The sequence below is a fragment of the Streptomyces sp. NPDC042346 genome, from assembly GCF_055581845.1.
In genome coordinates this window covers 1-57,326 of sequence record NZ_JBVJEH010000014.1, presented here as the reverse complement: position 1 = coordinate 57,326, position 57,326 = coordinate 1, and the positions used below count along the sequence as shown (strand labels likewise).

46 protein-coding genes and 1 pseudogene (1 of these 47 running past the window's edge) are annotated in these 57,326 nt (G+C 72.7%); 23 read left to right on the top strand and 24 right to left on the bottom strand.

Annotated elements, in window-relative coordinates:
• The 9 genes from ACZ6K0_RS39040 to ACZ6K0_RS39000 all read right to left on the bottom strand — a co-directional run.
• Positions 1-1,142 carry the 5' portion of an ABC transporter substrate-binding protein gene (locus ACZ6K0_RS39040; protein WP_469234760.1) on the bottom strand. The gene continues 199 nt to the left of window position 1, outside the view, so 1,142 of the gene's 1,341 nt are visible here — the first part of the coding sequence; its start codon is at positions 1,140-1,142; the stop codon falls past the left edge of the window.
• Between the two features lie 81 nt (positions 1,143-1,223).
• On the bottom strand, positions 1,224-2,786 hold the full coding sequence (locus ACZ6K0_RS39035; protein WP_469234925.1) for a glycoside hydrolase family 43 protein: 1,563 nt from the start codon (positions 2,784-2,786) through the stop codon (positions 1,224-1,226).
• Positions 2,787-2,851: 65 nt separating this feature from the next.
• Positions 2,852-3,712 (bottom strand): DUF6807 domain-containing protein, encoded by an 861-nt coding sequence (locus tag ACZ6K0_RS39030; RefSeq protein WP_469234758.1) that lies wholly within the window; start codon positions 3,710-3,712, stop codon positions 2,852-2,854.
• A complete protein-coding gene (locus ACZ6K0_RS39025) occupies positions 3,709-4,878 on the bottom strand; it encodes a Gfo/Idh/MocA family protein (protein WP_469234756.1) in 1,170 nt (389 codons plus the stop codon). The genes ACZ6K0_RS39030 and ACZ6K0_RS39025 overlap by 4 nt, the downstream gene beginning before the upstream one ends.
• Positions 4,879-4,904: 26 nt before the next feature.
• Positions 4,905-5,804: a carbohydrate ABC transporter permease gene (locus tag ACZ6K0_RS39020; protein ID WP_376410221.1), complete on the bottom strand. Its 900-nt coding sequence runs from the start codon at positions 5,802-5,804 to the stop codon at positions 4,905-4,907.
• A 14-nt stretch (positions 5,805-5,818) separates the two neighbouring features.
• On the bottom strand, positions 5,819-6,757 hold the full coding sequence (locus ACZ6K0_RS39015; RefSeq protein ID WP_376410123.1) for a carbohydrate ABC transporter permease: 939 nt from the start codon (positions 6,755-6,757) through the stop codon (positions 5,819-5,821).
• Between the two features lie 147 nt (positions 6,758-6,904).
• Positions 6,905-8,626 (bottom strand): L-arabinonate dehydratase, encoded by a 1,722-nt coding sequence (gene araD, locus ACZ6K0_RS39010; protein ID WP_469234754.1) that lies wholly within the window; start codon positions 8,624-8,626, stop codon positions 6,905-6,907.
• Positions 8,623-9,525, bottom strand: coding sequence for a dihydrodipicolinate synthase family protein (locus ACZ6K0_RS39005; protein ID WP_376410218.1), 903 nt, complete (start codon positions 9,523-9,525; stop codon positions 8,623-8,625). The genes araD and ACZ6K0_RS39005 overlap by 4 nt, the downstream gene beginning before the upstream one ends.
• 13 nt (positions 9,526-9,538) lie before the next feature.
• The gene (locus ACZ6K0_RS39000; RefSeq protein WP_376410117.1) at positions 9,539-10,189 is read right to left on the bottom strand and encodes a GntR family transcriptional regulator; all 651 of its coding nucleotides are present in this window, start codon (positions 10,187-10,189) and stop codon (positions 9,539-9,541) included.
• 297 nt (positions 10,190-10,486) lie between these two features.
• Here ACZ6K0_RS39000 and yicI point away from each other — a divergent pair, with 297 nt between their 5' ends.
• Both yicI and ACZ6K0_RS38990 read left to right on the top strand, forming a co-directional pair.
• Positions 10,487-12,736: an alpha-xylosidase gene (gene yicI / locus ACZ6K0_RS38995; protein ID WP_469234752.1), complete on the top strand. Its 2,250-nt coding sequence runs from the start codon at positions 10,487-10,489 to the stop codon at positions 12,734-12,736.
• A 123-nt stretch (positions 12,737-12,859) separates the two neighbouring features.
• Positions 12,860-13,294 carry a YdeI/OmpD-associated family protein gene (locus ACZ6K0_RS38990; RefSeq protein ID WP_469234751.1) on the top strand — a complete coding sequence of 145 codons (435 nt, stop codon included), beginning with the start codon at positions 12,860-12,862 and terminating at the stop codon, positions 13,292-13,294.
• A gap of 24 nt (positions 13,295-13,318) precedes the next feature.
• On the opposite strand, the gene ACZ6K0_RS38985 is transcribed toward ACZ6K0_RS38990, so the two are convergent.
• Both ACZ6K0_RS38985 and ACZ6K0_RS38980 read right to left on the bottom strand, forming a co-directional pair.
• Positions 13,319-13,564, bottom strand: coding sequence for a DUF7848 domain-containing protein (locus ACZ6K0_RS38985; protein ID WP_376410108.1), 246 nt, complete (start codon positions 13,562-13,564; stop codon positions 13,319-13,321).
• Positions 13,561-14,016, bottom strand: coding sequence for a hypothetical protein (locus ACZ6K0_RS38980; protein ID WP_469234749.1), 456 nt, complete (start codon positions 14,014-14,016; stop codon positions 13,561-13,563). The genes ACZ6K0_RS38985 and ACZ6K0_RS38980 overlap by 4 nt, the downstream gene beginning before the upstream one ends.
• A gap of 101 nt (positions 14,017-14,117) precedes the next feature.
• Between ACZ6K0_RS38980 and ACZ6K0_RS38975 the strand changes: the two genes are divergently transcribed.
• Positions 14,118-14,957, top strand: a complete 840-nt coding sequence (locus ACZ6K0_RS38975) for a Scr1 family TA system antitoxin-like transcriptional regulator (RefSeq protein ID WP_469234748.1) — start codon at positions 14,118-14,120, stop codon at positions 14,955-14,957.
• Between the two features lie 10 nt (positions 14,958-14,967).
• Positions 14,968-15,147 (top strand): annotated as a pseudogene (locus ACZ6K0_RS38970) (DUF397 domain-containing protein); the annotation flags it as partial.
• Here ACZ6K0_RS38970 and ACZ6K0_RS38965 read toward each other — a convergent pair.
• Positions 15,138-15,596, bottom strand: coding sequence for a hypothetical protein (locus ACZ6K0_RS38965; RefSeq protein WP_469234746.1), 459 nt, complete (start codon positions 15,594-15,596; stop codon positions 15,138-15,140). The pseudogene ACZ6K0_RS38970 and the gene ACZ6K0_RS38965 overlap by 10 nt on opposite strands.
• A 118-nt stretch (positions 15,597-15,714) precedes the next feature.
• Complete coding sequence (locus ACZ6K0_RS38960; protein WP_469234744.1) at positions 15,715-18,606, bottom strand: glycoside hydrolase family 3 C-terminal domain-containing protein; 2,892 nt, start codon at positions 18,604-18,606, stop codon at positions 15,715-15,717.
• Between the two features lie 368 nt (positions 18,607-18,974).
• On the opposite strand from ACZ6K0_RS38960, the gene ACZ6K0_RS38955 reads away from it, so the two are divergent.
• The 5 genes from ACZ6K0_RS38955 (at position 18,975) to ACZ6K0_RS38935 (ending at position 27,061) form a co-directional block, all read left to right on the top strand.
• Positions 18,975-20,738 carry a type 2 periplasmic-binding domain-containing protein gene (locus ACZ6K0_RS38955; protein ID WP_469234743.1) on the top strand — a complete coding sequence of 588 codons (1,764 nt, stop codon included), beginning with the start codon at positions 18,975-18,977 and terminating at the stop codon, positions 20,736-20,738.
• Between the two features lie 2 nt (positions 20,739-20,740).
• On the top strand, positions 20,741-21,799 hold the full coding sequence (locus ACZ6K0_RS38950; RefSeq protein WP_469234741.1) for an ABC transporter permease: 1,059 nt from the start codon (positions 20,741-20,743) through the stop codon (positions 21,797-21,799).
• Positions 21,796-22,713, top strand: coding sequence for a carbohydrate ABC transporter permease (locus tag ACZ6K0_RS38945; RefSeq protein ID WP_469234739.1), 918 nt, complete (start codon positions 21,796-21,798; stop codon positions 22,711-22,713). The genes ACZ6K0_RS38950 and ACZ6K0_RS38945 overlap by 4 nt, the downstream gene beginning before the upstream one ends.
• 131 nt (positions 22,714-22,844) lie before the next feature.
• Positions 22,845-24,863, top strand: a complete 2,019-nt coding sequence (locus tag ACZ6K0_RS38940) for a beta-galactosidase (protein ID WP_469234737.1) — start codon at positions 22,845-22,847, stop codon at positions 24,861-24,863.
• Positions 24,860-27,061: a glycosyl hydrolase family 95 catalytic domain-containing protein gene (locus tag ACZ6K0_RS38935; RefSeq protein ID WP_469234735.1), complete on the top strand. Its 2,202-nt coding sequence runs from the start codon at positions 24,860-24,862 to the stop codon at positions 27,059-27,061. The genes ACZ6K0_RS38940 and ACZ6K0_RS38935 overlap by 4 nt, the downstream gene beginning before the upstream one ends.
• On the opposite strand, the gene ACZ6K0_RS38930 is transcribed toward ACZ6K0_RS38935, so the two are convergent.
• The 4 genes from ACZ6K0_RS38930 to ACZ6K0_RS38915 all read right to left on the bottom strand — a co-directional run bounded on the left by ACZ6K0_RS38930 (position 27,051) and on the right by ACZ6K0_RS38915 (position 31,703).
• A complete protein-coding gene (locus ACZ6K0_RS38930) occupies positions 27,051-28,148 on the bottom strand; it encodes a LacI family DNA-binding transcriptional regulator (RefSeq protein ID WP_469234733.1) in 1,098 nt (365 codons plus the stop codon). The two genes, ACZ6K0_RS38935 and ACZ6K0_RS38930, sit on opposite strands and share 11 nt — an antisense overlap.
• A gap of 118 nt (positions 28,149-28,266) precedes the next feature.
• Entirely contained in the window at positions 28,267-29,274 is a 1,008-nt protein-coding gene (locus ACZ6K0_RS38925; RefSeq protein WP_469234731.1) for a hypothetical protein, read from the bottom strand.
• A 153-nt stretch (positions 29,275-29,427) separates the two neighbouring features.
• A complete protein-coding gene (locus ACZ6K0_RS38920) occupies positions 29,428-30,387 on the bottom strand; it encodes a zinc-dependent alcohol dehydrogenase (RefSeq protein ID WP_469234730.1) in 960 nt (319 codons plus the stop codon).
• A gap of 161 nt (positions 30,388-30,548) precedes the next feature.
• On the bottom strand, positions 30,549-31,703 hold the full coding sequence (locus tag ACZ6K0_RS38915; protein ID WP_469234728.1) for a mandelate racemase/muconate lactonizing enzyme family protein: 1,155 nt from the start codon (positions 31,701-31,703) through the stop codon (positions 30,549-30,551).
• A gap of 161 nt (positions 31,704-31,864) precedes the next feature.
• Between ACZ6K0_RS38915 and ACZ6K0_RS38910 the strand changes: the two genes are divergently transcribed.
• Positions 31,865-32,647 (top strand): IclR family transcriptional regulator, encoded by a 783-nt coding sequence (locus ACZ6K0_RS38910; protein ID WP_376410072.1) that lies wholly within the window; start codon positions 31,865-31,867, stop codon positions 32,645-32,647.
• Between the two features lie 103 nt (positions 32,648-32,750).
• Here the strand turns inward: ACZ6K0_RS38910 and ACZ6K0_RS38905 are convergent, their stop codons facing one another.
• On the bottom strand, positions 32,751-34,142 hold the full coding sequence (locus ACZ6K0_RS38905; protein WP_469234726.1) for an ROK family protein: 1,392 nt from the start codon (positions 34,140-34,142) through the stop codon (positions 32,751-32,753).
• A gap of 154 nt (positions 34,143-34,296) precedes the next feature.
• On the opposite strand from ACZ6K0_RS38905, the gene ACZ6K0_RS38900 reads away from it, so the two are divergent.
• The 5 genes from ACZ6K0_RS38900 (at position 34,297) to dgoD (ending at position 38,940) form a co-directional block, all read left to right on the top strand.
• The gene (locus tag ACZ6K0_RS38900; protein WP_469234724.1) at positions 34,297-35,202 is read left to right on the top strand and encodes an SMP-30/gluconolactonase/LRE family protein; all 906 of its coding nucleotides are present in this window, start codon (positions 34,297-34,299) and stop codon (positions 35,200-35,202) included.
• Positions 35,203-35,332: 130 nt separating this feature from the next.
• Complete coding sequence (locus ACZ6K0_RS38895) at positions 35,333-36,034, top strand: bifunctional 4-hydroxy-2-oxoglutarate aldolase/2-dehydro-3-deoxy-phosphogluconate aldolase (RefSeq protein ID WP_469234722.1); 702 nt, start codon at positions 35,333-35,335, stop codon at positions 36,032-36,034.
• Positions 36,031-36,993: a sugar kinase gene (locus ACZ6K0_RS38890; protein WP_469234720.1), complete on the top strand. Its 963-nt coding sequence runs from the start codon at positions 36,031-36,033 to the stop codon at positions 36,991-36,993. The genes ACZ6K0_RS38895 and ACZ6K0_RS38890 overlap by 4 nt, the downstream gene beginning before the upstream one ends.
• A 52-nt stretch (positions 36,994-37,045) precedes the next feature.
• Entirely contained in the window at positions 37,046-37,798 is a 753-nt protein-coding gene (locus tag ACZ6K0_RS38885; RefSeq protein WP_376410057.1) for an SDR family NAD(P)-dependent oxidoreductase, read from the top strand.
• Complete coding sequence (dgoD, locus tag ACZ6K0_RS38880; RefSeq protein ID WP_376410054.1) at positions 37,795-38,940, top strand: galactonate dehydratase; 1,146 nt, start codon at positions 37,795-37,797, stop codon at positions 38,938-38,940. The genes ACZ6K0_RS38885 and dgoD overlap by 4 nt, the downstream gene beginning before the upstream one ends.
• Before the next feature lie 88 nt (positions 38,941-39,028).
• Here dgoD and ACZ6K0_RS38875 read toward each other — a convergent pair whose 3' ends face one another.
• A complete protein-coding gene (locus ACZ6K0_RS38875; RefSeq protein WP_469234716.1) occupies positions 39,029-40,606 on the bottom strand; it encodes a glycoside hydrolase family 53 protein in 1,578 nt (525 codons plus the stop codon).
• A gap of 202 nt (positions 40,607-40,808) precedes the next feature.
• On the bottom strand, positions 40,809-42,833 hold the full coding sequence (locus ACZ6K0_RS38870; protein WP_469234714.1) for a beta-galactosidase: 2,025 nt from the start codon (positions 42,831-42,833) through the stop codon (positions 40,809-40,811).
• 206 nt (positions 42,834-43,039) lie between these two features.
• On the opposite strand from ACZ6K0_RS38870, the gene ACZ6K0_RS38865 reads away from it, so the two are divergent.
• From ACZ6K0_RS38865 to ACZ6K0_RS38850, 4 genes are read left to right on the top strand one after another with little or no spacing between them, the layout of a single operon-like run.
• Entirely contained in the window at positions 43,040-44,365 is a 1,326-nt protein-coding gene (locus tag ACZ6K0_RS38865) for an ABC transporter substrate-binding protein (protein WP_376410048.1), read from the top strand.
• Complete coding sequence (locus ACZ6K0_RS38860) at positions 44,362-45,294, top strand: carbohydrate ABC transporter permease (RefSeq protein WP_469234711.1); 933 nt, start codon at positions 44,362-44,364, stop codon at positions 45,292-45,294. The genes ACZ6K0_RS38865 and ACZ6K0_RS38860 overlap by 4 nt, the downstream gene beginning before the upstream one ends.
• The gene (locus tag ACZ6K0_RS38855; protein ID WP_469234709.1) at positions 45,291-46,205 is read left to right on the top strand and encodes a carbohydrate ABC transporter permease; all 915 of its coding nucleotides are present in this window, start codon (positions 45,291-45,293) and stop codon (positions 46,203-46,205) included. The genes ACZ6K0_RS38860 and ACZ6K0_RS38855 overlap by 4 nt, the downstream gene beginning before the upstream one ends.
• Positions 46,206-46,235: 30 nt before the next feature.
• Positions 46,236-47,261 (top strand): LacI family DNA-binding transcriptional regulator, encoded by a 1,026-nt coding sequence (locus ACZ6K0_RS38850; RefSeq protein ID WP_361971654.1) that lies wholly within the window; start codon positions 46,236-46,238, stop codon positions 47,259-47,261.
• 157 nt (positions 47,262-47,418) lie between these two features.
• On the opposite strand, the gene ACZ6K0_RS38845 is transcribed toward ACZ6K0_RS38850, so the two are convergent.
• From ACZ6K0_RS38845 to rhaI, 3 genes are all read right to left on the bottom strand, one after another.
• Positions 47,419-48,849 (bottom strand): rhamnulokinase, encoded by a 1,431-nt coding sequence (locus ACZ6K0_RS38845; protein ID WP_469234923.1) that lies wholly within the window; start codon positions 48,847-48,849, stop codon positions 47,419-47,421.
• A 68-nt stretch (positions 48,850-48,917) separates the two neighbouring features.
• Positions 48,918-50,963, bottom strand: coding sequence for a bifunctional aldolase/short-chain dehydrogenase (locus ACZ6K0_RS38840; protein WP_469234707.1), 2,046 nt, complete (start codon positions 50,961-50,963; stop codon positions 48,918-48,920).
• Positions 50,964-51,006: 43 nt separating this feature from the next.
• Complete coding sequence (gene rhaI / locus ACZ6K0_RS38835) at positions 51,007-52,173, bottom strand: L-rhamnose isomerase (protein WP_376410031.1); 1,167 nt, start codon at positions 52,171-52,173, stop codon at positions 51,007-51,009.
• 161 nt (positions 52,174-52,334) lie between these two features.
• On the opposite strand from rhaI, the gene ACZ6K0_RS38830 reads away from it, so the two are divergent.
• Together ACZ6K0_RS38830 and ACZ6K0_RS38825 are read left to right on the top strand one after the other, a co-directional pair.
• The gene (locus ACZ6K0_RS38830; protein ID WP_469234705.1) at positions 52,335-52,664 is read left to right on the top strand and encodes an L-rhamnose mutarotase; all 330 of its coding nucleotides are present in this window, start codon (positions 52,335-52,337) and stop codon (positions 52,662-52,664) included.
• 271 nt (positions 52,665-52,935) lie between these two features.
• Positions 52,936-53,961 (top strand): LacI family DNA-binding transcriptional regulator, encoded by a 1,026-nt coding sequence (locus tag ACZ6K0_RS38825; protein WP_469234921.1) that lies wholly within the window; start codon positions 52,936-52,938, stop codon positions 53,959-53,961.
• A gap of 21 nt (positions 53,962-53,982) precedes the next feature.
• On the opposite strand, the gene xylA is transcribed toward ACZ6K0_RS38825, so the two are convergent.
• Positions 53,983-55,152, bottom strand: a complete 1,170-nt coding sequence (xylA, locus tag ACZ6K0_RS38820; RefSeq protein ID WP_376410025.1) for a xylose isomerase — start codon at positions 55,150-55,152, stop codon at positions 53,983-53,985.
• A gap of 152 nt (positions 55,153-55,304) precedes the next feature.
• Here xylA and ACZ6K0_RS38815 point away from each other — a divergent pair, with 152 nt between their 5' ends.
• Positions 55,305-56,921: an FGGY family carbohydrate kinase gene (locus ACZ6K0_RS38815; protein WP_469234703.1), complete on the top strand. Its 1,617-nt coding sequence runs from the start codon at positions 55,305-55,307 to the stop codon at positions 56,919-56,921.
• Positions 56,922-57,004: 83 nt separating this feature from the next.
• Positions 57,005-57,235: a hypothetical protein gene (locus tag ACZ6K0_RS38810; RefSeq protein WP_376410020.1), complete on the top strand. Its 231-nt coding sequence runs from the start codon at positions 57,005-57,007 to the stop codon at positions 57,233-57,235.
• Positions 57,236-57,326 lie beyond the last annotated feature (91 nt).

Here is a 57,326-nt window from a genome sequence, read left to right as displayed (position 1 = left end):
GCGGCGAGCTTGGTCGGTTCGGCCTCCTGGATCCACGGGTCCTTCGCGGCCTCCGTGTTGGCGGGGATGGCGCCGGCCGACTTGTTCCACTTGCTGTTGGACGCGTGGGAGGCCGCGAACTCGATGAACTTCCAGGCGGCGGCCTTGTTCTTGCTGGAGGAGAACAGTCCGAGGCCGTCGACCGGGTTGGAGACCTGCACCCGGGTGCCGTCGTCAAGGGTGGGGTTCGGGATGCCCCGGAACTTCTCCGTGCCGAGCGCCTTCACGTGGTCCTGGTACGAGCCCAGGTTGTGGTTCAGCATGCCGATCTCGCCGCTGTCCCACTGGGCGACCATCTTGGTGAAGTCGTTGTTGACGTCGGCGGCCGGGGTGTTCTTCTTGAACAGGCCGGCGTACTTCTCCAGGGCCGCGACGTTCTTCGGGTCGTTGACGGTGGTCTTGTCGCCGTTCCAGAAGTCGGTGATGCCGCTCTGGCCGTACATCGCGTCCAGGGCCTGGGCGATGGAGCCCGCGCCACCGCGGATCGTGTAGCCGAAACGGTTCTTGTCCTTCGCGGTGAGCTTCTCGGCCGCCGCGTAGAACGCCGACCAGGTGGTGGGCTCGGCGAGACCGGCCGCCTTGAACAGGTCGGTGCGGTAGTAGAGGACGCCGTTGCTGGCGGAGGTCGGGACCGTGAACAGCTTGTCCTGGCCGCCGGCGGCCTTGACGCTGTCGACCATGCCCGTGTTCAGCTTGCCCTTGAGCGCGCTGTCCTCGACCCGGGCGTCCAGCGGCTCCAGGGCGTTCTGCGCGGCGATCCCGGCGAGCATGGCCGCGCCGACGCCGCCGACGTCCGGCAGACCGCCGCCCTGGATGGCGGTGTCGTACTTGGACTGCACCTCCTTGGAGGCCACCCCGACGTACTCGACGTCGATGTCCGGGTTCGCCTTCTCGAAGTCCGCGATGATCTCCTTCCAGACATCGGTGCGGACTCCGCCGTTGTTGTCCCAGAAGGTGATCTTGCCCTTGCCCGATCCCTCCGTACCCTTGTCGCCGCCCGCGCCGCTGCCGTCGTCACCGCAGGCGGTGGCGGTCAGGGCGAGGACTCCGGTCAGGGCGAGGGCGAGGGCGGCTCTGCGCCGTCCGCCGGGGAAGATGGTCATCGTCGGCTCTCTTCTCTCGGGGTCTTGCGGGGATGGGGATGTGCTGGGGATGTGGGGGAGGTCAGGGGGAGCGAGGGGTACTCAGGCGGTGACGCGGAAAGCGGAGAACACGGCCGTCCCGGCGTGCCCCTTGCCCTCCGGCGCGCCCGCGAACAGGCCGAGCAGCGCGCCGACCCAGCGCCAGGGGGTGGCGGCGAACTCCGGGCCGAGCGGGACCGGGACTCCGGGGCCGTCGCCGTCGCCGCCTTCGGAGGCGTGCTCGGAGGCGTCTTCGGAGGTGTCTTCGGAGGCGTACGAGAAGCGGCAGCGCGCGTCCGCCGTGATCTCGATCCGCAGCAGGACCCGGTCTCCGGCCACCGGCCGGGAGTGCGCCGCGTCCCGTTCCCGGTCGGCCTGGGCGGGGGCGAAGCGGTGGGTCAGCAGGACCGTGCCGTCCGGGGCCCGTTCCAGGCCGATCCAGGCGTACGCGTCGCCGAGGACCACGACCCCCGCGCGGGCCCCCGCCGCCTCGCCGTCGAGACGCAGCCCGACCTCGACCGTGCACGCCCCGGCCGGCAGCCGCTGGGTGAGGACGTGCGGCACGCTCCGCAGATCGTCGAGCCGGTCCGTACGGACACAGCCGAGGCGCAGACCGTCGCCCGCGTGCTGGGTCGCCCAGCCCTCGTCCGGGTTGGCGGTCCACTGCCACTGGCGGCCGAACCGCCCGCCGGGGAAGGTGTCGTCGACCGCCGGCCGTGAGCGCGGCTGCTCCGGCAGGTCCGGCTTGCGGTGGACGCGGACGGGCGCGCCGCCGTCGCCCAGCACCGGCCAGCCGTCCGGGCCCCAGCGCATCGGCTGGAGGTGGACGAGCCGGCCGTGGGCGCCCGACTGCTGGAAGTGCAGGAACCAGTCCTCGCCGCGCTGGGTGCGCACCCAGCCGCCCTGGTGGGGGCCGTTGACGTCGGTGTCGCCCTGCGCGAGCACGGTCCGCTCCTCGTACGGGCCGTGGAACGACCGTGACCGGAAGGCGCCCTGCCAGCCGGTGGCCACGCCCCCGGCCGGGGCGAGGATCCAGAACCAGCCGTCGTGCCGGTACAGCTTCGGGCCCTCCAGGGTGAACCAGCCCGGGATCAGGTCGGCGTCCACGAGGACCCGGCCCTCGTCGAGGACCTTCGCGCCGTCGGGGCTCATCCGGTGCCCGGTGAGCCGGTTGTTGAACCCGGCGCGGGACCTGGCCCAGCCGTGCACGAGGTACGCCTCCCCGGACTCCTCGTCCCAGAGAGGGCAGGCGTCGATCAGGCCGAGCCCGGACTTCACCAGGTGCGGGACGGTCCACGGTCCGCGCACCGAAGGGGCGTTGACCTGGAAGATCCCGTGATCGGGGTCGCCCCAGAAGATCCAGAACCGTCCGTCGTGGTGGCGCAGCGACGGCGCCCAGACCCCGCGGTCGTGCCGGGGCGCGGTGAACGCGGCGGCCGGTTCGAGCCGCTCCAGGGCGTGGCCCACGATCGTCCAGTTGACGAGGTCCCGGGAGTGGAGCAGCGGAAGCCCGGGGGCGCGGCCGAAGCTGGACGCCGTCAGGTAGTAGTCCTCGCCGACCCGGACGACGTCCGGGTCCGACCAGTCGGCCGCGAGGACCGGATTGCGGTACGTACCGTCGCCCAGGTCGCCGGTGGCGGCCGGCGGGGCTGCCGACGTGGCCGCCGACGGGGCCGCCGTACGGGCTCCGCTCACGACGCCACCGCCTTGCGGACCAGGGCCGCGGCGCCGGCCCGGTCGAGCCGGCCGTCGGCGACGACGGTCACCACCCGCCGTACGCACGTCTCCCCGGCGGGCACCGGCAGCCGGCCGTCGTGGGCGAGGGACGACCCCACGCCCGGGTACTCGGCGGCCCGCACGAACCACGGGTCGCGGCGGGTCGTCTCCGTCGCCCCGGCGAAGACCAGGGTCCAGCCCTCGCCCGCGAGGGCCACCCAGTCCGAGCGGGCGCCGTGCACCGCCAACTCGCCGTCGGCGTCCGGGGCCGCCCCGAAGACCGCGGGCGCGGAGGTCTCCTCGGGCGCGCGGGGCGCGCGCCAGAAGAACCCGCCGTACGCCGCGCCCGGCCGGCCGTTCGTCGCGGGGCTGCCGATCGACAGGTCCCGCCCCGACACGTTGGCGAGGGAGAAGGTGAGGTCGAGGGCCCAGGCGGAGTCCGTGAGGGCGGTGGCCGCCACGGTCCGGTGCTCGCGCAGGAGCCGCTCGCCCCCCGCCCACCAGGACAGCTCCTCGACGAAGCCGTCCGGGTCGCACAGCTTGAACCCGTCGTGCCGCTGCACACCGTGGTTGTCGAGCTCGACCGAACCGCGGTCGCGGACGAAGGTGCGCCCGCCCCAGAAGTTGTGGCCCGCGACGTCGGCGACGGCGACCCCCGCGCCCAGGTGGTGCGGGTGGTCCTCGGGCACGGTCTCGGTCACCACCCGCCCGCCGAGGGTGGTCACGGGGTGCAGATACGGCCGGGGCGCGTGGTCGGCGGCCAGCGCGGGCCGGGTCGTGTAGCGGGCGACGGTGCGGCCCGCGCAGCGCAGGAGGGTGGGCGGCTCGGCGGTCATCGGGCCTCCGCCCGGGTCGACGGCGCCCAGACGGCGCCGAGTTCGGAGAAGAGCCGCAGCTCGTCGGCGCTCGCGTCGACCAGGGCGTCGATCCCGTCGACGACCCGGCGCGGCGCGCTCTCGCCGGGCTCGGTGCGCCAGTGCGCGGCGGGCACCTCCAGCGGATCCGGGGCCGTACGGACCGCCTCGACGACCCGCATGAAGGCGCCGGTCTCCGCCGGGGGCACCCACAGCGGCTCGCCGTCCGTCACATGGGCGACGAGGTTCTCCAGGAGGTCGGTCCGCCCGTACTCGGTCTCGACGGGGCCGTGCCCGGCCCGCTGTACGAGGACCCGGTCCTGCCGGTACCAGAAGGTGATGCGGCCCTGGCTGCCGTGGACGACGACGTACGGCTCCGAGGACTTCTCGGCGCAGAGCGTCGCCGCCACCGTCACCGGGGTGCCGGCCGCGGTCACGACCCGGACGCAGGACGTGTCGTCGGACTCGATGGCGTGGGCGTGGAGCAGTTCGGTCTCGATGTGCTCGACGTCCTCGGCGCGGGGGGAGCCGGAGAGGGCGAGCGCGGTGGCGACGGCGTGCGCGAGGGGGTTGGTGAGCGCCCCGTCGACGACGTCGACGCCGCCGAGCCGCCGGTGGCCGGCCCAGGGCGCGCGCCGGAAGTAGGCCTCGTCGCGGACCCAGGCTCCGGCGGCGCCGACCCCGAGGAGTTCGCCGATCGCGCCCTCCTCGACCATCCGGCGGATCGCGGGGACGGCGTGCGAGCCGAGCGACTGGAAGCCGATCTGACAGGCCACCCCGGCCTCGGCGACGCCGTCGGCCATCTTGCGGAACTCCGCGAACGACGGTGCGGGCGGCTTCTCCAGGAGGATGTGCGCCCCGTGCCGGGCGGCCGCGAGGGTCATGTCGGTGTGGGTCTGGATGGGGGTGCTGAGGACGGCGATCCGGGCGCCGGTGGCGGCGAGGAGCGCCTCGAAGTCGGCGGACTGCGCCGGGTCCCCGATGCCGTCGAGCTCGGCCGCGTCGAGCGGGCGCAGTTCGCAGACCCCGGCGAGCCGGACGAGTCCGCGCTCTTCGAGGCGGCGGATGTTGAGGAGGTGGCTGCGGCCGTGGCCGCGAGCGCCGGCGAGGACGACCGGCAGCGGGGTGCGGGTGGGTGCGGCGTTCATGTTTTCCCTCTGCGGGTGGTTGCTGTTCATCCCTTCACCGCCCCGGCGCTGAAGCCGGTGACCAGCCACTTCTGGATGAAGGCGAAGACGATGACGACGGGGACGGCGGCGATGACGCCGCCCGCCGCGAGCGCGCCGAGGTCGACGCTGTCGGCGCCCATGAGGGTGTTGAGGCCGACGGGGATCGTCTGCTTGTCCTGGCTGCTGAGGAACATCAGGGCGAACAGGAAGTGGTTCCAGGCGTGGACGAAGGCGAAGGAGCCGACGGCGACCAGGCCGGGCCGCAGCAGCGGCAGGACGACGATCCGGAAGGCGTGGAAGCGGTTGCAGCCGTCGACCCAGGCGGCCTCCTCCAGGGAGTACGGCACGTTCCTGATGAAGCCGCTGATGAGGATCATCGACAGCGGGAGCTGGAAGACGGTCTCGGCGATGACGACCGAGCCGAGGGAGTTGATCATCCGGAGCTCGGCGAAGATCTGGAAGAGCGGCACGAGCAGCAGGGCGCCGGGCACGAACTGCGAGCAGAGCAGGGCCAGCATGAAGCCCTTCTTGATCCGGAAGTCGAAGCGGGCGAGCGCGTAGCCGCCGGCCAGCGCGACGACGGTGGTCATGACGAGCACCGCGACGCCGATGAGCAGGCTGTTCTGGAAGAAGACGCCGAAGCTGCGGTCCGTCCACACCTTCTCGAAGTGGTCGGTGGTCATCGGCCACGGCAGGAGCGAGGTGGATCCGGCCGGCCGCACCGCGAACAGGAGGATCCAGTAGAACGGGACGAGGGTGAAGACGAGGTAGATCCCGAGGGGCAGATAGATCTGCCAGCGGGGGACCTCGTCCCAGGCCGGCCGGCGCTTGCGGCCGGCGGCCGGCGGGGTCCGGTCGGGGGGCGGTGGTGCCTGCGCGGCCCCCGGGGCGGGGACGGCGGTCAGGGTGGACTCGGCTGTCACTTGCCGTCGCCTCCGAACTTGCTCAGGCGCAGATAGACCATCGAGCAGAAGAGAAGGATCACGAACGCCACCGTGGTGAGGGCGGAGGCGTATCCGAAGTTGTGGGCGTCGACGCTGGTGTGGGCGATGTACAGCGGGAGGGTGGTCGTCTCGCCCGCGGGGCCGCCGCCGGTCAGGGTGTAGAGCAGGTCGACGTTGTTGAACTCCCACACCGCGCGCAGCAGCGTGGACAGCACGATCGCGTCCCGGATGTGGGGCAGCGTGATGTGCAGGAACTGGCGGATCCGGCCCGCCCCGTCGACCTCGGCCGCCTCGTACAGGTCCTTCGGTACGGACTGGAGGTCGGCCAGGATGAGGATGGCGAAGAAGGGCACCCCGCGCCAGAGGTCGGCGACGATCGCCGCGGGGAAGACGGTCGAGGTGTCGGAGAGCAGGGACGTGCCGTACTCGCCGATGCCCAGGTCCGCCAGGTAACGCGTGATGCCGGTCTGGGAGTTGTAGAGCAGCACCCAGATCGCGGAGGTGAGCACGCCCGAGACGGCCCACGGCGAGAAGACGAGGGCCCGGCCCAGGGCGCGGCCCACGAACGTCTGGTTGACGATCAGGGCGAGGGCGAGGCCGAAGAGCAGCTGGAGGGTGACCTCGACCACGACCCACTTCGCGCTGAAGGTCAGCGTCCCCCAGAAGTGCGGGTCGTCGGTGAGGATCCGGGTGAAGTTCTCCAGGCCCGCGAAGCCGTTCCGCCAGGGCTTGGTGGGGTTGTAGTGCTGGAGGCTGTAGTAGAAGACGCTGAGCACCGGGTAGGCGATGAAGCCCAGCATCAGCAGTCCGGCGGGGGCGATCAGGAGATACGGCAGTCGGCGGGGGGCCGATCCCGTGCGGCGGCGCCTCCGTGCCGTGTCGGCCTGGGGCGGTGAGGTCACAGCTGAGGCCATGACGGCGGCTCCGTTCTCGGTGAAGCGCTTCGCGAACGACGTTCGAGATTTCGGACAGGTGGGGCGGGGTCGGTTCTCGGACGGGCTCGGGGCGGGCGCGGGGTCGCGCTCAGGGGCGGGGCTCGGGTGGTGCCTCGGGTGGCGGGGTCAGCCCGCGTACGGATCGGGGGTGGTTCCCGGCCTGGCCAGGAACGCGAAGTCGCAGCCGGTGTCGGCCTGGGAGATCTGCTCCATGTAGAGCGCGCCGTAGCCGCGCTCGTACCGGGCCGGCGGTGGTGTCCACGCGGCCCTGCGGCGGTCCAGCTCCTCGTCCGTGACGTGCAGATGGAGGGAGCGCGCCGCGACGTCGAGGGTGATCGTATCGCCCGTACGGACGAGGGCAAGGGGTCCGCCGACATGGGACTCGGGCGCCACGTGCAGCACGCACGCCCCGTAACTCGTCCCGCTCATCCGGGCGTCGGAGATCCGGACCATGTCCTTCACCCCCTGCTCCAGGAGGTACGCGGGGATCGGCAGCATCCCGTACTCCGGCATGCCCGGCCCGCCCTTGGGGCCCGCTCCGCGCAGCACGAGGACGTGGTCGGCGGTGATGCCGAGCGCCGGGTCGTCGATCGTCCGCTGCATGGTCCGGTAGTCGTCGAAGACGACCGCGGGACCCGTGTGTTTGAGCAGCCGCGGCTCGGCCGCGATGTGCTTGATGACCGCTCCGTCCGGACAGAGGTTGCCGCGCAGCACGGCGACCCCGCCCTCGGCCGCCAGCGGTCTCGCCCGGTCGCGGATGACGTCCTCGTCGTGGACGAGGGCCCCGGCGAGCTGCTCGCGCAGCGTGGCGTGCGAGACCGTCGGCCGGTCCAGGTGCAGCACGTCCGTGAGCCGCGACAGGAACCCGGGCATCCCGCCGGCGAAGTGGAAGTCCTCCATGAGGTACCGGCCGCCGGGCCGCAGGTTCGCGAGGACCGGGACGGTCCGCGCGATACGGTCGAAGTCGTCGAGCGTCAGCTTCACCCCGGAGCGCCCGGCCATCGCGATCAGGTGGATCACCGCGTTGGTCGAGCCGCCGAGCGCCAGGACGGCGGCGACCGCGTCCTCGTACGCCTCCCGGGTCAGCAGCCGCGACAGCCGCAGGTCCTCCCGTACGAGCTCCACGATCCGCAGCCCCGAGGCCGCGGCCATCCGGTCGTGACCCGAGTCCACCGCCGGCACCGAGGAGGCGCCCGGCACGGTCACGCCCAGGGTCTCCGCGGCGGCGGTGAGCGTGGAGGCCGTCCCCATCGTCATGCAGTGCCCGGGGGAGCGGGCCAGACCGCTCTCCAGCTCGGCCATCTCGCAGTCGCCGATCCGCCCGGCGCGCTTCTCGTCCCAGTACTTCCACATGTCCGTGCCGGAGCCGAGGGTCTCCCCGCGCCAGTGGCCGGGCAGCATCGGACCGGCCGGGACGAAGACCGTCGGCAGGTCGACGGAGGCGGCGCCCATGAGCAGCGCCGGGGTCGTCTTGTCGCAGCCGCCCATCAGCACCGCCCCGTCCACCGGGTACGAGCGGAGCAACTCCTCCGTCTCCAGGGCGAGGAGGTTGCGGTAGAGCATCGGGGTCGGCTTCTGGAAGGTCTCCGAGAGGGTGGAGACCGGGAACTCCAGCGGGAAGCCGCCGGCCTGCCACACGCCCCGCTTCACGGCCTGCGCGCGGTCGCGGAGGTGGACGTGGCACGGGTTGATGTCGGACCAGGTGTTGAGGATCGCGATCACCGGCTTGCCGAGGTGCTCCTCCGGCAGGTAGCCGAGCTGGCGGGTCCTGGCCCGGTGGCTGAACGAACGCAGCCCGTCCGTGCCGTACCACTGGTGACTGCGCAGGTCCTCGGGTCTCCTCGTCACATCGGCCACCCGGCGGCTATCGCGGCGACCTCGGCCCGCTCGCTCTCGGGGAGTTCGCGGCTCGGCGGGCGGATGTCGCGGCGGCACAGGCCGAGGGAGGCGAGGGCCTCCTTGACCACGGTCACGTTGTCGGCGCTGCCGTTCGCCGCGCGCAGCTCCTCGAAACGGCGGATCCGCTCCCACACCTTCATCGCGGTCGGATAGTCGCCGGCCCGCAGCGCGTGCAGCATCTCCAGGGAGAGCGCGGGGGAGACGTTGACGAGGCCGGAGGTGAAGCCCGTCGCGCCGCTCGCGAAGTACGAGGGGGCGTACGGCTCGGCGAGCCCCGCCACCCACACGAACCGGTCGAGGCCCGCGTCCCGGGCGAAGCCCGCGAACCGGGACGCGTCCGGGACGGCGTACTTCACCCCGACGACGTTCGGGCAGGCGGCGCCGAGCTCGGCGAGCCGGGCGCCGCTCAGGAGCGGGTTGCGGAGGTACGGGACGACACCGAGCTCCGGCACGGCCTCGGCGATGGCCCGGTGGTAGTCGACCCAGCCGCTCTCGGAGACGTACGGGTGGACGGGCTGGTGGACCATCAGCATGTGGGCCCCGGCGGCGCGGGCGTGCCGGGCGGCCTCGACGGCCGTCGGCACGTCGTGGCCGACGCCGACCAGGATCACGGCGCGGTCCCCGGCCTCCTCGACGGTCGCCTCGGTGAGGGAGCGGCGCTCCTCGGGGGTGAGGGCGTAGAACTCGCCGGTGTTGCCGTTCGGCGTGAGGGTGCGGACGCCGCCGTCGAGGAGGCGGCGCAGCAGCGCGCGGTGCGCCGCGGTGTCGACCGAGCCGTCCTCGGCGAACGGGGTGACGGGGATGGCCACCACGTCGGCGAGGGCGGCCCTCAGGGTCTCGAACTCCATGCTCACGGGGTGCTCACTCGCTGTTCAGGGGGGAGTGGGGAAAGGCGCGCTCGACGAACGACGCGATGTGGTCGTGCACGGCCCGGCCGGCGCCTTCGGCATCGCCCGCGACGGCGAGCCGCAGGATCTCCTCGTGCTCCGCGGCCTCGCGCTCCCAGGAGGGGACGGCGGCCCAGGCGACCGTGGAGACCAGGGCGGCCTGGTCACGGACCTCGTCGAGCATCCGGCCGAGCAGCGGATTCCCGCAGGGCAGGTAGAGCGCGCGGTGGAAGTCCCGGTTGGCCAGGGACCGTTCGGCCGGGTCCTCGGCCCCGGCGGCCCGGCGCAGCGCCTCGTCCGCCGCGTCGAGCGGGGCGGCGGTGGCGACGGCGCGGCGGACCGCCTCGGGCTCCAGGAGCAGGCGCACGTCGTAGACCGCGCGGGCCATGTCCGCGTCGACCATCCGGACCGTGACGCCCTTGTACTGGCTCATCACCACGAGCCCGCTGCCCGCGAGGGTCTTGAGCGCCTCGCGCACCGGGGTCTTCGACACCCCGAAGCGCGCGGCGAGTTCGGTCTCCACGAGCGCCTGGCCGGGTCTGAGCCCTCCGGTGAGGATGTCGTGCTTGATCGCTTCCAGGACGTACTGGGTGCGGGACGGGATGGGGCTGGGGGCGAAGGCCATGGAGCACTCTCAGATCTCGTGTATCGCGTCTCATATATGACGTACGAAGTGCAACGGGCATGAAGTTAGGGGGGCGTTCGTGTTTCGTCAATGCTTCGCGCAAACGCTTTCTACGGGGCTGGTCCACCGTTTTGTTTTCTGGGATAACTATTGGGGGCTCGGTGCAGCCCCTCCTCGCTCGTTGCGGCCCCTCATCCCTCGGCGCATCCCCACCTGGCTCGGCGCATCCCTCCTCGCTCGTTGCGGCCCCTCCTCCCTCGGTGCGGCCTCCACCTCACCCCACCTCCAAGGACCCGCATGAAGTTCACCGACGGCTTCTGGCTGATGCGCGAGGGTGTCCACGCCTCGTACGCCACCGAAGTCCGCGACCTGCGCGTCGAAGCCGACCGCTTCACCGCCTACGCCTCCGTCAAGCGGGTCGCCACCCGCGGCGACACGCTGAACTCGGCCCTCCTCACCGTGGAGTGCCACGCTCCCGCCGAGGGCGTCATCGGGGTCCGCGTCACCCACCACGCCGGAAAGGCCCACCGGGGACCGGACTTCGCCCTCGCGGAGGGCGGGGCCGGAGCCGGGAAGGTCACGGTGGACGGTCCGGTCGTCGAGCTCGCCTCCGGCCCGCTGCGGCTGCGCCTCGACCGCTCGGCGCCCTGGACGCTGCACTTCCACGAGGACGACGGCCGCGCCCTCACCGCGTCCGGCCGCAAGGGCACCGCCTTCGTCACCACCGCCGACGGCTCCCACCACATGGCGGTCCAGCTCGCGCTCGGCGTCGGCGAACAGATCTACGGCCTCGGCGAGCGCTTCACGCCCTTCGTCCGGAACGGGCAGAGCGTCGACATCTGGCAGGCCGACGGCGGCACCAGCAGCGAACAGGCCTACAAGAACATCCCGTTCTACCTCTCCTCCCGCGGCTACGGTGTCTTCGTCGACCACCCCGGCCGGGTCTCCTTCGAGGTCGGATCCGAGGCCGTCGGCCAGGTCCAGTTCAGCGTCGAGGACCAAACCCTGGAGTACCTCGTCGTGGCGGGCCCGACGCCCAAGGACGTCCTCGCCCGCTACACCGCGCTCACCGGCCGCCCGGCGCTGCCCCCGCCGTGGTCCTTCGGCCTCTGGCTCACCACCTCCTTCACCACCCGCTACGACGAGGAGACCGTCACCTCCTTCGTCGACGGCATGGCGGAGCGCGGCATCCCGCTCTCCGTCTTCCACTTCGACTGCTTCTGGATGCGCGAGTACCAGTGGTCGGACTTCGCCTGGGACCCCGAGACCTTCCCCGACCCGGCGGGCATGCTGACCCGCCTGAAGGCGCGCGGCCTGCGCGTCGGCATGTGGATCAACCCGTACATCGCACAGAAGTCCCCCCTCTTCGAGGAAGGCAGAGAGCGGGGCTGTCTACTCAAGCGCCCGAACGGCGACATCTGGCAGTGGGACCTCTGGCAACCCGGCATGGCTCTGGTCGACTTCACCAACCCCGAGGCCAGGACCTGGTTCCAGGACAAGCTGCGCCCGCTGCTCGCGCAGGGCGTCGACTGCTTCAAGACCGACTTCGGCGAGCGCGTCCCCACCGACGTCGTCTGGCACGACGGCTCGGACCCCGAGCGGATGCACAACTACTACGCCCAGCTCTACAACCGGACCGTCTTCGAGCTCCTGGAGGAGGAGCGCGGCACCGGCGAGGCCGTCCTCTTCGCCCGCTCGGCGACCGCCGGCGGCCAGCAGTTCCCCGTCCACTGGGGCGGCGACTGCTGGGCCTCCTTCGAGGCCATGGCCGAGTCGCTGCGCGGCGGCCTCTCGCTCTCCCTCAGCGGCTTCGGCTTCTGGAGCCACGACATCGGCGGCTTCGAGGGGACGCCGGAACCCGAGGTCTTCACGCGCTGGCTCGCCTTCGGCCTGCTCTCCTCGCACAGCAGGCTGCACGGCAGCGACTCGTACCGGGTGCCGTGGGAGTTCGGCGAGGCGGCCGTCGAGGTCGCGCGCCGCTTCACCCGGCTCAAGCACCGGCTCATGCCGTACCTGTACGGGGTGGCCGCCGAGGCCCACGCCACGGGCGTCCCCGTCATGCGGCCCATGCTCCTGGAGTTCCCCGACGACCCGGCCTGCCGGACCCTGGACCGGCAGTACATGCTCGGCCCCGACCTGCTCGTGGCGCCGGTGATGAGCCCCGGCGGCGAGGTCGAGGTGTACGTCCCCGAGGGGGAGTGGACCCACCTCCTCACCGGCGAGACGGTCACCGGCCCCGGCTGGCGCCACGAGACCCACGGCCTCCACAGCCTCCCGCTGTACGTCCGCCCCGGCGCCGTCCTGCCCCTCGGCGCCGACGACTCCCGCCCGGACGGCGACTGGCTCGACGGCCTGACCCTCCTGGTGGCCCCGGGAGGTCCGGTCGGCAGCACGACCACCGTCACGATCCCGGACCACCGCGGCGCCCCCGCGGCGGTCTACCGGGTGACTGGCACTCCGGACGGCCCGCGCGTGGAGGCGACCGGTACCGACCTGCCGTACGAGGTGAGGACTCTCGGACCAGGAGGTGTCGAGAACGGGAACTGACCCGGTCCGGGTGGGGGATGTGTTCACAGGGGCTGTGCCCGGAGTCTCGGCTACAGTGCCCCGGGAACCGGCCGGAGCTACGCCGAGTAGCCGCGATGCGCCGGCGGACAACAGGAGCAAGCCATGAAGTTCCGGGCCCACGTCGAGCCGCCCGAGCCCATGCGGGGCCTGGAGGTTCCGCCCGAGGTGGTAACAGCGCTCGGCGGGGGCGCGCGACCGCCGGTGACGATCACGGTCAACGGGCATTCCTGGAAGAGCCGGGTCGCCATCCTGCGCGGCCGCCACCTGCTCGGCCTCAGCAACGCCAACCGGCAGGCCGCGGGTGTCGCGATCGGCGACGAGGTCGAGGTCGTACTGGAGCTCGACACCGAACCGCGCGTCGTCGTCGAGCCTGCGGACTTCGCCCGGGCTCTGGACGACGACCCGGTCGCCCGCGCCGCCTACGACAACCTCTCGTACAGCCACAAGCGCGAGCACGTGCGAGCCATCGAGAGCGCGAAGAAGCCCGAGACGCGCCTTCGGCGCATCGAGAAGGCCATCGCCACACTGAGGGGCTGACCCCCGAGGGCGGGACTCCGCCGGCTACGGGATCGCCGCCTCCGTCGTCACCAGGGCGACGTACTCCAGGCAGACGGCGAACGTGGTGTGTCCCGTGGCCGCGGTGTGCGCCGCACACCCGACCGCACCGGTCCCGGGCCCCGGTGTCGGCTCCGACTCCCATGCGCACCCGCCGTCCAGACACCTCGCGGTCATGGTGAGCTCGGACTCCGGTCCGGCGTGCTGGACCATGCGGTAGACCGGCGCGACGGTCACCGCCGGCGTGGTCACGGCCGCTCCCGGAACGTCGACTCCGGCGTCCCGTGCGGGTGGTTGCGGATCTCGACGCGGAAGTCCGCAGCCGCCGAATGGTCGTGCTTCCGGCGGCAGTACCGCTCCCGCTCGGACGCGGCCGCGCACGTGGCACAGCCCGGCACCGGAACGGCGGGCGGCACGGGGTCCACCGAGAGGACCACCGGAGGCTCCGGGCAGGTCTGCCTCACGCGCGTCGCCGCCGTGACTGGCGTGGTGAGCACGCGGATCAGTGCGCGCTCGTCCTCGGTCGGACGACGCAGCGTGGACGGTGCAGCCCTCCACGCGCTTCCCCCGCCGAGCCGTTGCAGGTGGACGAACTCGCCGTCCCAGGCGGTCACCTTCCCGAGGCGGGGCTTTCCCTCGGGTGTGTCTGCCGCCATGAACGTCCCGAGGTCGGGGACCGGGGCTGGGCGGTCGCTTTCGCGCATGAGTGCTCCTCTCCGTAGCGAATCCACTACCAGGGGCCACCAGCGTGACGTATATTCGGCAGGTCTTCAAATCTTCAACGTCCTCCTCCAAAAGGAGAGTTGTGGTCAATCGGAAGGAGCTGGACCCGGACGGCGGGCTCGCGGCGGCGTACGGCGCACGTTTGCGCAGGTTGCGAGAGGAGCGAGGCTGGAAGCAGGAGGATCTGGCGGCGCGGACCTCGTACTCGGGCAAGCATGTTTCTGCTGTCGAAACCGCCCGCAGGTCTCCAACTCTCAAATTGTCGCGAGAGATCGACTCCGCCTTTGGTCTGACGGGAACGGCCCAGTCTTTCGAGCGCGAATGGCAGAGGATGCGGGACGGGGTGCTTCTGGAGGGCTTCCCCGAGTACGTCCACTACGAGCGCCAGGCCGTCGAGATTCGCATGTTCGACATTGGGATCATTCCGGGGCTTTTCCAGACCGCCGAGTATGCAGAGGTGCTGGCGGCGTTCAACGTCGAGCGGGGGTCCGTCACGGCCGACCAGGCCGCGCAGAGAGTGGACATTCTGCGTGAGCGTCAGGAGATTCTGGAGCGGCGGCGACCGCCCATGCACTTCGCCGTGCTGGACGAGAGCTGCCTCCGCCAGATGGTCGGTGGCCCCGACGTCATGGCCGCGCAGCTCGACCGGCTCGTCGAATTGGCAGCGCGACCGTTCACGTTCGTCCAGGTGGCACCGTTCAGCATGGGGGAGAGACGTCCGTCCCACATGCCTTTGACCCTCCTGACCCTTGCCGACCGGTCCATGCTCGCCTACACCGAGGCGCAGGCCCGAGGGCGTCTGGTACGGGAGCGCGTCACCTTGACCTACCTGAACACGACCTATCATCGGCTTGCGGCGGAGGCACTCTCCCCTGCGGACTCACTGGCCATGATCAAGGCCCTGCGAGAGAGCATTCTGTGAGGGTCGGGTCCCCCGCCGGCTCAAGTCCTCCTACTGTGACGACGGTGGCAACTGCGTGGAGGTCGCCCACAACCTTGTTCCCACGCTCGGAGTCGTCCCCGTCCGCGACTCCAAGGTTCCGGCCGGTTCGACCTTCGCCGTCTCCGCCGCCGCCTTCGCGGTCTTCGTCGCCTCGGTGCGTCAGCGGTAGTCGTCCGGGTGGCCCTGCATCCACGTGTTGATGAAGTCGCGGGTGCCGACGAGCAGCTTCTCGTGCTTCTTCAGGTTCTCGGAGGAACTGTCGTCGGCCAGCGTCTTGTTGAGCTCGGCGATCTTCTGGATCGGCTCGGGGAAGTGTCCGGGCCCCTTGGGGTCGGCCTTCATCGCCCCGTCCAGCTCCTGGAGTTCCTTGTGGACGCGGCCGAGGACGTCGGCGCAGTCCTTCGCGCAGGATTCGTCACGCGTGGCCTGGAGGGTGGCGAAGGCGCCACGGACATCCTCGCCGGAGGACGGCGCGAGCGAGCCGGTCGTGGCCGATGCCGCCGCGCCAAGGCCCGCCGCCGAACGGTCGGGCTCCGGTGTCGTGCCGCAGGAGACGGCGAGCGCGGCGAGCGCCGTCGCGACCAGGGCGACGCGACGTAAGGATGACGTGCGGGTCATGGTGGGCCCCAGGTAGACGATCACGGGTGCCTACCTACCTCCCGCACGCTGAGAAGAGGCGTCCCGCCGGGCCACGAGGCCCTGGCGGGACGCCCCATGCGCCGCGCTTCCTGGTCCTTCAGCCGGAGAAGGCGACGTGCGCGAGGCGCAACGGCCCGCGCAGTTCGACGCGGAAGTCCGTCACGTCCCGGACGTGACAGGGCGCCCCCACGGTGGTGTGGTCGTACGGGCCGTCCGTGGGCCCCACCGTCACGCGGGCCAGCGCGGCCGTCCCCGTACCGGCGAAGAACGTCACCTCGCCCGCCCCCGCGGCCGTCACGGTCAGTTCCGTGACGCCGTCGCCGAAGTCGCAGGCACGGAAGAGGAGCGTGCCGGGCACGTCCGGATCGGCCGGGGTCACCGCGTCGCCGGAGACCCGGGAGCGGTCGACGATCACGGTCGCGGTCTGCTCGTCGTAGTCGACGGCCGCCAGGCCCGTCTCCCGTACCGGACGCGGCCCGGGCGCCGTACCCGGCACCTCGACGCGGACCGTGCGGCGCACGTCGGCGCTGGAGGTTCCCGCGAGGACCTCGTACGGCCCCGGGTCCACCGCCCACCGGCGGTGGGCCACGTCCCAGAAACCGAGCGCCGCCACCGGCACGGTGAAGGAGAGTGCGGTGGGTGCGCCGGGAGTGAGGTGGACCCGTTCGTGGGCGAGGAGTTCACGGTGCGGCCGTGGCACGGAGGGCGCCACGGCCCGCCCGTACACCTGGACGACCTCGTCCGATGCGACGGCGCCGGTGTTGGTGACGGTGCAGGAGATCCGCATCTCCTCGCCGTCGACGGCGGCCGTCAGCCCCTCGTACCGGACGGTGGTGTACGTCAGGCCGTGCCCGAACGGAAACAGCGGGACGCCGTCGAAATACAGGTACGTCTGGCGCCCGCCGATCACGTCGTAGTCGAGCATCCCCGGCAGGTCGGCGTCCGCCCCGTACCAGGTCTGCGGGAGCCGGCCCGCCGGGGAGACGTCCCCGGCCAGCGTCCGGGCGAGGGCCGTGCCCGCCGCCTGGCCGCCGTGCGCCGTCCAGAGGAGCGCCGGGAGGGTCGCGGCCGCCTCCGGCACCGCGTACGGGTAGGAGGAGACGAGGACGAGCGCCGTCCGGGGGTTCACGGCGTGCGCGGCCCGCCACAGCCGGTCCTGCTGGGCGGGGAGCGCGAGCGTCGTGCGGTCCTCGGTCTCCCGCCCGTTGACGTGCGGGTCGTTCCCCGCGACGACGATCACCACGTCCGCGCCGGCCGCGGCCCGGGCGACCGCCTCCTCGCCCCGCTCGACCGTCTCGACCGAGAACACCTCGGCGGATTCGCGGTCGGCGGCAACCTTCACGCCGTCGGCGGCGACAGAGACGTAGCCACCCGTCCCCAGGTGCAGAAGGAGGTGTCTGTCAGCGTGTGCGTCGCCGTGTCCGTCGCCCTGGGTTTCGAGCCGGAACGTCTCCTGGACGACCCAGCCGCCGGGTTCGTCGGCCGAGGCGCGGACGAACCCGTCCCCGGCGACCGAGAGGTACCGGCCGTCGGGGGCGCGCAGGGTCAGCACCCCGTCGCCCCAGTCGATCAGGGCCAGTTCGGAGCCCTCCGCGTCGGCGGTCAGCGGCGGCAGGTCGGTGCGGCCGGCGAGCAGAGCCGGGTCGAGCGCGACCTCGGTGTCCGGAACCTCGGCCTCCGTCCCGCTCTCCGGCACCCGCAGCCACGTGCCCGACGCGGTACGCAGCCGGATCCGGTCCACCCCCTCGGCGAAGCTCACCCGCTCCGGCCCGAACCGCTCCCGCAGCCCGGCGAGCGGGGTGGAGCGGTGCAGCAGCGAACCGCTGTACCAGTCCAGCTTGCAGGCGTCGGCGAGGAGACCGACGACGGCGATCCGGACCCCTTCCGTCGCCGTGATCGGCAGGAGCGGGCGCTCCTCGCCGACCGGCGGCTCGTTCCTGAGGAGCACGATCGCCGCCTCGGCCGCCTCGCGGGCCAGCTCCCGGTGCTCGGGGGTGTCGAACCGGCTCTCCTCCGCGTACGGATCGAGGTCCGGGTCGAACTCGCCGAGGAGGTACCGCACGGTCAACTGCCGCCGCACCGCCCGGTCGACGTCCGCCCGGTCGATCAGGCCGCGCTCCAGGGCCCCCCGCAGTCGGCCCAGGATCACCGAGGCGTCCGTCCCGTGGTCGGTGAACGAGTCGACCCCGGCGCGCAGCGCCGCCGCCACGGCCTCCTCGTGCGTGGCGAAGTACCCCTGGGAGTCGGCGAGGTTCGACGGGGCTCCCGCGTCGGAGCAGACGAGCAGCTCCTGGTCCGTCCAGCGCCGCAACTCCTCCTCCAGGTACGGGGAGAGGTGGTTCGGGCGCCCGTTGACCAGGTTGTACGCGGGCATCACCCCGGCCACCGCACCCGCCTCGACGGCGCCCCGGAACGCCCGCAGGTCGTACTCGTGCAGGACCCGGGGGCGTACGGACGCGGAGGAAGTGTCGCGCTCCGCCTCGTTGTTGTGGGCCAGCCAGTGCTTGAGGACCGGGGCGGTACGCCAGTACACCGGGTGGTCGCCGCGCAGCCCGCGGGTGAACGCGGTGGCGATCGCGGAGGTCAGCGCCGGGTCCTCCGCGTACCCCTCCTCGCCGCGGCCCCACAGGGGGTTGCGCAGCAGATTCACCGTCGGCGCCCAGACGTTGAGGCCGACCCGGCCGTCCTTGGCGCGCATCGCCCGCGCCTCGCGGGACACCGCCTCGCCGACCCGGCGCACCAGCTCCGGGTGCCAGCTCGCCCCGAGCCCCACGGCCTGCGGGAACACGGTCGCGGGACCCATCCAGGCGACACCGTGCAGGGCTTCCTGTCCGGTGCGGAAGGCGGCGAGCCCCAGACGCTCGACGCCGGGCGTGAACTGGTGGAGCAGGGCCAGGCGTTCGTCGGCGGTGAGCCGGTCGAGCAGATCGTCGACGCGCCGGGCGACGGGAAGGGCCGGGTCACGGAAGGGCGGCCGGTGTGCGGTCACGTGCGAGTCCCTTGGCAGAGGAGTGAGGGGAAGCTTTCGAAGCGCTTCGATGCTCCGTGGGCGGGAAGCGGGTGTCAAGGAGTCGCAGCCGCCCACTTCCCGTGCTCCCAGCGGCTCTTGGTTCCGCACGGCACCCCTCACCGCCCCGGCGGGAAGGCCGAGAAACTCGGAACCGACTCTTGCCGCGCCTGTGACGGTCACTTAACCTCGCAGCAACATCGAAGCGCTTCGACTCGACGGTCGACAGTGCCCGGGGGATCCGCCCCGCCCGCTCCACCTCCACCTCCATCTCCACCTCCACCACCGCAGCCGGCCGGCGCCCTCGCGGTCGCCGTATGCCCTGGCGCGTGCCATGAAGGGTTGACGCAATGACGCCGAACGCCGTCTCCACGGGCTCCCGGAGATCCACCCCGAGCCGGAGCGACACCGGGGAGAGCCGGAGCGACACCGGGCAGAGCCGGAGCGACACCGGGCAGAGCCGGAGGGGCTTCCTCGCCTCCACCGCCGTCGCCGCAGCCGCGGTGGCCGGCGGCGCGCCGCTGCTCGCGGCCTGCGGCGGCGGCTCGGACACCGGGAAGAAGGACGGCACCACGACCGGCAAGGACGCGGCGAAGCTCCTCCCCGCCTTCGTGGCCGGCACCGTCGTCGTCCCCGACATCGCGCCGAAGAACGGCTCCGCCGCCGGCTTCACCCGTGCCATCCCGAGCGCCGAGCTCAAGGCCTCGGTCGCCGCCAAGAAGGGCAAGGGCAGCGCGCTCACGATCATGGCGCCGTTCTGGGGGCCGCCGCCCGCCTCCGACAACCCGTACTACACGGCCATGAACGAGGCCATCGGCGTCCGGGCCACCTGGCAGAACCAGGACGGCAACGTCTACGACCAGAAGCTCGGCGCCGTCCTCGCCTCCAGCGAGATACCCGACGTGGTCGTCGTCCCCGGCTGGAACCTCGGCGGCAAGATCCCCAGCGCGATCAACGCCAAGTTCGAGGACCTCGGCCCGTACCTCTCCGGCGACAAGGTGAAGGCGTACCCGAACCTCGCGGCCATCCCCACCGACGCCTGGCAGCGCTCCCTCTTCGGCGGCAAGCTGCGCGGCCTGCCCATGCCCGCCTCGTACGTCACGAACATCGCCCCCTTCTACCGCAAGGACCTCTTCGACGCCAAGGGATGGCAACTCCCCAAGAGCGCGGACGAGTTCCTCGCCCTTGCCAAGGAGATCACCAGCGCCAAGGCGAAGGTGTGGGCCTGCGGCGACATGACCTGGACCGCCTACAACATGTTCGGCGTGCTCTCCGGCAGCGACAAGGCGCTCGGCTGGCACCTCGTCGACGGCAGGCTCGTCAACCGCGTCGAGACCCCCGAGTACCTCGAAGCCCTGGAGTGGACCCGCAAGGTCTACGACGCCGGAGTCGTCCACCCCGACGAGAAGACCCAGAACCAGGGTGACACCAGCCTCCGCTTCACCGCGGGTCAGTGCCTCATCTACAACAACGACCTCTCCCACTGGTACGCCAAGACGTCCGAACAGGCCGCGCAGAACCCGGCGTTCGCCATGGCCGCCATGGACATCCCCGGCCACGCCGGCGGCGCCCCGAAGCTGTGGGCCACCAACCCCGCCAACATCTGGGCCTTCGTGAAGAAGGGCAGCTCCCAGGCCGTCGTCGAAGACGCCCTCGCCATCGCCGACTTCACCGCCGCGCCCTACGGCACCAAGGAGCGGATGCTCACCGACTACGGTGTCGAGGGCGTCCACCACACCGTCAAGGACGGCCTGCCCGTCAAGACCGACAAGGGCAACCAGGAGGTCAGCAGCTCCTGGCTGTTCGTCGCCAGCCCCGCCCCCTATGTGGCGCACCCCGACACCCCCGAGGTCACCCGGTCCATGGTCGAGTGGCAGCAGCGCATGGGCGCCCACACCTCCAAGTCCTCCTTCTACGGGATGACGATCACCGAGCCGGCGCGGTGGACCGGCCTCATGAACGACTTCGAGCAACTGGAGAAGGACATCGTCCGGGGCCGCAAGAAGGTCTCCGACATGCAGCAGGCCGTCTCCGAGTGGAAGACCAAGGGCGGGGACGAGCTGCGCGACTGGTACCGGAAGCTCCTCGACACCAACGGCTCCGCGGCGAGCTGACCGTGAGCACGCTCGACACGAAAGCGGCGGACGCGGCCGTACGGGCTCCGGACGGCCCGACCTCGCGTGCCCGAAACGGCGGGGGCCGGGGCCGCCGCCGGGGCCGGGGCTGGGGCCGACGCCGTACGGACGGGCGCGTCCCGCTCGGCCGGCGGTTCCGGCGCGACCGGACCCTCCTCCTCATGACCGTCCCGGCGCTCGCGCTCGTCCTGCTCTTCAACTACGTCCCCATCCTGGGGAACGTCGTCGCCTTCCAGGACTACGACCCGTACGTCTCCACCAACGGCGTCACCGCCATGCTCGAAAGCCCGTGGGTGGGCCTCGCCCAGTTCGAACGGGTCTTCTCCGACCCGTCGTTCCGGCACGCCGTCGAGAACACCTTCGTCCTCTTCCTCCTCCAGCTGGTGCTCTTCTTCCCGGTGCCCATCGCGCTCGCCCTGCTCGTCAACAGCGTGCTGCGGCCCCGGGTCCGGGCGCTCGTCCAGGCCGTCCTGTACCTGCCGCACTTCTTCTCCTGGGTGCTCGTCATCACGGTCTTTCAGCAGATCCTCGGCGGCGCCGGGATCATCGCGCAGACCCTCCGGCGCCACGGCCACGAGGGCTTCGACCTCATGACCGACCCGGCGGTCTTCAAGTTCCTCGTCACCGCCGAAGGCATCTGGAAGGACGCCGGCTGGGGCGTCATCGTCTTCCTCGCCGCGCTCGCCGCCGTCAACCAGGACCTGTACGAGGCCGCCGCCATGGACGGGGCCGGGCGGTGGCGCCGCATGTGGCACGTCACCCTGCCCGCGCTCCGGCCCGTGATCGCGCTGCTCCTCGTCCTGCGGGTCGGCGACGCCCTCACCGTCGGCTTCGAGCAACTCCTGCTCCAGCGCGACGCCGTCGGACCCGGGGCCGCCGAGGTCCTCGACACCTTCGTGTGGTGGACCGGCCTGCGCAGCCAGGACTTCAGCTACGCGGCCGCCGCCGGACTGGTCAAGGGAGTCGTCGGCCTCGTGCTCGTCCTCTCCGCGAACAAGGTCGCCCATCTCATGGGCGAGCAGGGGGTGTACCGGAAATGACCCAGCGCCTCGCCCCCTGGCGGGCGGCGCCCGCCCGGCCCGTCTGGGAGGAACCGCCCGGCCGGGCCGGGCTCGCTGCCAAGGGCCTGCTCCTCGCCGCCGCCTGCCTCGCGGTCCTCGTGCCGCTGTGGATCGTCGTCGTCACCAGCCTCTCGTCGAAGAAGACGATCACGGAGGTGGGCGGCCTGGTGGTCGTGCCGAGGGACGTCACCTTCATCGCGTACCAGGAGCTCCTGAGCGGCGGCCAGGTCACGCGCGCGGCGGTCGTCAGCGTGCTCGTCACCCTCGCCGGCACCGTGTTCTCGATGACGGTGTCGATCCTCTGCGCGTACGGGCTGTCCCGGCCCGGCTCGCTCGGGCACCGCTTCATCCTGCTCGCCCTGATGGCCACCATGTTCTTCGGCGCCGGACTCATCCCCACGTACCTGCTGGTGCAGACCCTCGGACTCACCGACACCTACCTGGCCCTGATCCTGCCGAGCGCCGTCAGCGTCTTCAACATCCTCGTCCTGCGCGGCTTCTTCATGGGCATCTCGCCCGAACTCGTCGACAGCGCACGGATCGACGGCGCCGGGGACCTGCGGATCCTCTGGCAGATCGTGATGCCGCTCTCGCGGGCGGTGATCGCCGTCATCACCCTGTTCTACGCGGTCGGTTACTGGAGCGCCTGGTTCAACGCCTCCCTCTACCTCAGCGACCAGAACATGATGCCGCTGCAGAACGTCCTCATCCAGCTCGTCCAGAAACAGGAGATCCCGGTCGGCCTCGGCCAGGCGGTCAGGGCCGGCGACCTCTCCGGACTCGCCGTCCAGATGGCCGTCATGGTCCTCGCCCTCCTGCCCGTCGCCGTCCTCTCGCCCTTCGTCCAGAAACACTTCAGGAAGGGCATGCTGACCGGCGCCGTGAAGGGCTGACCTCGGCCTCGGCCTGTCCCCTCAAGGGCCGACCCCGGCCTTGCCCTGTGCCGTCGAGGGCTGACCTCGGCCTCGGCCTGTGCCGTCAAGTGCCGGCCTGTCCCCACCCCACCTCCCACGGAGACCGCCCGATGCCCCCCAGCCTCGACGACCTGACCCGCCCGCCCGGCCGGCCGCCCCGGCTGCTCTACGGCGGCGACTACAACCCCGAGCAGTGGCCCGAGGAGACCTGGGCCGAGGACGCCCGGCTCATGCGCGAGGCCGGAGTCACCTCCGTCACCCTCGGCGTCTTCTCCTGGTCCCGCATCGAACCCACCCCGGGAGCGCGGGAGTTCGGCTGGCTCGACCGGGTCATGGACCTCATGCACGCGCACGGCATCGGCGTCGTCCTCGCCACCCCCACCTCCTCGCCCCCGCCGTGGCTGGGGCACCGCCACCCCGAGACGCTGCCCCGCGACGAGGACGGCAGGACCGAGTGGTGGGGCTCCCGCCAGCACTTCTCCCACTCCAGCGAGGTCTACCGGCGCCACGCGGCCGCCATCACCGAGGACCTCGCCGCCCGGTACGCCCGCCACCCCGCCCTGACCATGTGGCACATCGGCAACGAGTACTGCACCCACGACTGGGGCGACGAGGCCGCCCGCACCTTCCGCCGCTGGCTCCAGGACCGGTACGGCACCCTCGACGCCCTCAACACCGCCTGGGGCAGCGACTTCTGGGGCCAGCGGTACGGGGAGTGGGACGAGGTCCTGCCGCCCCGCCGCGCCCACTACCTGAAGAACCCGACCCACGTCCTCGACTTCCGGCGCTACACCTCCGACCTGCTCCTGGAGTGCTACCGCGCCGAACGCGACATCGTCCGCCGCCACACCCCGCACCTCCCCGTGACCACCAACTTCATGCCCTTCTGGTCCGGCCAGGACGGCTGGGCGTGGTCGGCGGAGGAGGACGTCGTCTCCGTTGACGTCTACCCCGACCCCCGCGACCCGCTCGGCGGCCAGTACAACGCGATGATCGGCGACCTGACCCGCTCCGAGGCCGGCGGCCGACCGTGGATGGTCATGGAGCAGGCCGCCGGAGCGGTCAACTGGCGAGGCGTCAACCACCCCAAGCCGTACGGCCTCAACCGCCTCTGGGCGCTCCAGTCCGTCGCCCGCGGCGCCGACGCCGTCTGCTACTTCCAGTGGCGCCCGTCCCGCCAGGGAGCAGAGACGTTCCACTCCGGGATGCTCGGCCACGCCGGCGAACGCGGCCGGGTCTTCCGCGAGACCGTCCGCATCGGCGAGGACCTCGCCGCCCTCGGCCCCCGGGTCGCGGGGAGCCGCGTGACCACCGAGATCGCCCTCCTCCACGACTGGCACTCCTGGTGGGCCGAGACCCCGGACGGGGCGCTCTCCACCCGCGTCGACCACGCCGAGCTCGTCCGCGCCTGGCACCGGGCCCTCTGGGACGCCCACCTCCCGGTCTCCTTCGCCCACCCCCACCACGACCTGAGCCGCCACCGGCTCGTCCTCGTCCCGCACCTCCACCTCCTCGACGACGCGGCGATCGAGAACCTCACCGCGTACGTGCGCGACGGCGGCACCCTCGTCTGCGGCTTCCTCACCGGCATCGCCGACCAGGACGACCGGGTCCGCCCCGGCGGCATGGACGCCCGGCTCCGCGACCTCCTCGGCATCGACCTGCTCCAGGAGTGGTGGCCGCTCGACGAGGGCGAGCACGTCGACTGCGGCACCTTCCACGGCACCCTCTGGTCCGAGGAGCTCACCCCGGCGCCGGGCGCCGAGACCGTCGCCGCCTACCGGGGCGGCGCACTCGACGGACTCCCCGCCATCCTCCGCAACGGCCGCGCCTGGTACGTCTCCACCCTCCCCGAACCCGCCGCCCTGAGCGTGCTGCTCGCCTCCGTCGCGCGCGAGGCCGGGGTGCGCCCCGTCCTCGACGACCTGCCCGAGGGCGTCGAGGCCGTCCGCCGCGGCGACCTGCTCTTCCTCCTCCACCACGGCGGCGACCCCGTCACGGTGCCGCTTCCCGGCCGCCACCGCGACCTGCTCACCGGAGCCGTGACGGAGGGAGCCGTGAAGCTGGACCGGTTCGGCGTCGCCGTCCTGGAGGAACACGAACCCGCGCCCGGGGAGGACCGCCCGTGATCCACGGCACCTGGGAGCCCGCGCCCGCCGCCCGCTGGGAGGACGCCTTCCTCGCCGGGAACGGCCGGCACGGGGCCCTCGTCTTCGGCGACCCCCAGGACGACCGGGTGATCGTCACCCACCACACCCTCGTACGGCCGAACAACGACCCCGCCGACACCGCGCCGCCCCGCCTCGCCGCAGCCCTGCCCGCCCTCCAGGACGCCCTGCTCGCCGGGGACGCGAACGCCGCCGAACGCTTCACGGACGACCGGCCGCTGCGCTGGGTCCGCCCCTTCCACCCCGCGTTCCAGACCCGGATCCGGCGCGGGCCCTTCGGCAACGGCGTGGCGACGCGCCGGTCCGTCGACTTCACCACCGGGGTGGTCACCGGCGTGTCCGGGGAGCGGCGCAGCGAAGCCTTCGTCTCCCGCGCCGACGACGTCCTCGTCCAGTACGTCGCCGAGCCCGGTCCGGTCGTCGAGGTCGACCTCGACCACCGGCTGCCCGGCGTCCCCGCCGCGCTCGACGTGGGGCGCGGCATCGCCTCCGCCCGCCGCGAGACCGTCCTCACCCTGCGGGCCCGCTACCCGGAGAGCTCCCTCGGCTACACGGGCCTCACCCTCGTCCTCGGCGACGCCGGGCGTACCACGGTCACCGCCTCGGGCGTACGGATCGAGGGCGCCCGGCGGCTCCTGCTCCTCACCCGGGTACGGCGGCACGAACGGGCCACGGAGACGGACATGGTCCGCGAGACCGAGGCCCTGCGTGCCCTGGCCGGTGCCTCCGACGACCTCCCCGGCATGTACGCGCGGCTCCTCGCCCGGCACACCGCGCTGCACGGCCCCGCCTACGGGCGCGTCGCCCTCGACCTCGGCGCGGACGCGGCAGAACGGGCCCTCCCCGGCTCCGCGCTGCTCGGCCGCCCCGACAGTCCCGCCCTCCTGGAACGCCTCTTCGCCGCCGGCCGCTACCACCTGCTCTCCTCCTCGGGCCTCCTGCCGCCCCGGCTCCCAGGGCTGTGGACCGGCGACTGGAACACCGCCTGGTCGGGGGCGTTCACCACCAACGCCAACCTCAACCTCCAGACCGCCTCCGCCGTCGCCGCCGATCTCCCCGAGGTGACGGAGGCTCACCGAGCCCTCATCGAGGGCCAGTCGGCGGACTGGCGGGACAACGCCCGGGACATCTTCGGCGCCCGCGGCATCGTCGCCCCCACCCACACGGACGGCGCCTCGGGCCACACGTACCACTTCAGCCGCGAGTACCCCCTCCACCTGTGGACGGCCGGAGCCGACTGGCTGCTCGTCCCGCTCCTCGCCCACGAGGAGGCGACCGGTCGGCGCGACCCGCGCGTCACCGCCCTCCTCGGCGAACTCGCCGCCTTCTACGAGGACTTCCTCACCCGCACCGGACCCGACGGCCGGATCGTGATCGTCCCCTCCTACTCCCCGGAGAACCGCCCCCGCGGCGGAGGCTGGGGCGCGGTCGACGCCACCATGGACATCGCCGCCGCCCGGCACGCCCTGCGCGCCGCCGCCGACCGTGCCCCGGACCCGGACGCCACCCGGCTCCGGGCGCTCGCCGACCGGCTCCCGCCGTACCGGGTCAACGACGACGGCGCGCTCGCCGAATGGACCCGGCCCGGTCTCGGCGACCGCTACGACCACCGGCACCTCAGCCACCTCTACCCGGTGTGGCCGCTGGACGACATCAACCCGTACGACACCCCCGACCTCGCCGCGGCCGCCCGCCGTGCCCTCGAACTCCGGGGCAGCGAGAACGACTCGGCCCACGGCCACCTCCACCACGGTCTGGTCGCCGCCCGGCTGCGGGACGCCGCCCGCACCGAGGACGCCCTCGCCCGAGTGCTCACCGGCGACTACTTCCACGCCTCCCTCATGAGCGCGCACTATCCCGGCCGCGACGTCTACAACGCCGACGCCGCGCACACCCTGCCCGCGCTCCTCATCGAGGCCCTCGTGCAGTCGACGCCCGAGCGGCTCGTGCTCCTGCCCGCGCAGCCCGCCCGCTGCCCGCGCGGCCGGCTCACGGGCGTACGGACCCGGTTCGGCGCGCGCGTCGACCTGACGTGGTCACCGGGGGAGTACCGGGCGGTCGTCCGGCCGGACCGGGACGTGGAGGTCGAGCTCAGGAGCCCGGCGGGGGCGTCCCGGCTCGTCCTGCGCGCGGGCGAGGAGCGGACCATCAGTTCCTGACCGCACGCGCCGGCGGGGGCCCGGAGCTGTCCCGGACCGTCAGGCCCGGGGTGAGGAGCTCGACGCCCACGGCCCCGTCGTGCGCCGACCCGTCGCGGGCGGCACGCGCCGCTCCCTCGCCGACGGGGTGCGCCGGATCCTCGTCTGCGGGGTGCGTCGAGAGTCCCGCGATCAGTCGCTCCACGGCCCGGCGGCCCAGCTCCTGCGCGGGGATCGCCACCGAGGTGAGCGCCACCGAGGCCTGCGCGGCGATCGGCTCCGGGCAGACGGCGACCACCGACACGTCCTCGGGAACGGCCCGCCCCGTCCTCCGCAGAAGCGCGAGCAGCGGCTCGACGGCCGTCTCGTTCTGCACGACGAAGGCGCTGACCCCGGGCCGCTCGTCGAAGATCCGGGCCAGCACCCCCGCGACGGCGTCGTGTCCGCCCTCGCAGGGCCGGTGCAGCAGACCGACGCCGAGCCCGGCCGCCCGGTCGCGCAGGCCGCGCAGGGTCCGCTCGGCGAAGCCGGTGTGCCGGGCGTAGACGCCGGGGGCCTCGCCGATCACGGCGATCTCCCGGTGCCCGAGCCCGGCCAGGTGCTCCACACAGAGCGCCCCGGCGGCCGTGAAGTCCAGGTCGACACAGTTCAGTCCCGCGGGATCGGCGGGCAGCCCGACGAGGACGGCGGGCGGGCCGGCCGCACGCAGCACCGGCAGTCGCTCGTCGTCGAGCTGGACGTCCATCAGGATCACCGCCTCGGCCAGGCCGCTACCGGTGACCCGGCGCAGCGCCGAGGGGCCCTCCTCGCCGGTGAGCAGCAGCACGTCGTAGCCGTGGCCCCGGGCGGTCGTGGCGACGCTGACCGCGATCTCCAGCATCACCGGCACGTACATGTCGGTCCGCAGGGGCACCATGAGCGCGATGATCCGCGAACGGCCGCGCGCCAACGCCCGTGCACCCGCGTGCGGTTGGTAGCCGAGCTGCTCGATGCTGGCCCGTACCCGCAGTCGGGTCGGGCCGGAGATGGGACGCTTGCCGCTGAGCACGTAGCTGACCGTGCTCGCCGACACACCGGCGTGCCGGGCGACGTCGACAAGGGTGACCATCCGTTCTCCCCGCGGCCCGTGACAGTGGTGAAACGCTTCGACGAAGACCGTCGAGTGATCGCTTCGGCGACCCAGCGAGACCGTAACGTGACCGTGCTGACGTGTCCAGGGTCCAGGATCAGGAATATCGAAGCGCTTCGACATCGCGCCTGGCCGAAGGGGCGTCGTCGGTGACGGGGAAGCGGCGCAGCTCGCCGGGGTCCCGGGAGCCGAGCGGGGACATCCCGCCGTCCGCCCCGAGCCGGGCGAGCAGGTCGAGGACGAGCCGCCCGCGCCGTACCCGCTCGCGCGCGGTGGCGAGGGCCTGGTCCCGCAGGTGCGCGCCGTAGGGGTAGATCCCGGCCGCCCGGCTCAGCCCGAACTTCAGGTACAGCGGCGCGCCCCGCCGGATCAACTCGGCCGCCTCGTACATCCGGACGTACCCTCCGAGGTCGTCCGGAGCCTCGACGTACAGATCCATGGGCGCGCGGCTGACCCGGCGGATCTCCGTGAGATGCGCGAGGGTCAGGTCGGAGGGCACGTTGAGCGAGTCGGCGCCGAGCCGCTCGTGGACGGCGAACGCCGCCGGATTGACCGGGCCGATCAGCGCGGACACCTTGAAGGTGGTGTCGCCGGGCAACACCCCTTCGGTACGCAGCCGGTGCAGCGTCCACAGGACGCCCTCGTCGGCGACGAGCAGGCAGCGGACGCCCAACTCGGCGGCGCGCAGGGCATCTTCGACACAGCCGGCGAGTCCGTCATGGCCCCGGGCGCGGAGCCCGGCGCCGCCGGATTCGGTGCGCGTGGCGGCCCCGGTGTCCCAGGTGCCTCGCGGTCCGGTGAACAGGCAGAGCTCGACGGAGCGTTCGGCGCAGGCGCCGACCATCTCGGTGATCTCCGCGTCGGTGAGCATCCAGACGCCGCTGCCCTGGCTGACCCGGTGCACGGGAACGCCGAGCCGCTCGCTCTCCGCGAGGACGACGGCGAGCGCCTCGGGGCCCTCGACGGACGGGAGTTCGGTCCGCCACAGCCCGCCGTCGGGGAAGGTGTGCGGGGAGGTGGCGGCGAGGTCGTCCGCCGGTACGGGGTGGCCGATGCGGCGGAGCGCTTCGCCGCCGGGTCGTCGGGGTGCCGGTCGCGTGGTCATCGGGATCCTCTGATTCGGGAGGTCGGACGAGGTGCGGAGCGGGAAGGGCCGGCCGGGAGAGGCGGGAGAGGCGGGAGAGGCGGGAGGGGCGGGAGAGGTAGGAGGGTGGGAGGGGCGGGATGGCCGGGCCGGGAGGGGCGGGCCGGGCGGTTCTCAGGGGAGCAGCAGGACCTTGCCGGTCCCCGCCGCGCCGCCGCCCACCAGGGCGAGCGCCTCGCCGAACCGCTCCAGCGGGAACGTGTGCGTGACGAGGGGCGCCGGGTCGAGGATCCCGGCCGAGAAGGCGCGCACCACGTCCGCCCAGGCGGCGGAGGAGGCGCCGAAGACGGAGCGGAGCTCCAGTTGGCTCACCGACAGATGGACCGGGTCGATCCCGGTGGCGCCCGCCGTGAACATGCCGGTCAGCACCACCCGTCCGCCCCGCCGCGCGAGGAGGCAGGAGGACGCGGCCGTCGTGGGCGCCCCGGCGGTCTCCACGACCAGGTCGTAGCGCCCGGACACGCCGTCCGCCGCCGCCTCCGCCGGGGACAGCGCACGGTCGGCGCCGAAGACCAGGGCCTGCGCGGCCCGCTCCGCCCGGGGGTCGACGACGGCGAGCTCGGCGGGGGAGGACGCGGCGAGCCACTGGACGGCGAGCAGGCCGAGCGTCCCGGCGCCGACGACGGCGATCCGCTCGCCAGGGCGCGGCCGCCCGGCCCGTACGGCTGCCGCGACGACGGCGGCGGGTTCGAGAAGGGCGGCGGCCCGCAGGTCCACGCCGTGGGGGAGCGGGTGCAGCAGGCGTGCCGGGACCAGCAGATGGTCGGCGAAGGCGCCCGGTTCGGTGAAGCCGGTCTCCGCGTACCCGGCGGTGCAGAGGCTGGTCTCCCCGTACCGGCACCGCTCGCACGTGCCGCAGGCCCGGAAGCCCTCGGCGACGCACGGCCGGCCCACCAGCGCGGGGTCCACCCCGGAGCCGACGGCCTCCACGGTGCCGGACCACTCGTGCCCCGGCACCACCGGATAGCGGACATACCCCGGGGCGCGGTGACCGTCGTACAGCTCGCGGTCGCTCAGACAGATCCCGGCGGCGGCGACCCGCACCCGGACCTCACCCGGTCCTGGCTCGGGCAACTCCTGCTCGACGAGGTGATGTTCGCCGGGACGGTCGACGACGATCGCGCGACTGGGACTGCGACTGGGCCTGGGACTGGGACTGGGACTGGAACTGGGAACGGGACTGGGAACGGGACTGCGACTGGGACTGGCCGGTCCTCGGCTCGCGGGTCCATCGCTCATCGGGGCCTCCTCTTCTCCCAGCCCTCGGCCCACAGGTCGAACCGGGCCCGCTGCTGCGGGAATTCGGCCGCCGCGTCCACGTCCAGCTCGACGCCGAGTCCCGGCGCGTGCGAGACGGTGAAGCAGCCCGTCTCCGGATCGACCTCCGGCGCCCCGCGCACCACCTTCTTGATCTCGGCGTCCGCGAAGTCGTTGAAGTGCTCCAGGACCTTGAAGTTCGGTGTGCAGGCGGCGAGCTGGAGGGAGGCGGCGGTGAGGACCGACCCTCCGACGTTGTGCGGGGCGACGAGCACGTAGTGGGTCTCGGCGGTGGCGGCGAGCTTCCTGGCCTCCAGGATGCCGCCGATGTGCCCGACGTCCGGCTGGACGATGTCGGCCGCCTGCGACTCGAACAGCTCCCGGAACTCGATCCGGTCGTGGATCCGTTCCCCGGTCGCGATCGGCAGGTCGACCTTCTCGGCCACCTTCCGCAGGGCCTTGAGGTTCTCCGGCGGCACCGGCTCCTCCAGCCACGCGGGCCGGAACGGGGCCAGGTCGCGGGCGAGCCGGACGGCCGTCGCGGGGGAGAAGCGGCCGTGCATCTCGACCATCAGCTCCGTGTCCGGGCCGATCGCGTCCCGCACGGCCTCGATGAGCGAGACCGCGTACCGCGAACGCTCGGCGTCCAGCTCGAACCGGCCGTTCCCGAACGGGTCGATCTTCAGCGCCCGGTAGCCGCGGGCCACGACCTCGCGGGCCGCCGCGTGGTAGGCCTCCGGGGTCCGCTCGGTCGTGTACCAGCCGTTCGCGTACGCCGGCACCCGGTCGGTCACCTGCCCGCCGAGCAGCTGCCACACCGGCACGCCGAGCGCCTTGCCCTTGATGTCCCAGCAGGCCGTCTCCACGACGGCGATGCCGGACATCACGATCTCCCCGGCCCGCCCGAAGTCGCCGTACTTCATGCGGCGTACGAGATCCTCGACCGCGAACGGGTCGGAACCGGCGATGTGACGGTCCTCCGCCTCGCGGAGATAGCCGATCAGGGCGTCGGTGTGCCCGAGCATCCGGGTCTCGCCGACCCCGGTCAGGCCCTCGTCGGTGTGGACCAGGACGTAGGTCAGATCGCGCCAGGGCGTTCCGACGACATGCGTGGTGATTCCCGTGATGCGCACGGTGGTTGCTCCCCGGGGACGCTGGCGTGATGTTCGAGATATCGAATACTGTTCGGTGGATCGGCGAGACCGTAGGCAGCGGCCCGCCGACGTGTCAATGGGAGCGCGTCCACGCGGACGCCTCCCGGAATCTCGCACGAGCAGAAGGTGGGGTGGGCCTCGTGGGACGACTCGTTCCGGCGGTGACCAGGGCTTTCGACATACTGGAGCTCTTCCTCCAGGGCGACGGGACGCTGTCCGCGCCCGAGATCACCCGCAGGCTCCAGCTGCCGCGCACGACCGTGCACGAGCTGGTCGCCACCCTGACCGCCCGCAACTACCTCGTCCCGGTGCCGGAGCAGCCCGGCCGCTACCGGCTCGGCGTCCGCACGTACCAGCTCGGCAGCCGGTACGCGGAGCAGCTCGACCTCGCCGCCGAAGGCCACCAGGTCGCCCGCGAGGTGGCCGACACCTGCGGCGAGACCGTCCACGTGGCCCTCCTGGAGGGCATGGACGTCATCTACATCGCCAAGGTCGACTCCACGCACGCGGTGCGGATGGTCTCCGCGACGGGCCGCCGGCTTCCCGCCCACTGCACCGCCGTCGGCAAGATGCTCCTTGCCTCCCTCCCCGCGGCCGAGCTCGAAGCGCGCCTCGAAGAGCGGCTCGAAGAAGGGCCGTTGGAGTCCATGACGCCGAACAGCCTCAGCGATCCGGACGTGCTGCGGGCCGCGCTCGCGGAGATCGGGATCCTCGGTGTCGCCGTCGAGCTCCAGGAGTCCAACCCGGACGTCAGCTGTGTCGCCGCGCCCGTACGGGACCGGTCGGGGCGCGTCGTCGCGGCGCTGTCCGTCTCGGTGCCGGTCCACCGCTGGAGCGAGGACCGGGAGAACGAACTGACAGCCCTCGCCGCGCGGGGCGCCGGCGACCTCTCGGCCAGGCTGGGGCACCGGGGCGGGCGCTGAAGCAGGCGCTGAAGAAGGTACTGAGTCGGGCCGTGAGCCGGGCGGTGAGCCGGGGGCTGAGCCGGGCGGTGAGACCCGCCGGCCCGCTCCGGTCCGGGGCCCCTCAGGCCTCCGCATCGGCGGACCCGGCGCGCCGGCCGTCCCGGCGCTCCCGGGGCTGACGCATCCGGCTGACCGGCCCGAAGACCTCCCGGTCGTTGAGGAAGCCCTCCAGGGCGAAGGTGGCCGCCCCCCGGGTGACCGCGTTGTGCGGGACCGCGCTGCGCCGCAGGGTCGCGGCCCGGTACGGCAGCGGGAGCGCGTGCCGGATCACCGCCTCGTACGTGGCGGTCAGCAGCCGCTCCCCGAGCAGGTCGACGACCTGGTTGCCGAGGACGAGCACCCGGGGGTTGAAGAGGTTGACCAGATTGGCCACCGCCGCACCCAGGTAGCGCCCGGTCCTGTCGATGACGGCGGCGGCCGTCGGGTCCTGCTCCGCCGCCGCGCGCGCCAGGGCGGCGACCGTGGCCGCGTCGTCCTGCCCGGGTCCCGGCCCTGTCCCCGGTCCCGACCCTGTCCCCGGTCCCGGCTCTGTCCCAGAGCCTTCCCCCGGTCCCACCGCCGTCCCCGTGCCCGCGCCCGTCCCCGGCCCCGTCCCCGTCGCCCGCTCGTCGTCGGCCGCGAGTTCGCGCCAGGTCTGCGCGATCCCCCGGGTGCTCACGTACGCCTCCACACAGCCCCGGTTGCCGCAGGTGCACAGGCGGCCGTCGAGGGCGATGCAGGTGTGGCCCCACTCGCCCGCGCTGTTGGTGAAGCCCCGGTAGAGCTGCCCGTCGATCGCGAGCCCGGCGCCGACACCGGCCCGCAGGGTGAGCACCACCAGGTCGTCCACCTCGCGCCCGGCGCCGAACCACAGCTCCGCGACCGTGCTGGCCCGCAGCGGGTTGTCGAGCCACAGGGGCAGCCCGAGGCGCTCGTCGAGCAGGGCGCGCAGGGGTACCTCGTGCCAGGACCAGTACGGGGAGAAGGACGAGACGCCGCCCTCGCGCTCCACCATGCCCGGCACGCTGACCCCGGCCCCGAGCACCCGCTCGCGGGGTACCCCGGAGGCGCTCAGCAGCTCCTCCACGCAGCCGGCGAGGACGTCGACGACGTCGGAGGGGCGGACGTCACCCGGCGGGAGCGGGCGCTCGACCGAGTGCCGGACCTCAAGGGCCAGGTCGAAGAGTTCGGCGTGCACCGAGGTCTCGGCGATGTCGACACCGATCAGCGCGCCCCGCTCGGCGTTGACGGCGAGGCGGGCGCGGGGCCGGCCGCCGCTGGAGTCCTCGTGGCCGGCCTCGACGAGGACGCCGGCCTCCAGGAGCTCGGCGGTGAGGTTGGCGACGGTGGCGAAGGAGAGCCCGGTCGCCGCCGCGATGTCCTGGCGGCTCATCGCGCCCGGGCCCGCGTAGACGCGCCGCAGGACCTCGAAGCGGTTGAGGCGTCGGATGTCCTGCGACGTCCGCTTGATCATCTGTGCTGTCCTCCGGTCGACGGGGCACGACGCGGCCGTGCTGTCCCGGCGATCTTATTCGAAGGGTTGGAAGAAGCGGTGCAGGGGTTATTTACAACCGTTAGACGAAGCCCTAGCTTTTGTGGAGCCAGCCGAGGACAACCGTGGAGGACAGATGCTGCACCTCAGGGCCGTGCCCTGCTCCCCCCTGCCCGGACGCCTGACGGAAGGACCCCTCTGGGACGACCGGCGCCAGGAAATGCTCTGGGTGGACATCCCGGACGGCCTGGTCCACCGCGCCGGCCTGACCGACGGAGAGGACGGGCCCGACCTGGCGCCCCTCGCCACCCTCCGCTTCGACCGCCCCGTCGGCGCCGTCGCCCTCTGCGCCTCCGGAGCCCTCCTCGCCGCCGCCGGCACCTCCGTCCTGCACCTCGCCGAGGGCCGCCCGGTCGCCGAGGCCGTCGAACTCGCCGCGCCCGTCCTCCCCGACGACGGCCTGCCGCGCCGCATGAACGACGCCGCCGTCGACCCCGTCGGCCGGCTCCTCGCCGGCACCATGGCGTACGACGAGAGCCCCGGCGCGGGCACCCTCTACCGCCTCGACGACGACGGACTCGCCCCCCTGCTCGACTCCGTCACCATCTCCAACGGCCTCGGCTGGAGCCCCGACGGCAGCCTCCTCTACTACGCCGACAGCCCCACCGGCCGCGTCGACGTCTTCGCCTACGACCCCGAGAACGGCGCCCTGAGCGACCGGCGCCCCTTCGCCGTCCTCGACCGGGGCGTCCCCGACGGACTCACCGTCGACAGCGCGGGCCGCGTCTGGGTCGCCGTGTGGGGAGGCGGCGAAGTCCTCGCCTTCACCCCCGACGGCACCCTCCACGCCCGCGTGGAGGTACCCGCCTCGCACGTGACGAGCTGCGCCTTCGCCGGCCCCGCACGCGACGTCCTGGTCATCACCACGGCGACCGAGGGCCTCGACGAGGAAGCCCGGCTCGCCGAGCCCCACGCCGGCCGCCTCTTCGTCTGCCGCCCCGGCGCCACCGGCCTGCCCACCACTCCGTACGCCGACCACTGACCCCCGGCACTCGGTACGCCGACCAATCACTCCCGGCATTCGGTACGCCGACCACTGCCCCCCCCGGCACTCGATACGCCGACCACTGACCCCGGCGGAACGCGCCCAGACCGCAAGGAAGCACCGCACCATGACCACCCCACACCACGACGCCACCCCGAGTGCCACCCGGACAGCCAACCCGCGTGCCACGCCGAGCGCCGCGCACGAAGGCCTGCGCGCCGCGCTGGCCGCCGCTCCCGTCATCGCGATCCTCCGCTCCGCCTCCGCCGCCCGCTTCGCCGAAGTCACGGACACCCTCCGGGCCTCCGGCGTCCGCGCCGCCGAGTTCACCCTCACCACCCCCGGAGTCCTCGACGCGCTCCGCGAGTACGCCGCCGACGCCCCGCCCGGGCTCGCGCTCGGCGCGGGCACGGTGACCACGCCCGCCGAGGCCCGGGCCGCCGTCGAGGCCGGAGCCACCTACCTCATCACCCCGACCACCTTCACCGAGGTCATCGCCGAGGCCGTCCGCCTGGACGTCCCGGTGCTCCCCGGCGCCTACACACCCACCGAGATCCTCACCGCCTGGCGCGCCGGCGCCACCATGGTGAAGCTCTTCCCCGCCGCGACCGGCGGACCGGAGTACCTCCGCGCCGTCCGCGCCCCGCTGCCCGACATCCCCCTCGTCCCGACCGGCGGTATCGGCGCCGCCGACGCCCCCGCCTACCTCGCCGCCGGCGCCACCGCCCTCGGCGTCGGCAGCCCCCTCGTCGGGGACGCCTGCGAGGGCGGCTCCCTCGCGGCCCTCGCCGACCGCGCGGCCGCCTTCCTCGACGGCATACGCCGATGACGCCGGCAGCGCCCGAACTGGTCACCCTCGGCGAGGTCATGGCGGTCGCCGCCGCCACCGCGCCCGGCCCGTTCGCCACGGGAGCACCCCTGCGGCTCGGCTGGGCGGGCGCGGAGGCGACCGTCGCCATCGGCGTCAGCCGGCTCGGTCACCGCGCGGCCTGGACCGGCCGCGTCGGGGACGACGCGACGGGCGCGATGGTCCTCGCCGGACTCCGCGCCGAGGGCGTCGACGTCTCCGGCGCCCGTACGGACCCGGCGGCCCCCACCGGCCTGATGCTCCGCGAACGCCGCACCGCCGACCGGCTCCGCGTCACGTACTACCGCGCCGGACTCGCCGGCTCCCGGCTCGCTCCCGCCGACCTCGACGAAGCACAGCTCACCGGGGCCCGGATCCTCCATGTCACGGGCATCACCCCGGCGTTGAGCACCACGGCCCGCGCCGCCGTCGAGCACGCCGTCGCGGTCGCCCGGGCCGCCGGGGTCACCGTCTCCTTCGACGTCAACCACCGCGAACGCCTCTGGAGCCGCACCGAGGCCGCCAATGTCCTCGCCCGCCTCCTCCCGTACGCCGACATCGTCTTCGCCGGACCCGAGGAGGCCTCCCTCTTCGTGCCCGAGGTGCCCGAGGACGAGCCGGAACGGATGGCCCGCGCCCTGACCCGGCTCGGCCCCGCGCAGGCCGTGCTCAAGCTCGGCGCCGACGGGGCCCTCGCGGTCGCCGACGGCGAGCTCCACGTCCAACAGGCCGTACCCGTCACGGCCGTCGACCCCGTCGGCGCGGGCGACGCCTTCGTCTCCGGCTACCTCGCCGCCGTACTCGACGGCTCCCCGGCACCGGAACGTCTCCGTCTCGCCGCGCTCTGCGGAGCCTTCGCGGTCTCCGTCCCCGGCGACTGGGAGGGCCTCCCGCGCCGCGCCGAACTTGGCCTGCTCGCCGCCCAGGACATCAGCCGCTGAGCCTCCGAACCCGACCGCCCCGCTCCGTACGACCACACAGGAACCCACCACCATGAACCGTTTCTCCGGACAGACCGCCGTCGTCACCGGCGCGGCCTCGGGCATCGGCGCCGCCAGCGCGGCCCGCCTCGCCGCCGAGGGCGCCGCGGTCCTCGTCTCCGACATCGCCGACGAGGCGGGCGAGGCCGTCGCCGCGGCGATCCGCGCCGACGGCGGCCGCGCCGCCTACGTACGCTGCGACGTCTCCTCCGAGGAGGACTGGACCGCGCTGCGCGAGGAGGCCCACACCCGCTTCGGCCCGGTCGGCATCCTCCACAGCAACGCCTTCACCCACACCACGGCCGCCGCCCACGAACTCCCCGTCGCCCTCTGGGACCGGGAGATGGCGGTCAACCTGCGGGCCCTCTACCTCGCCACCCGCACCTTCCTCGACGACCTGCGCGCCGAGCGCGGCAGCGTCGTCGCCACCTCCAGCGTCCACGCCGACTTCGGACTCCCCGGCTACCCCGCGTACGCCGCCGCGAAGGGCGGAATGTGCGCGCTGGTACGGCAGTTCGCCGTCGAGTACGGGCCTGACGTGCGCTTCAACTCCGTCCTGCCAGGACCGATCCTCACCGACGTGTGGAACGACGTCGACGAGGAGGGGCGGCGGATGTCCGCCGCCGCCACGGCACTCGCCCGGCTCGGCCGCCCCGAGGAAGTGGCGTCCGCCGTCGCCTTCCTCGCCTCCGCCGACGCCGCCTACATCACCGGAACGAACCTGGTCGTCGACGGCGGCTGGACCGTGAAGAAGGACTCCAAGTGAAGATCACCTCCCTGCGCACCTACCTCGTCGCCCCGCGCTGGTGCTTCCTGCGCATCGAGACCGACGAGGGCATCACGGGCTGGGGCGAGCCCGTCGTCGAGGGCCGCGCGCACACCGTCGCCGCCGCCGTCGAGGAGCTCTCCGACTACCTGATCGGCCGGGACCCGATGAGGATCGAGGACCACTGGCAGGTCCTCACCAAGGGCGGCTTCTACCGCGGCGGCCCCGTCCTCTCCAGCGCCGTCGCCGGCATCGACCAGGCCCTCTGGGACATCACGGGCAAGGCCCTCGGCGTCCCCGTGTGGCAGCTCCTCGGCGGCAACGTCCGCGACCGCGCCCGGGTCTACAGCTGGATCGGCGGCGACCGGCCCGACGAGGTCGCCTCCGAGGCCCTCGCGCGGAAGAACGAGGGCTTCACCGCGATCAAGATGAACGCCTCCGCGCAGCTGCGGCTCATCGACACCCCGGCGGCCGTCCACGGCATCGTCGAGCGCGTCGCCTCCATTCGCGAGGCCGTCGGCGACGAGTTCGACATCGCGATCGACTTCCACGGCCGTCTCACCGCGCCCATGGCCCGCCGCGTCCTGCCGCTCCTGGAGCCGTACCTGCCCTTCTTCGTGGAGGAGCCGGTCGTCCCGGAGATGAGCGACCACATCGGCGACATCGTCCGCTCCACCTCGATCCCCATCGCCACCGGCGAACGCCTCTACTCCCGCTGGGACTTCAAGAAGGTCCTCGACCAAGGCATCGCGGTCGCGCAGCCGGACCTCTCGCACGCGGGCGGCATCTCGGAGGTGCGGAGGATCGCCGCGATGGCGGAGGCGTACGACGTCTCCCTCGCCCCGCACTGCCCGCTGGGTCCGATCGCGCTCGCCTCCTGCCTCCAGGTCGGCTTCGCCGCGCCGAACCTGCTGATCCAGGAACAGAGCCTCGGCATCCACTACAACACCGGCTCGGACCTGCTCGACTACCTCGTGGACCCGTCGGTCTTCCGGTACGAGGACGGGCACGTGGGGCTGCCCACCGGCCCGGGGCTCGGCATCGAGGTCGACGAGAAGGCGGTCGAGCGGGCCGCCGAGGTCGGTCACCGCTGGCGCAACCCGGCGTGGCGGCGCGACGACGGCTCGCTGGCCGAGTGGTAGCAGGGCATGCCGAAGGGGCCGGACTCGCGGACGAGTCCGGCCCCTTCGGGGTCTGTGAGCGGTGCGTCAGCGGTACGACAGTGGTGCGTCAGCGGTGGGCGAGCCAGCCGGCCGCCGGGAGCAGCTTGCTGTCGTAGTCGAACAGGGCCTGGTTCTCCCAGCCGTTGCCCGAGGAGGAGTCGGCGGGGTCCCAGCCGTTGCCGGTGACGGCGGTCCAGGCCGGTTCCCAGTAGACGACCCCGAGACCGCGGCCGTTCGGCACGGCCTCGACGACGTTCATGACGTCCCGCAGCCAGGCCGACTGGCCGGCGCTGCTCGCCGGGTAGCCGGTGACCAGCTCGCTCGACAGGTCGATGATGTTCTCGTGGGTGTCCTCGCTGTCGAGGCGGAACGGGTACGCGGTTTCGGCGACCATGACCTTCTTGCCGTAACGGGCGGAGACGTCATCGAGGTTGGTCTGGAGCGCGGAGAGCGCGCCGTGCCAGTAGCCGTAGAAGGAGAGCGCGATGACGTCGTAACTCACGCCCTGTGCGGTCGCGTTGTCGAACCACGTCCGGTAGAGGGCGTTGTCGCCGCCGTGGGCGAGGTGCAGCGCGATCTGCGTGTTCGACGAGACCGCCTTGGCGGCGGAGATGCCGGACTTCAACAGCCCGCCGAGCTGCGACCAGTTCGACGTCGAGCCCTCGGGCCAGAGCATGCCGGTGTTGATCTCGTTGCCGATCTGCACCATGTCGGCCGTGGTGCCCTGTGCCTTGAGGGCGTTCAGGACGTCGTAGGTGTGGTTGTAGACGTCGGTCCTGAGCTGGCTGTACGAGTGGCCGGACCAGGCGGCGGGCTTGGTCTGGGCGCCGGGGTCGGCCCAGATGTCGGAGTAGTGGAAGTCGACGAGGAGCTTCATGCCCTGCGCCTTGATCTTCTGGGCGGTGGCGAGGACGCGGGCCTTGTTGTTGTAGCCGTCCGCCGGGTTCACCCACACCTTGAGGCGGCCGTAGTTCGCCCCCGCGTTCTTGAGGAGGGCGACCGCGTCGCCGGTGGCGCCGGTGCTCGACTTGTAGGTCCCGCCGAGGTCCTCGCTCTTCTTGAGCGCGGAGAGGTCGACGCCCCGGACCGTGAGCCCGGTAGTGCCGGACGTGAACGTCAGGTCGTCGACGTTGAGCCAGTTCCCGGCGTTGGCATCGGAGTTGACGCTGACGGTGCACGCACCGCCCGAGACGGTGACGGGGGTGACGATCCGTATCCAGGTGGACGTGACGGGCAGGTCGGTGCGCTGTTCGGCGGAGCCGCAGTTGCGCAGGGCCAGATAGGCGGAGTTCTGCCCGCCGCCGGAGCGGACCCAGGCGCTGAGCGTGTACGTGCCGTCGGCGAGGCCGGAGAGGTACTGGTATGTCTCGACCTTGTACGCGGACCCCGACCAGTGACTGAGGCGGTAACTGCCGCCGTGGCCCCCGGCCTCGGTGAACGAGGCGGCGTTCTGGCCGGCGGCGGAGTAGGTGGACCAGCCTGCAGGGGTGGTGGTGCCGGCCGCGTCGCTCTCGAACCCGGCGTTGGTGAGCGTGGCGGCTGCCTCGGCGCGCGGGGCGGCGGGCAGCGGGGCCAGGAGCAGAGCGGCGAGCGCCGCGGCGACGGCCGCGGCTCGCAGGCGGATGCGGCTTCGTACGGGGTGCATCGTCGAGTCCCTTCGACGGTGGCCAATGTGAGGTGTGGTGCGGGTGGTTCCTTACGGGTGGCACGGCTCACCCGGGGGCGGCGCAGCGGGTTCCGCCGCCCCCGGGGAGATCGGGGGCCCCGGCGGCAGGCCGGGGGAGGGGTGGGCTCGTGAAGCGGTGGGGCGGTGAAGCGGTGGGACGCCCGGTGGGGCTGTGGGGAGGTCAGGCGTTCAGGCGGACGACGCCGACCGCACCGGCGGGGACGGTGACCTTCCCGTCGACCGGCGTACCGGCGAGGAGTTCCACGCCGGAGCCGTCCAGCGGCACCACGGCGTCCTCGGCGGAGTGGTTGAGCGCGAAGAGGTACTGCTGCCCGCCCTCCCCGGCGCGGCGCACGACCTCCACGTCCCGCGGGAGCGCGGCCCGGGCCGCGACTCCGGCGTCCACGCAGGCGGCGGCGACGATCGCGTCCAGCGAGGCCGCGTCGAGCCGGGTGGAGACGTACCAGGCGGTGCCCCGGCCGAGCCGGTGCCGGGTGACCGCGGGCCCGCCGGCGGCCGGCCCGTCCGCGTACGTCCACACGGTCTCGGCGCCGCGCGGGCGGACGAACTCCGTCCACACGTCGCCGGTGAGGGAGCCGCCGTCCGGGCCCGCGATCCGGACGCGCTGGTCGTCGAGGAGCGGCGACCACTCCTCGACGGTGAGGCCGAGGACGTCGCGCAGGGCGCCCGGGTAGGCGCCGGGGTGCACGGCGTCGTGCTCGTCGACGATCCCGGAGAAGTACGAGACGACGAGCGTGCCGCCGTTCTCGACGTACTCGCGGAGGTTCTGCCCGGCCGCCTCGGTCATGAGGTAGAGCGCGGGGACGACGACCAGCGGGTGGGCGGACAGGTCGGCCTCGGGGTGGGCGAAGTCGACCGTGAGGTGCCGGTCGTAGAGGGTCTCGTAGAAGCTGTCGGCGCGCTCGCGGGCGTCGTGGGCCTCGTTCGGCCGCCACTCCAGGTTCTGCGCCCACCAGGAGTGCCAGTCCCAGAGCATGGCGACGTCCGGGACGGTCCGGGTGCCGCGTACCTCCTCCAGGGCCTCCAGACCGGCGCCGAGGGCGACGACCTCGCGCCAGACGCGGGTGTCGGTGCCGCCGTGCGGGACCATCGCGGAGTGGAACTTCTCGGCGCCGCGCCGGGACTGGCGCCACTGGAAGAACATGGCGCCCTCGGATCCGCGGGCGACGTGGGCGAGGGAGTTGCGGGCCATCTCGCCGGGGCGCTTGGCGGGGTTGCGGGCCTGCCAGTTCACGCCGGACGTGGAGTGCTCCAGGAGCAGCCAGGGCGCGCCGCCCGCGACGGAGCGGGTGAGGTCGGCGGCCATGGCGAGGTTGACGTGGGTGCGGCGGCCGTCGGTCATCAGGTAGTGGTCGTTGGTGACGAGGTCGACCTCGCGTCCCCAGGCCCAGTAGTCGATCGAGTCGCACTGGCTGAGTGCGGTCATGAAGTTGGTGGTGACGGGGATGCCGGGGGCCAGCTCGTGCAGGATGTCCCGTTCCGTCCGGAAGTTCTCGCGGATGGTGGTGTCGGCGAAGCGCCGGTAGTCGAGCTGCTGGGCGGGGTTGCCGACGGTGGGGGTGACGCGGGGCGGGTCGATCTCCTCGTACGAGGCGTAGCGCTGCCCCCAGAAGGCGGTGCCCCAGGCCTCGTTCACGGCCTCCACCGAGCCGTGGGTCTCGTGGAGCCAGCGGCGGAAGTGGGCGGCGCAGTGGTCGCAGTAGCAGGCGCTGACGGGCACGCCGTACTCGTTGTGGACGTGCCAGAGGGCGAGCGCGGGGTGGCTGCCGTAGCGGCGGGCCAGTTCGGTGGTGATGCCGGCGGCGGCCGCGCGGTAGGCGGGCGAACTGTGGCAGATCGCCCCGCGTGAGCCGTACGAGTAGCGGACGCCCTCGGCGGTGACGGGCAGGGCCTCGGGGTGGGCGCGGTAGAACCAGGCGGGCGGTGCCACGGTGGGCGTGCCCAGGTCGACGCGGATGCCGTGCGCGTGCAGCAGGTCGAGGAGCCGGTCGAGCCAGCCGAAGTCGTACCGGCCCCGCTCGGGCTCCAGGAGGGCCCAGGAGAAGATGCCGACGCTCACCATGGTGACGCCGGCCTCCCGCATCAGCCGGACGTCCTCCTGCCAGACGCTTTCCGGCCATTGCTCGGGGTTGTAGTCGCCACCGAACGCGAGCCGGTGCAGGCCCTTGGGAGTGGTCTGCGGCATGAGTCTCTCCTGAACCATCGGAAGATAAAAGCTTTGTTCGTTGGGAACGTGCACACACCCGATCTCGATGTGGCAACGCAACATAACCGCACACGAACAACCATTGACAAGTGTCCGGAACGTTTCTCTACTGTGAACGCTCACAGATGCATGGTCGGCCTCTCCGTCTGCGAGAGAGGCCCCTTTCGGTCAGGGAGAAGTACCCCATGCCCCACATCACGCGCCGCAGCCTCGCCGCCGCCACCGCCGTCCTGCTCGGCGCCACCGCACTCACCGCCTGCGGCTCCTCCGACTCCGGCTCCGGATCCGGCGGCACGACGGGCGCGGAGTCCGGCCCGGTCTCGCTCACCTACTGGGCCTGGGCGCCCGGCATGGACAAGGTCGCGGCCCTCTGGAACGCCAAGCACCCCGACATCAAGGTCACCGTGCAGAAGCAGGCCTCCGGCGACGACCTCGTCACGAAGATCATCACCGCGGCGAAGGCACACAAGGCCCCCGACCTGGTGCAGGCCGAGTACCAGGCCCTGCCGACGCTCGTCAGCAACGACGCCCTCGCCGACATCGCCCAGGAGGTCCAGGGCGTCAAGGACCGGTTCGCGCCCGGCATCTGGCAGCAGACCACCTTCGGCGGCGAGGCCGTCTACGCCCTGCCGCAGGACTCCGGGCCGCTGATGTTCTTCTACCGCGAGGACCTCTTCAAGCAGTACGGCCTGACCGTCCCCACCACCTGGGACGAGTTCGCCGAGACCGCCCGCGCGGTCAGGAAGAAGGCGCCGAAGAAGTCCCTGACCACCTTCTCCGCCAACGACTCCGGCCTCTTCGCCGGCCTCTCCCAGCAGGCCGGGGCCAAGTGGTGGACCTTCGAGGGCGACACCTGGAAGGTCGGCATCGACGACGCCGCCACCAAGAAGGTCTCCGACTTCTGGGGCGGCCTGGTCGCCGAGGGCGCCATCGACAACCAGCCGATGTACACCCCCGCCTGGAACAAGGCCCTCAACACCGGCGAGCAGATCGCCTGGGTCAGCGCCGTCTGGGCGCCCGGCACCCTCACCACCGCCGCCCCCGACACCAAGGGCAAGTGGGCGATGGCCCCGCTCCCGCAGTGGAACAAGGGCGAGAACACCACCGGCAGCTGGGGCGGTTCCTCCACCGCCGTCACCACCGACTCGAAGCACAAGGCGGCCGCCGCCGAGTTCGCCACCTGGCTGAACACCGACCCGGAGGCCCTCGCCGCCCTCGTCAAGGAGAGCGGCATCTACCCCGCCGCCACCGCCGCCCAGACCAGCGGCGCCCTCGCCAAGGCCCCCGACTACTTCGCCAACCAGCCCGACTTCTACACCCGCGCCGCCGAGATAGCGAAGACCACCGCCCCGGCCGCCTGGGGCCCCAACGTCAACGTCGCCTACACCTCCTTCAAGGACCGGTTCGGCGCGGCCGCCAAGGCCAAGAGCGGCTTCGCCGAAGCCCTCGCCGCGATGCAGGCCGCCACCGTCGCGGACCTCGCCAAGCAGGGCTTCGAGGTTGCCAAGTGACGCAGCCCCCCAAGGGCGTGCGCCGGTCGTACGGGGTCAAGGCGGCCCCGTACGGCTTCCTCCTCCCCGCGGCCGTCCTCTTCGCCCTCTTCTTCGCCCTGCCCATCGGCTACGCGGTCTGGCTCAGCTTCCACAAGGTCAAGATCAAGGGCCTCGGCCTCGGCAAGGGAGCCAAGTCCGAGGTCTGGGCCGGCCTGGAGAACTACACCTCCGCCCTCACCGACTCCGAACTCCTCGCGAGCGCCCTGCGCGTCCTCGGCTACGGCGCCATCGTCGTCCCCGTCATGCTCGGTCTCGCCCTCTTCTTCGCGCTCCTGCTCGACTCCGAGCGCGTCCGGGCCCGCTCCTTCGCCCGGCTCGCGATCTTCCTCCCGTACGCCGTCCCCGGCGTCGTCGCGGCCGTCCTCTGGGGCTTCCTCTACCTCCCCGACGTCAGCCCCTTCCACTACCTCCTCGACAAGGCCGGCCTCCCGCAGCCCGACCTCATGGACGGCGGACCGCTCTACCTCGCGATGTCCAACATCGCCGTCTGGGGCGGCACCGGCTTCAACATGATCGTCATCTACACCGCACTGCGCGCCCTGCCCACCGAGGTGTACGAGGCGGCCAAGCTCGACGGCTGCTCCGAGCTCCAGATCGCGCTCCGCGTCAAGATCCCGATGGTGGTGCCCTCGCTGGTGCTCACCTTCTTCTTCTCGATCATCGCGACCCTCCAGGTGTTCAACGAGCCGATGACGCTCAAGCCGCTCACCAACGGCATCCCCTCCACCTGGAGCCCCCTCATGAAGGTCTACAGCGACGCCTTCACCGGCGGGAACATCCACGCCGCCTCGGCCACCGCCGTCGTCCTCGCCCTCGCCACCTTCGCGCTCTCCTTCGCGCTCCTCAGGATCTCCAACCGCCGCACCACACAAGGAGCAGGCCGATGACCGGGCTCGCCTCCCCGACGCTCCGCACGGCGGCCCCCGCCGCCGGGCCCACCCCCGGCACCTCCCAGCCGCCGCCGCGCCCCCGCCGCACCGCCCTGCTGCCGACGGCCGCCCTCGTCCTCGGCGCGCTCTACTGCCTGCTGCCCGTCGCCTGGGTCCTCGTCGCCGCCACCAAGGCCGACGACGAGCTCTTCTCCACCTTCACCTTCCTGCCCGGCAGCGGCCTCACCGACAACATCGGCGAGCTCACCGGATACCGCGACGGCATCTACTGGCGCTGGATGGCCAACTCGGTGCTGTACGCGGGCCTCGGCGGCATCCTGTCCACCGTCGTCTCCGCGTTCGCCGGCTACGCCCTCGCCGTCTACCGCTTCCGCGGCCGCGAGGCGTTCTTCAACATCATGCTCGCGGGCGTCCTCATGCCCCCGGTCATCCTCGCCATCCCGCAGTACCTGCTGATGGCCGAGGCCGACCTGACGGACACGTACGCCTCCGTCCTGCTGCCGCTGGTCCTCTCCCCGTACGGCGTCTACCTCGGCCGCATCTACGCCGAGGCCGCCGTCCCCATGGAGCTCGTCGAGGCCGGCCGCATGGACGGCGCCGGCGAGTGGCGGATCTTCCTCAGGATCGCCGTCCCGATGATGGCCCCGGGCCTGGTGACGATCTTCCTCTTCCAGTTCGTCGCCATCTGGAACAACTTCCTGCTGCCCTTCATCATGCTCGGCGACGACGAGAAGTTCCCCATGACCGTCGGCCTGTTCACCCTCCTCAAACAGGGTGCCAGCCAGCCCGCCCTTTACACCCTGGTCATCACGGGCGCCCTGCTCGCGGTCGTCCCGCTCATCGCCCTCTTCCTTCTCATCCAGCGCTTCTGGAGCCTCGATCTGCTCTCCGGCGCCGTAAAGTCCTGAAGCACAGGGGAGCGAGGGGAAACACACAGCATGAGCACAGCAGCGGCAAGGCGCCGTCCGGCGACCATCCACGACGTGGCCCGCGAGGCCGGGGTCTCGCGCGGCACCGTCTCCCGCGTCCTCAACGGCGGCCACTACGTCAGCCCGTCCGCGAAGGCCGCCGTCGACGCGGCGATCCGCAGAACGGGATACGTCGTCAACCGGCACGCCCGCTCGCTGATCACCGGCAAGTCCGACTCGGTCGCCTTCCTCCTGACCGAGCCGCAGGAGCGCTTCTTCGAGGACCCCAACTTCAACGTCCTGCTGCGGGCCTGCACCCAGGCCCTCGCCGCCCAGGACATCCCGCTCCTCCTGATGATCGCGGGCACCGAGGACGAACGCCGCCGCAACCTCCGCTACATCGAGGCCGGCCACGTCGACGGCGTCCTCCTCGTCTCCAGCCACTCAGGCGACCCCGTGGTCGCCCGGCTGCACGAGGCAGGCGTGCCCGTCGTCGCCTGCGGCAAGCCCCTCGGCCAGACCGCCAAGATCGGCTACGTCGCCGCCGACGACCGCGACGGCGCCCGCGACATGGTGCGCCATCTGTACGCGTCGGGGCGGCGGCGGATCGCCACCGTCAGCGGCCCGCTCGACACCCCGGGCGGCGTCGAGCGGCTCGCCGGCTACCGCGAGACCCTCGCCGAGGTCGGACTCCCCGTCGACGAGACGCTCGTCGCGACCGGCGACTACAGCCGGGCGAGCGGCGAGGACGCGGCCGTCGCCCTCCTGGAGCGCGCCCCCGACATCGACGCGGTCTTCGTCGCCTCCGACCTGATGGCGCAGGGCGTCCTCGACGCCCTGGCCCGCGCGGGCCGCCGGGTCCCCGAGGACATCGCGGTGGGCGGCTTCGACGACTCCCCGGCGGCCCTCTCAAGCCGCCCCTCGCTCACCACGATCCGTCAGCCGTGGGACCGGATCAGCACCGAGATGGTGCGGACGCTGCTGGCCCGGATAGCGGGCGAGGAACCGGCGGCGGTCATCCTGCCCACGGAGCTCGTCCGCCGGGAATCGGCGTAAGGGTACGACCGGCCCGACTGACGGGCGGTCGGACCCCGCCGGACCCCTCCGGACCCCGGGAAGACCCCTCCGGACCCCGCCGGAGTCTTCCCCGTGTCTTCCCGGGGTCCGGCCGCTCCGTCGTCGCCGTCCCTGGTGGGGTGGCGGGTCCGCCGCGTCACGGGTTCCTCGGGGACGGTGCCGTGCGCGCGGCGGCCGCGTCCCAGGCGGCGCGCCCGGCGGGGTCCTGCCGGGGGGCGTAGTGCCGCAGCGGCTGGGTCCGCGCGACGAGCCGGCGCATCGAGGCGAGGTCGCCGATGAGCCCCGCCGCCCGCGCCTGTACGAGGACGTTGCCGAGGGCCGTGGCCTCGACAGGACCGGCGACCACGGGAAGCCCGGTGGCGTCCGCCGTCCACTGGCACAGCAGCTCGTTGCGGGCCCCGCCGCCCACGAGATGGACCCGCGCGATCTCCCGGTCGGCCAGCTCGGCGGCCTGCCGCAGGGTGCGCCGGTGCGCGAGTGCCAGGCTCTCCAGGACGCAGCGGACCACCGCCCCGGGGCTCTCGGGTGCGCGCTGCCCGGTCCCGCGGCAGTGGGCCCGTATCCGCTCCGGCATGTCGCCCGGGGCCAGGAACTCCGGCGCGTCCGGGTCGACGAGCGCCGCCAGCGGCTCCGCCCGCGCCGCCTGTGCGAGCAGCTCCGGCAGCCCGGCGGCCGACCCGTGCCCCGCCCAGGTCCTGCGGCACTCCTCCAGGAGCCACAGACCCATGATGTTGCGCAGGAAGCGGACGGTGCCGTCGACCCCGCGCTCGTTGGTGAAGTTGGCCGCCCGGGACTCCTCGGTGAGCACCGGGGCGTCCAGCTCCAGACCGGCCAGGGACCAGGTGCCGCAGGACAGGTAGGCGACGTCCGGGTCCGTGGCCGGGACGGCGACCACGGCCGACGCCGTGTCGTGCGAGGCGACCGCCGTCACCGGCGTCCGCGCGTCGAGGCCGGTGAACTCAGCGACGTACGGCAGGAGTTCGCCCGCCGGATCGCCCGGCGCGCGGAGCGGCGGCAGCAGCCCGGGATCCACTCCGAGCCTGCCGATCAGCTCCTTGGACCAGGTGCCCGCGCGGGCGTCGAAGAGACCCGTGGTGGAGGCGTGGGTCTCCTCGGCTCCGACCGTCCCCGTCAGCCAGTGGACCATCAGGTCCGGCAGGAGCAACAGCGTGCGTGCCGCGTGGAGTTGGGCGCTCCCGGCAGTTGCGGCGAGCTGGAAGACGGTGTTGAAGGGCAGGTGCTGGAGGCCGGTGATCCGGTAGAGCTCCGCCGGGCCGACGCGCGCCCACACGGACTCCGCGGCGCCGTCGGTGCGCGGGTCGCGGTAGTGGTACGGGGCGCCGAGGAGGACGCCGTCCGCGTCGAGGAGGCCGTAGTCCACGCCCCAGGTGTCGACGCCGACGGAGGCGACCCCGCCGGAGCGGGCTGCCGCGCGCAACCCCTCCAGGACGCCCCGGAAGAGGCCGAGGACGTTCCAGCGCAGCCCGTCCGGCAGCGGGACAGGGGTGTTGGGGAAGCGGTGGGCCTCGGTGAGGTCGAGGCGGCCGGGGCCGACGCGGCCGAGCATCACCCGTCCGCTGGTGGCCCCCAGATCCGCCGCCGCGAAGACGTCGCGCGGCCCTGCCGTCGGCCCGCTCACCGGAGGAAGGCGGCCGCCACGCCCGCGTCCACCGGGACGTGGAGCCCGGTCGTGTGGGCGAGGTCGCCGCCCGTGAGCGCGAAGACCGCGTTGGCGACGTGCTCGGGCAGAACCTCCCGCTTCAGCAGGGTGCGCTGGGCGTAGAAGGCGCCCAACTCCTCCTCCGCGATGCCGTACGTGGCGGCCCGCTGAGCGCCCCAGCCGCCGGCGAAGATGCCCGAGCCGCGCACCACGCCGTCCGGATTGACGCCGTTGACGCGGATCCCGTGTTCACCCAACTCGGCTGCCAGAAGCCGCACTTGATGGGCCTGGTCGGCCTTCGTGGCGGAGTATGCGATGTTGTTCGGGCCGGCGAAGACCGCGTTCTTGGAGGCGATGTAGACGATGTCGCCGCCGAGACCCTGCGCCGTCATCACCCGCGCGGCCTCCCGGGACACGAGGAACGACCCCCGCGCCATGACGGCGTGCTGGATGTCCCAGTCCTCCGCCGTGGTGTCCAGGAGCGGCTTGGAGATCGACAGGCCCGCGTTGTTGACGACCAGGTCCACCCCGCCGAAGGCGAGCAGCGCCGACCGGAACGCGGCGCCGATCCGCTCCTCCGACGTGACGTCCACGGCGACGGCCACCGCCGTGTCCGGTCCGCCCAACTCCGCTGCGACCGCCGCCGCGTTCGCCGCGTCGCGATCGGCGACCACCACACAGGCGCCCTCGGCGGCCAGCCGGTGCGCGATCGCCCGGCCGATGCCGCTGCCCGCGCCCGTCACGAGCGCCACCCGGGTCGCGAGCGGCCGTGGGGCGGGCATCCGCCGCAGTTTGGCCTCCTCCAGCTCCCAGTACTCGATGCGGAACTTCTCCGACTCCTCGATCGGCGCGTACGCGGAGACCGCCTCCGCCCCGCGCATCACATTGATCGCGTTGACGTAGAACTCGCCCGCCACCCGCGCCGTCTGCTTGTCGCGGCCGAACGAGAACATGCCGACGCCGGGGACGAGGACGACCGCCGGATCCGCGCCCCGCATCGCGGGGGAGCCGGCCGTCGCGTGCCGCGCGTAGTACGCCGCGTACTCCTCGCGATAGGCGGTGTGCAGCTCCCGCAGCCGGTCGACCGCCCGGTCGAGGGGCGCGTCGGCCGGCAGGTCGAGGACGAGCGGCCGGACCTTCGTCCGCAGGAAGTGGTCGGGGCAGGACGTGCCGAGGGCGGCGAGCCGCGGGTGCTCGGCGCGCGCGAGGAAGTCGAGCACCGCCGCGGAGTCCGTGAAGTGGCCGACCTGCGGCCGGTCCCGCGAGGCGAGCCCCCGGACGTACGGGGCGAGTGCGGCGGCCCGTTCCCGCCGCTCGGCCTCGGGCAGCGGCGCGTATCCCTCGACGACCGGGCCGAAGGGCTCCTGGCGGCCCCGCTCGACGAGGAAGGCCTCGGCGGTGCGGATGATGTGCAGGGAGTTGCGCTCGCACTCCTCGGAGCTCTCGCCCCAGGCCGTGATGCCGTGGCCGCCGAGGACGCAGCCGATCGCCGACGGGTGGGCCGCCTTCACGGCGGCGATGTCCAGACCCAGCTGGAAGCCGGGGCGCCGCCACGGCACCCACACCACCGTGTCGCCGAAGCAGTCGGCGGTCAGCTTCTCGCCGTCGGCGGCGCAGGCGAGCGCGATGCCCGCGTCCGGGTGGAGGTGGTCGACGTGGGCCGCGGGCACCAGGCCGTGCAGGGCGGTGTCGATGGACGGCGCCGCGCCGCCCTTCCCGTACAGACAGTGGTCGAACGCGGCGACCATCTCGTCCTCGCGCTCGACGCCCGGGTAGACGTCGACGAGCGCGCGCAGCCGGTCGAGGCGCAGCACCGCGAGCCCGTCCTCGGTGAGCGTGCCCAGGTCGCCGCCGGAGCCCTTGACCCACATGAGGTCGGTGGGGCCGCCGGTCACGGGGTCGGTGACGGTGCCCTTCGCGGAGACGTTGCCGCCGGCGTAGTTGGTGGTGCGGGGGTCGGAGCCGAGCCGGTGGGCCCGCTCTACGAGGGAGGTGACGACGGGGTGTGTGGCCGGGGTCATGTGGTCTTCTTTCGGACAGGATGCGAAGGGATGCCGAGAGGGGTCACGCGCCCCAGCCGGCCTGGTTCCCGCCGACGCGCTCGGCGGCGATCCGCTCCTGGCGCCCGGAGCGGAGGTAGGCGGCGACCGGGTCCGGGTCGAGGCCCCGCTCCTCGCGCAGCGCGCGCAGCAGGGGCCGTACGTCGGTGTCGTAGGCGTCCATCAGGACGGCGTGGGCGGCGAGCACGTCCCCGTCCCGCTGCGCGGCGGCGAGGGCGTCGGCGTCGACGAGCAGTGCCTTGGCGGTGGCCTCCTGGACGTTGGCCACGGAGCGGATCACGGCGGGGACCTTCGCCTCGATGTTGTGGCACTGGTCGAGCATGAAGGCGACGTTCGCGGCGGGCTCCAGGCCGCCGTTGCGGACGACCTCGTGCATGATCCGGAAGAGCTGGAAGGGGTCGGCGGCACCGGCCATCAGGTCGTCGTCCGCGTAGAACCGCGAGTTGAAGTCGAAGCCGCCGAGCCTCCCCTCCCGGAGCAGCAGGGCCACGATGAACTCGATGTTGGTGCCCGGCGCGTGGTGGCCGGTGTCCACGACCACCCGGGCCTTCGGACCCAGCTTGAGGCAGTGCGCGTACGCCGTGCCCCAGTCCGGCACGTCGGTCGTGTAGAAGGCCGGCTCGAAGAACTTGTACTCCAGGAGCATCCGCTGCCCCTCGCCGAGCCGCTCGTACACCTCCGCGAGGGAGTCGGCGAGCCGCCCCTGCCGGGCGGTGACGTCGTCCTGCCCGGGGTAGTTCGTGCCGTCCGCGAACCACAGCTTCAGATCGGCCGAGCCGGTCGCGTCCATGATGTCGACGCAGTCGAGCAGGTGGTCCACGGCCCGGCGGCGCACGGCGGCGTCCGGGTGGCAGACGCTGCCGAGCCGGTACGTGTCGTCCTGGAAGGTGTTGGAGTTGATCGCGCCCAGTTCGAGACCGCGCTCCTTCGCGTACGCGGCGAGGGCGGCGTAGTCGTCGACCCGGTCCCACGGGATGTGCAGCGACACCTTGGGGGCGACGCCCGTGTGGGCGTGGACCTGCGCCGCGTCGTCGAGCTTCTCGTACGGGGTCCGGGGCACGCCCGGCTGCGCGAAGACCTTGAACCGGGTCCCGGAGTTGCCGTAGCCCCAGGACGGCGTTTCGATCCGCTGGGCGGCGAGTGCGGCCTTGACGGCAGCGATGTCGGGCATGTCCACCTCAGAGTCTTCGTGAGCTGTGAAATGAATCGATTCAGTACGTGGGGGAAGCTAGCCATCGCGCAGGGTGTCGTCAAGACTCTTGACCGACGGAGCGCCGCCGTCCTAGCGTCCTGACGCACGGAAATGAAACATTTCAGTGAAGGGAGTGGCGGATGGCGAACGCACAGCGGGTCTGCTTCCTGCTGAAGGTCCGGGCCGAGCGGGTGGACGAGTACCGTGCGCGCCACGCACACGTCTGGGCCGACATGCTCACGGCCCTCTCCGCCGCCGGGTGGCACAACTACTCGCTCTTCCTGCGGGAGGACGGGCTGCTCGTCGGCTACCTGGAGACCCCGGACTTCGACCGGGCGCGCGCGGCGATGGAGGCGGCCGAGGTCAACGCCCGGTGGCAGGCCGAGATGGCGGAGTTCTTCGAAGAGCTCGACGGGCAGTCACCCGACGCCGCGATGCGCCCGCTGACCGAGGTCTTCCATCTCGCGTGAGGGGAGAGGAGAGAGGGGAGAGGGGCGGATCCGGGCGGCCGCATAGGATGAAACGCGGGGCGGAAGCCCACCCGGACCGGGTGGCGGCAGGGGCAGGACGGACCAGGTGGGACGGATGACGGACTCCGCGCGGACGGCCGCGAACACCGGCGGCAACGCCGGTACCGATGCCGGCGGCAATGCCGGTATCCATGCCGGCGTGAACCCCGGTGCGAACCCTGGCATGAACCCCGGCGTGAACCCCGGCGTGAACCCCGGCATGGACCCCGGCATGAACCCCCGCATCAACGTCGGCATCAAGGACGTGGCGCGCGAGGCGGGCGTCTCCGTCGGCACCGTCTCCAACGTGATCAACCAGCCCGACCGGGTGTCGCCCGCGACGCTCCAGCACGTCCGGCGGGTCATCGCCCGCCTCGGCTACGTCCGCAGCGAGTCCGCCCGCCAACTGCGCGCGGGCCGCAGCAGGATCATGGCCCTGCTCGTCCTCGACATGGGCAACCCCTTCTTCGTCGACATCGCCCGGGGAGCCGAGCGCGCCGCGCGGGCGGCAGGCCTGGTCGTCATGGTCTGCAACAGCGACCAGAACCCCGGCGACGAGGCCGACTACCTCTCCCTCTTCGCCGAGCAGCGCGTCCGCGGCGTCCTCGTCACCCCCGCCGACCCGAGCGGCGCGAACCTGCGGGAGTTCCGCCGCCACGGCATCCCCTCCGTGCTCGTCGACCGGGTCGCGGGCGACGGCGGCGGCTGCTCGGTCTCCGTCGACGACGTCGTCGGCGGCTCCCTCGCGATCCGCCACCTCGCGGCGGCCGGCCACCGGTCCTTCGCGTACGTGAGCGGCCCGCCCCACCTCCAGCAGATCCGCGACCGGCGCGAGGGCGCCCTCCTCGCGCTCGCCGAGGCCGGCCTGCCCGCCTCGGCCCTCCGCGAACTCCCGGCCGAGCGCCTCGACGTGGCCTCCGGACGCGACGCGGGCGCCCGCCTCCTCGGCCTCTCCGAGCGGCCGACCGCCGTCTTCTGCGCCAACGACCTGCTGGCCCTCGGGGTCCTCCAGGCGCTGTACGCGGCCGGAGTCCGGGTCCCGGAGGACATGGCCATCGTCGGCTACGACGACATCGAGTTCGCTGCGGCCGCGACCGTACCCCTCACATCCGTACGGCAGCCGGCGCTCACGCTCGGAGCCAGGGCCGCCGAGCTGCTCCTGGAGGAGACCGGCGAGCGGGCGGACGAGCACCGGCACGAACACGTCGTGCTCCAGCCGGAGTTGGTCGTCCGCCGCTCGTCGCTCGCCGCGCACTGACTCCTTCGTGCCGGGGCGTCGTCAGCGGACGCCGAGGAGGTGTTCCAGGGCCAGCTGGTCGAGGTGCTCGAAGGCCATGGAGCGGGCGGCGGCCGCGTCCGCGTCGAAGGTCTCGTACGCCGTGGGGTCGGCGAGCAGCGCGGCGAGGCCGTCGGCGGCCGTGGGGACGGCGAGTTCGGGCAGCCGGGAGGCGGCCAGCGCCCCCTGGACGTCCGGGTCGGCGCGGAAGGCCGCCGCGCGCTCCTTGAGGATCAGGTAGTTCCGCATGCAGTTCTTCGCGGACTCCCACACCCCGTCGAAGCCGTCCGTGCGCACCGGCTTGAAGTCGAAGTGGCGCGGACCCTCGTACCCGGCCGTCTCCAACAGGTCCACCAGCCAGAACGCCTGGCGCAGATCGCCCGCCCCGAAGCGGAAGTCCTGGTCGTACTTGATGCCCGACTGGCCGTTGAGGTCGATGTGGAAGAGCTTGCCCGCCCACAGGGCCTGCGCGATGCCGTGCGGGAAGTTGAGCCCGGCCATCTGCTCGTGACCCGTCTCGGGATTCACCCCGACGAGTTCGGGGCGCTCCAGGCGCTCGATGAAGGCGAGGGCGTGGCCGATGGTGGGCAGCAGGATGTCGCCGCGCGGCTCGTTCGGCTTGGGCTCGATGGCGAAGCGCAGGTCGTAGCCCTGCTCGGTGACGTACGCGCCGAGGAGGTCGAAGGCCTCCTTCATCCGGTCGAGCGCGACGCGCACGTCCTTGGCGGCGCCGGACTCGGCGCCCTCCCGGCCGCCCCAGGCCACGTACACGGTCGCGCCGAGCTCGACGGCCAGGTCGATGTTGCGGAGGGTCTTGCGCAGGGCGAAGCGGCGCACGTCCCGGTCGTTGGCGGTGAACGCGCCGTCCTTGAAGACGGGGTGGGTGAAGAGGTTGGTGGTGGCCATGGGCACCGCGAGCCCGGTGCGGTCCAGGGCGGCCCGGAAGCGCTTGACGATCGCGTCGCGCTCGCCGTCCGGAGCACCGAAGGGGATGAGGTCGTCGTCGTGGAAGGTGATGCCGTACGCGCCGAGGGCGGCGAGTCGCTCGACGGCCTCGACCGGGTCGAGGGCGGGGCGCGTGGCCTCGCCGAAGGGGTCGCGGCCCTGCCAGCCGACGGTCCAGAGGCCGAAGGTGAAGCGGTCCTCGGGGGTGGGGGAGAAGAGCTCCGGCACGATGTGTCCTTCCCTTGCACTCGGGATTTGTTATCTGACATAACTAATACGGGATGCGGGTGTGCCGGCGCCAGACCCACCCCCGATCCCGTGCGTGAGAGACGCAGAGAGACGACGTAGAGAGATGACGCAGAGAGAGATGAGGTGAGGGCGTGCGCACCAGCCGCTCCGTCGTGATCGGCGTCGACAGCTCGACGCAGTCCACCAAGGCCGTCGCGGTCGACGCCGGGACCGGCGAGCTCCTCGCCGTCGGCCGCGCCCCGCACACCGTCACCGGCACCGGAGGCGCGCGGGAGAGCGACCCCGAGGAGTGGTGGACCGCCCTCGTCACGGCGGTCCGCGCGGCGGTACGGGACGCGGGCGTCCCGGCCGCGTCCGTCACCGGCATCGCGGTCGCCGGACAGCAGCACGGCCTCGTCACCCTAGGCGCCGACGGCCGGCCCCTGCGCCCGGCGCTGCTCTGGAACGACACGCGCTCGGCGCCGCAGGCCGCCGCCCTCGCGGCCGCGCTCGGCGGACCGACGTCCTGGCTGGAGCGCACGGGTTCCGTCCCCGTCGCCTCCATGACCGCGGCGAAGTGGCAGTGGCTGCGCGAGCACGAACCGGCGCACGCCGCGGCGACCACCGGGGTCCGCCTCCCGCACGACTACCTCACCGAGCGCCTCACGGGCCACGCCGTGACGGACCCGGGAGACACCTCGGGCACGTGCTGGTACGGAATCGGGATCGCGACCGCGGAGGAAACAGCGGTCGCGAAGGAGGCAACGGAGAGCGCCGGCGGAAGGGTGGGCGCCTCCGACGCCGCAGGCGCCTCCGACACCCCAGGCACCTACGACACCGCCGGCGCCTCCGACACCCCCGGCGCCTACGACCCGGCGATCCTGGACCTCCTCGGCCTCGACCGCTCCCTCCTGCCCGCCGTCGCCCCCACCGGCGCCACCCGTGTCGGCACCCTCACCGAGTCCGCCGCCGAGGCCCTCGGGCTGCCCCGTACGGTCGCCGTCGCCGCCGGCACCGGCGACAACATGGCCGCCGCCGTCGGCCTCGGCCTCGGCGGCGCGGGCCTGCTCGACCACCCGGTCGTCAGCCTCGGCACCTCCGGCACGGTCTTCGCCGCCACCCGCGCCCGGCCGGCCCGTCCCGGGCTCGCCGGGTTCGCCGCCACCGACGGCACGTACCTCCCGCTGGGCTGCACCCTCAACTGCACGCTCGCCGTCGACCGGTTCGCGACCCTCCTCGGCCTCGACCGCGAGGACGCCGTACCGGGCGCCGAGGGCGGAGTCGTCGTCCTGCCCTACCTCGACGGCGAACGGACCCCCGACCTCCCGCACGCCGCCGGCCTCGTCACCGGCCTGCGGCACACCACCGACCCGCGCGCGATCCTCGGTGCCGCCTACGAAGGCGCGGCCTTCACCGTGCTGCGCGCCCTCGACGAACTGCTCACCGCCTGCGGCCTCGACGTGACGGACTCCGCCGTACGCGACCGTCCGCTGCGCCTGATCGGGGGCGGCGCGCGCGGCAGGGTCTGGACCGACACCGTGCGCAGGCTCTCCGGGCGCCCCCTGGTCGTCCCCGCCGCCGAGGAACTCGTCGCCCTCGGCGCGGCCGCCCTCGCCGCGGGCGCCGTCACGGGTGACGACCCCGTGGCCCTGGCCACCGCCTGGGGCACGGGCACGGGCGACGTCCTGCCGCCGGTGAAGCGCTCCACGGAGACCTGGGACCGGATCGCCGGAGTCCTCACGGCCGCGAGCCCGGAACTCCTGCGCTGAGAGGGGCCGCTCGCGTGGACGCGGGACCCGTGACGGGGACAGGAGACGCGGGTTACCGTGGCGGAAACGACGGGGGAGACACCATGGTCGCTGTAATAATCCTTTTCGGGGTGCTCGGCGGTATCGGGGCCTTGTTGACGGTCACGCTGATCAGGCGCGGAAGCAGCCGCACGGAGACGGCCGAGGGCCTCCTCCAGGAGCAGCTGGCCCTGCGCCAGGCCCAGCACGACCGGGTGTCCTTCGGCGCCGCCGCGGTCCACAACTCCGTACCCACCGCGAGCGACACGTACAGCCGCCGCAACGGCCGCCCCTAGGGGGTGTCCGGAAAGTCATGGGAGCCAGAGTCGGAGGCAGGCGAGGGTGACCATGGCTTGGTAGTGGACGGCTCGTTTGTCGTAGCGGGTG

What these genes read in the sequence shown, in the direction of transcription:
- ACZ6K0_RS38855 (WP_469234709.1), top strand. Translation starts at nt 45,291, where the DNA reads ATGACCGGGCTCGCCTCCCCGACGCTCCGCACGGCGGCCCCCGCCGCC.
- ACZ6K0_RS38940 (WP_469234737.1), top strand. Translation starts at nt 22,845, where the DNA reads ATGCCCCCCAGCCTCGACGACCTGACCCGCCCGCCCGGCCGGCCGCCC.
- ACZ6K0_RS39025 (WP_469234756.1), bottom strand. Translation starts at nt 4,878, where the DNA reads ATGAACGCCGCACCCACCCGCACCCCGCTGCCGGTCGTCCTCGCCGGC.
- ACZ6K0_RS38845 (WP_469234923.1), bottom strand. Translation starts at nt 48,849, where the DNA reads ATGCTCGGCCGCGTCGGCCCCGGCCGCCTCGACCTCACCGAGGCCCAC.
- ACZ6K0_RS38955 (WP_469234743.1), top strand. Translation starts at nt 18,975, where the DNA reads ATGACGCCGAACGCCGTCTCCACGGGCTCCCGGAGATCCACCCCGAGC.
- ACZ6K0_RS38870 (WP_469234714.1), bottom strand. Translation starts at nt 42,833, where the DNA reads ATGCCGCAGACCACTCCCAAGGGCCTGCACCGGCTCGCGTTCGGTGGC.
- ACZ6K0_RS38895 (WP_469234722.1), top strand. Translation starts at nt 35,333, where the DNA reads ATGACCACCCCACACCACGACGCCACCCCGAGTGCCACCCGGACAGCC.
- ACZ6K0_RS38905 (WP_469234726.1), bottom strand. Translation starts at nt 34,142, where the DNA reads ATGATCAAGCGGACGTCGCAGGACATCCGACGCCTCAACCGCTTCGAG.
- ACZ6K0_RS39000 (WP_376410117.1), bottom strand. Translation starts at nt 10,189, where the DNA reads ATGGCCTTCGCCCCCAGCCCCATCCCGTCCCGCACCCAGTACGTCCTG.
- ACZ6K0_RS38900 (WP_469234724.1), top strand. Translation starts at nt 34,297, where the DNA reads ATGCTGCACCTCAGGGCCGTGCCCTGCTCCCCCCTGCCCGGACGCCTG.
- ACZ6K0_RS38925 (WP_469234731.1), bottom strand. Translation starts at nt 29,274, where the DNA reads ATGACCACGCGACCGGCACCCCGACGACCCGGCGGCGAAGCGCTCCGC.
- ACZ6K0_RS39015 (WP_376410123.1), bottom strand. Translation starts at nt 6,757, where the DNA reads ATGGCCTCAGCTGTGACCTCACCGCCCCAGGCCGACACGGCACGGAGG.
- ACZ6K0_RS38850 (WP_361971654.1), top strand. Translation starts at nt 46,236, where the DNA reads ATGAGCACAGCAGCGGCAAGGCGCCGTCCGGCGACCATCCACGACGTG.
- ACZ6K0_RS38830 (WP_469234705.1), top strand. Translation starts at nt 52,335, where the DNA reads ATGGCGAACGCACAGCGGGTCTGCTTCCTGCTGAAGGTCCGGGCCGAG.
- ACZ6K0_RS38990 (WP_469234751.1), top strand. Translation starts at nt 12,860, where the DNA reads ATGAAGTTCCGGGCCCACGTCGAGCCGCCCGAGCCCATGCGGGGCCTG.
- ACZ6K0_RS38945 (WP_469234739.1), top strand. Translation starts at nt 21,796, where the DNA reads ATGACCCAGCGCCTCGCCCCCTGGCGGGCGGCGCCCGCCCGGCCCGTC.
- ACZ6K0_RS38825 (WP_469234921.1), top strand. Translation starts at nt 52,936, where the DNA reads ATGAACCCCCGCATCAACGTCGGCATCAAGGACGTGGCGCGCGAGGCG.
- ACZ6K0_RS38965 (WP_469234746.1), bottom strand. Translation starts at nt 15,596, where the DNA reads ATGACCCGCACGTCATCCTTACGTCGCGTCGCCCTGGTCGCGACGGCG.
- ACZ6K0_RS38885 (WP_376410057.1), top strand. Translation starts at nt 37,046, where the DNA reads ATGAACCGTTTCTCCGGACAGACCGCCGTCGTCACCGGCGCGGCCTCG.
- ACZ6K0_RS38810 (WP_376410020.1), top strand. Translation starts at nt 57,005, where the DNA reads ATGGTCGCTGTAATAATCCTTTTCGGGGTGCTCGGCGGTATCGGGGCC.
- ACZ6K0_RS38875 (WP_469234716.1), bottom strand. Translation starts at nt 40,606, where the DNA reads ATGCACCCCGTACGAAGCCGCATCCGCCTGCGAGCCGCGGCCGTCGCC.
- ACZ6K0_RS38980 (WP_469234749.1), bottom strand. Translation starts at nt 14,016, where the DNA reads ATGCGCGAAAGCGACCGCCCAGCCCCGGTCCCCGACCTCGGGACGTTC.
- ACZ6K0_RS39005 (WP_376410218.1), bottom strand. Translation starts at nt 9,525, where the DNA reads ATGGAGTTCGAGACCCTGAGGGCCGCCCTCGCCGACGTGGTGGCCATC.
- ACZ6K0_RS38840 (WP_469234707.1), bottom strand. Translation starts at nt 50,963, where the DNA reads ATGACCCCGGCCACACACCCCGTCGTCACCTCCCTCGTAGAGCGGGCC.
- ACZ6K0_RS38865 (WP_376410048.1), top strand. Translation starts at nt 43,040, where the DNA reads ATGCCCCACATCACGCGCCGCAGCCTCGCCGCCGCCACCGCCGTCCTG.
- yicI (WP_469234752.1), top strand. Translation starts at nt 10,487, where the DNA reads ATGAAGTTCACCGACGGCTTCTGGCTGATGCGCGAGGGTGTCCACGCC.
- ACZ6K0_RS38930 (WP_469234733.1), bottom strand. Translation starts at nt 28,148, where the DNA reads ATGGTCACCCTTGTCGACGTCGCCCGGCACGCCGGTGTGTCGGCGAGC.
- ACZ6K0_RS38890 (WP_469234720.1), top strand. Translation starts at nt 36,031, where the DNA reads ATGACGCCGGCAGCGCCCGAACTGGTCACCCTCGGCGAGGTCATGGCG.
- rhaI (WP_376410031.1), bottom strand. Translation starts at nt 52,173, where the DNA reads ATGCCCGACATCGCTGCCGTCAAGGCCGCACTCGCCGCCCAGCGGATC.
- ACZ6K0_RS39030 (WP_469234758.1), bottom strand. Translation starts at nt 3,712, where the DNA reads ATGACCGCCGAGCCGCCCACCCTCCTGCGCTGCGCGGGCCGCACCGTC.